Consider the following 55,403-nt stretch of genomic DNA (forward strand, 5'->3'; position numbering starts at 1 on the left):
CCTGCAGATCGCCTCGACTACTAATCGCATTGAAGGCGGCACCAACGCCCAACTCCGGTTGCTGCTGCGGGCCCACCGGGGCATGAGTGAAGAACATCGAAAACGCGCGATCGAGTGGTACCTCTACCTGCACAGCGAACAGCCCCTGCCACCGGCCAAACTCATCAAAGCCGTGCATTACCGTCCGGCCAAGACCGAAGCCATCACCACGACCGAGCAGAAGCCCGGGCCCGAGCTCTACAGCACCGGACTCAGCGCCGACGAAGGACTCTGGCATCGCAAAGGATGGGCAGGCCGCACATGACACACCCGAGATTTACACACGTTTTGTCCTATAACCCGCGTTTGGGCATTAAAATGGTGCCGAACCGGATACGCCTCTCGGCGGTAGGCCGCTCGAAGCGGCTATAAGTTGAAGCCCGGGGGTTTCGCGGTTCGACACCAGTTTTAGTTTTCACCGTCCGGCGGCCTAAGTCAACATTGACAGTCCGGCGCCGGCGTGGGTACGTTTCGCCCTGTTTGCCGGCTAGTCCAGCTCGCCCAGCCGCCATGCGTTGGCCGCGTGCTCAAGGTCCTCGGCCGTTTTGACCAGCTGGTGCGAGTTGCGGGTCAGCTTGCTCGCATGGCCTTCATTGCTGTGCTCCGCCCCGTCAGCCAGGGTCGCCTGGCCGAGTGCTACTACGCGGCAGAAAGCAGCGGAACGTTCCAGCGCTACGTCGAACTCGCCGTCGAACGCACCGGACAAAATGGCGTCAGCCATGGTCTTCATTTCGTCTGCTCCGGGCGGCTCCGCGGCACCTGCCACCACATTGGCAACCTGCGCCGTATCGCGTCCGGCCCGGAAATAGACGGAGATTCTTTCAGGGTTCTGGATGGTGGCGGCGCGGAGGGCATAGAGCCGCCACAGCGCGCCCGGGAGGCTCCGTGCCGGGCTCTCGGCCCACATCTCAGCGATGGCTTCCAAGCCCTGTTCGTCGGCCAGTTTCACCAGGCGGTGGGTGACCTTGGGGTCGTCGCTGTCGCGCCCCCGCCGCACCAATGCCTGTGCAGCAAGGTGGGCTGCCTCGGAAACCCGCGCGGGATCCGCCCCGCCGGCGAACGGTTCGAAATCGATCGGGGCAAAAGGCTTGGGCTTGTGGTGCCTGTTTGCTCCGCCGTACGCGCGTGGTCCTGGCTGTTCGCTCATGAGTTCACCGTACTCCTGTGCTCTGGTGGGGTCGAGTAACGGTTGCCGGGCTGCGCCCTTGCCGGCGCTGTGCCTTCACCACCCACTTTGCCCCCGTCCCGGGCCCTACAGGCCTCGGCCGCCCCACGCCGCCGTCGAACGTTCACCCAAAGAAGGTGACGACGGCGCGCGTCCGGTTGAGTTCCTCGTCTGCCGTGACGTTGGGGTACAGTATTCATGGCTGTTTCTACAGCTGGAGGGGCCCTTAGCTCAGTTGGTAGAGCATCGGACTTTTAATCCGTGGGTCGTGGGTTCGATCCCCACAGGGCCCACCCTCCAAGACAGGCCGGAGACCTTGAGTCTCCGGCCTGTTTTTATTTTCCCGGTCACGTCCCACGCTGCGATTCCATCGGTTATGCTATTCGATGGATTAACTGTTCAAGCGAGGGGGCCAGGCGTGGGGATCTTTGATACGGCGGTGGAGATTGCGTTCGACGATGGTGCCGCCGACGCTCTGATCAACGCTGCTGATTCCGCGGATCAGACCCTGCGCTCCGAGGGTAGCTTCGTTGGTGTCGCCACGGGTTACGCGATGGAGGACTTCAAGGGCGGCTATGCGACCTTGTTCAACAACGCTCTGGCCGTCCGGGCCGATGACCGGGGCCGGCTTGCCGGTGTCCTTGCGGCGTTGGCGGAGGACGTCAGGCAAGCAAAGCTCAAGGCACGGGAAGAGAAGTCCCGGCTGAAGGAACTTGCTGCGTGGGAGCAACGCGCCGATTTCCGTGAACAACACTTTCAAACTTTCCAGGGCGTGGCGAGCGATCCGATGCCCGCGGAATGGCCGGTGGCTGCTCCGACGATTTCAGCGGTGTTCTCCGCGGGGGCCCGGGCCCGGTTCGCCGGCGGAGCGGGGAATGAATCGCATGTCTTATGAACCCAAGGCCCGGATAAAGGCCAGCAGCATACTCGCCGCGTTAGTCGGCGCGGCCATGGTGATGAGCGCCTGCACACCCACCACGGAGAACCCTATGACCGGCTCAAGCAACCCCAGCGACCCTGCAACTGTCAAAGCACAGGTTGAAGAACTCAAGCAAGCCCTGAAGGATCTCCACGCGTTCAAAACCGAAACCCAGAAAGCCATTGGACCCCAGAAATGGGTCGATAAAGGCACCCGAAACAGCGCCTGCAATGCAGGTGATGGCAGGGAGGGAGTGAACTACAGCGTCATGAGCCAAACCCCTGATCCCGTCGACCTGGAAGCATCAGTCATCGTGGTCAAAACGTTCTGGGAATCGAAGGGCTTTACCACCCGCGTGGAAACCAACCCGTTGGACCCTGGTCTCATCCGCCTCTACGCCAATCAGAACGGCGGAAACCTCATATCCTTCACCGCGAATGTCAAAGGCTCCGGCCTGGAAATGGACACTGTCTGCATCGCCGGAGACCAGCACGAAATCTACAAGGAGCTGTATCCCGAAATTTACGGGACCCCTTCTAGCCCCGGTTCCTCTCCGTCTGCTAATTAGGCTGTCTGGTGCGCCAAAGGAGCCGCCTATGTCGCCTCGTGCTGGCTTGTGGGCTGTGGAACAGTTTCCGGAAGAGCGAGCCGCATGTCCTATGAATCCAAGTCCCGGATAAAGGCCAGCCGCATACTCGCCGCGTTAGTCTGCGCGGTCGTTGCACTGAGCGCCTGCACACCCACCACGGAGAACCCTATGATCGGCTCAAGTAGCTCCAGTGACCCTGCAACTGTCAATGCCCAGGTCGAAGAACTCAAGCAAGCTCTCTCGGATCTCCGCGGCTTCAAAACCGAAACTGAAAACGCTGTCGGGCCCCAGACATGGGCGGATGAGAGCCTTCGAAACATGGACTGCAGCACCCCTGAGGGAGAAGAGGGCGTGAACTACAGCGTCGTGAGTCAGACCCTTGAAACCCTCGACATGGAATCGTCGGTCAACGTTGTCAAGACGTTTTGGAAATCCAAGGGCTTCACCACCCGCGTCGAATCAAACCCAAAAGACCCAGGAAACATCCGTCTCTATGCCAATAAGAACGGCGGACATCTCGTATCCTTCACGGCTACCACCAATGGCTTGAGCCTCGAGATGAACAGCGCCTGCGTCGCTGGGAATCAGCATGAAATCTACAAGGAATGGGACAGGCAGGAAGCGAGTGCCAGTCCCACACCGAGTACCAAGGAGAGCTGACGCGGAGTGCTGGCTTCTGGGGGTGTCCTTTCCTGCCTCGTGCTGACTTGTGGCCTGTGGAACGGCTTCAGGAAGAGTGAACCATATGCCCCATGAACCCAAGGCCCGCATAAAGACCAGCCGCATACTCGCCGCGTTAGTCTGCGCGGCCGTTGCTCTGAGCGCCTGCACACCCACCACGGAGAACCCTATGACCGGCTCAGCCAATCCCAGCGACCCTGCGACCGTCAAAGCCCAGGTCGAAGAGCTCAAACAAGCCCTCGCGGATCTCCACGCCTTCAAAACCGAAACCCAACAAGCCATCGGACCCCAGAAATGGGTCGATAAGGGCACTCGTAACATGGATTGCAGAACCTCCGACGGGCAAGACGGCGTGAACTACAGCATCCTGACCCAAACGCCTGACCCCGTGGACCTGGAAGCATCAGTAAGCGTGGTCAGAGCGTTCTGGGAATCCAAGGGCTTCACCACCCGCACCGAAACCAACCCCCGGGACCCGGGCCTCATCCGCCTCTACGCGAACGAGAACGGCGGACACCTTCTGTCCTACTACGCAAACATCAAAGGCTCCACGCTGGAAATGGACACCGTCTGCATCGCCGGGAATCAGCATGAAATCTACAAGGAATTGGACGGGCAGGAAGCGAGTGCCAGTCCCACGCCGAGTACCAAGTAGAGCTGACGAGCCCCGGCCCCTTGTTGACTCTGGGCCGGTCCCTAGCAATTAAAGTGGGGGTGGGTTCAGCCAACGCGACCGGGAGTGAGCAGCCGCTTCGCGACGATAGCCGCGTGGGGGCGCACTCCGGGGTCGACGCGGGAGTGCCTGCTGACAATGCTGAAACCGGCTTCCTGCAACAGTCCCGACATCTCCTCCACAGACCAGAAATAGGCGGACGTCACTGCATGCGGGAACGACTCACCCGCCGGGCCATCGAAGAAGCCGAGCAGGAGGCTCCCGCCGGGAGCGAGGCAGCGGGCAAACTCGTTCAAAACCCGGCTGATCCCAGCCGGGGGAGTGTGAATCAGGGAGTACCAGGCGAGGATTCCCGCCGATGAGTGATCCGGCGCAGGCAGCCGTTGAAGTGACCCGACAGAGAACCGAGCCTCCGGACAGAATCGCTTGGCCGTCTCAATGAACTCCGGTACCAGGTCCACGCCTTGGACGTCCACCCCGGTGGAGTGCAGGAAGGCTGTCCATTGCCCAGGCCCGCAGCCGGCATCGATGACTTCCCCGGACAATCCCTGGGCCCATGACAGCACGAGGTCCCTGTCGGCTGGATGCGTACTGCTGATGGATCCGAACAACGAGGTGTACTCGGCGGAACGCGCAGAATAGGCGGCTCTCACTGCTCTCAAGGACATGCGTCCCAGCCTAGAGGCAACCGGCACCCCACCATGTTCGAATCATCGGCCGCAAAACGGCGTGCCCCGCGAACAGCGGTGCGAAGGAAGGGTCCCGCCAAGAAATCTCTTGACTCCTACACCAAGGCCACGTCAGCATGGTTTCTATAACGTTGTAAATCAGCAATGCAGACCACGCAGCAGACAAGGACCCACCCTTTGGGAAACCAAGACAACCCCACGGCCAAAATCACCATCGACCCCACCTTCGTTGTGGGCCCCGTCAGGAGGAAGACATTCGGCGCCTTCGTGGAGCACCTCGGACGCTGCGTCTATACGGGCATCTTCGAGCCAGAGCACCCGAAAGCCGACGACGACGGCTTCCGCACCGACGTCCTCGACCTCACCAAGGAACTCGGCGTCTCCACGGTCAGGTACCCCGGCGGAAACTTCGTGTCCGGCTACCGCTGGGAAGACGGAGTGGGACCCAAGGAGGACCGCCCAACAAGGCTCGACCTCGCCTGGCACTCCAGTGATCCCAACCTCGTGGGCGTGGACGAGTTCGCCAAGTGGTCGGAGAAGGCCGGGGTTGAACCCATGATGGCCGTGAACCTGGGCACCAGGGGGACCCAGGAAGCGCTGGACCTGCTGGAGTACTCCACCATCAAGGGTGGAACGGCCTTTTCCGAACAGCGCAAGGCGAATGGCGCCGTCGAGCCTCACAACATCACCATGTGGTGCCTCGGGAACGAGATGGACGGCTTCTGGCAGATCGGCCACAAGAAGGCGGACGAGTACGCGCGGGTTGCCGCCGAAACGGCGCGGGCGATGCGCATGGTCAACCCGGACCTGGAACTGGTGGCCTGTGGAAGTTCCGGACCCACCATGCCCACGTTCGGCGAATGGGAGCGCGTGGTCCTCAATGAGACATACGAATTGGTGGACCTGATCTCGGCGCATCAGTACTTTGAGGATTTCGGTGACCTGCAGGAGCACCTGTCAGCCGGGCACCGGATGGAGGCGTTCATCAAGGACTTGGTCTCCCACATCGACCACGTGAAATCAGCCAAAAAGTCTGGGAAGCAGATTAATATTTCCTTCGATGAGTGGAACGTCTGGCACATGTCCCGCGACGAATCCAAGGCGCCCACAGGGGATGATTGGCCCGTGGCGCCGGTGCTGCTGGAGGATCGCTACACCGTTGCCGACGCCGTGGTGGTGGGGGATCTCCTCATCACGTTGCTGCGCAATACGGACCGCGTCCACTCCGCGAGCCTCGCACAATTGGTCAACGTGATTGCCCCCATCATGACCGAGCCGGGCGGCCGCGCCTGGAAGCAGACAACGTTCCACCCGTTCGCGCTCACCTCGCAAAATGCCTCCGGTACGGTGCTGAACCTCGCCGTCGAATCCCCGCTGCTGGAGACCGAAAAGACGGCAGGTTTCACAGCCTTGTCGGCCGTCGCGACCTACGACGCAGAAGCCAAGGAGGCCGTGGTTTTTGCTGTGAACCGCTCGGCAACGGACGCGCTGACGTTGGATGCCGCCGTCGGGAGCCTCAACGCCGGCAAGGTTATCGAGGCCGTCACTTACACCAACAAGGATCCGTACTGGCAGGCCACTGCCGACGATTCGACATCGGTCCTGCCCACTGAGAACGTCAGTGTAAAGCTCGACGGCGGTCGCCTCACCGCCGGTCTTCCGGCCGTGAGCTGGACCATGATCCGGTTGTCACTGGAGTCGTAGTCCTTCCGAAGCGCTACGCGATCTGCTGCGTGCCGTCGTGGAACATGGGGTACGCGGAGATCGGTGTGACTGTTGCGGACAGGTTTGGTTCCGGTGCCTGCGGTGCGGGCGCCGGGGCCGGCTGGTCGACGGTCACGATTTCCATGGACTCCATGTCCAGGAGCCGGCGGCTTCCGGTATCGTCCGTGAGCCAGAAAAGGTCCGTGCCGGCAACGGTTTTCACCACGCTGCCGCGGTGGTAGAGGCGGCCGTTGTGCCAGGCCTCGATGTAATCACCCGGACTTAGTGGATGCGGTTCTTCCTTGCTTCCAGGCATGGTGCCAAATGCCTGCGCCAGGCTGGCTTGGGTCTTCAGTGCCTGGAATAGATCCCTGTTTGCAATGCTCATGTCTGCTCCCCTCGGCTCGCTTCGCTGTCTGGTTGCCGTCAGCTGTGCGCTGGTTGACTACAGCTTTGCCCATGTTTGTTGCAGGCTCGTTGCACGGGGATGAGCGGTGTGTGACGCCTACCGGGGGTCGTCGCCGTCGTCGGGCAATTCGCCTTCCGCGGGACGAGGCGTTTCGTCCAGGGGAAGCTCGTCGGCGTACGGCGCGTGCGGTCCGGGTCCACTGTTGGAAAGCTCGTTTGCGGCCATGGCCAGGAGGTCGCGTTCCAATTCGGGGAGGGAAAGCATGCCCTGCAGGTACGCCTCAACCTCGTACTCACCCACCGATCCACCGATGCTGAAGTACTGCAGCCATAAAGTGCCTGTGGTGACACCCGCGCCCGAGAGTGCCGCATGGAGTCTGCGGCGTTGCTCGGGTTCGTTGTTGTCGAAGCCCATGTCCTGCGGCCTTAGTTCCCGTTTGCCGGTATCCCGGCTACGAGTTCCGCACTGACTTCCTGCAGGCTTTGGTTCTTGTCGCGCGATTGCAGGATGAGTTGTTGGAGGGCCCGCTCGTGGGTAGTTTTGTGGCGTTCCATGAGGATTCCGCAGGCACGGTTGACTACGTCCCGGCTGTAAAGTGCGGCCTGAAGCCCTTCGGAGATGCGTCGGGGTGTCTCGGCGCTCTGGATATGGGAGAGAAGCGTGGCGGCTGGGGAAGCAAAAAGCTCCATGAGGTACGTGGAAGAAGCATCGAAAACATCAGTCTCGGATGCGTAGACTTTGATGGCGCCGATGCTGTGACCATTGGCCATGAGCGGCGCACTGACCACCGATCGGATGGGCAGGGCGCTGACGGCGTCACTCCACTCCGGCCAGCGGGTATCTGTGCGGACATCGGTGAGGAGTACGGATTCCTCGGAGGCCCACGCAGTCAGGCAAGGACCTTGGCCCAGGTCATATTGCAGGTGGTCCACTTGCTCCACAATGCCGTCCGTAAAACCGGTACTGGTCCTGCGGCCCTGGGAATCCAGGATGGAAACGCCCGCCCCGATTGACCCCGGCACGGATTCCTTGATGGCCTGGGACAGGCTCTGGACGGCCTGGTCCACCTTTTCCTCGGTGAGGAGCAGGCCCAATATCCTGCCTATGGCACCTGAGAGTTCGTCAAGAGGAAGCTGTTTCTTCGTCATGGTCTTCTCCCCGGCTCTTCATGTCGGCTGGCCGACACGGACATCCTGTGAATCACTGCACTCCTACGTTGCATTTCAAGCCTAATGCCCTTCCTGCTTCATGCCTCAACCCGTCATCCCCATTGCTACTCCTCAAAGGCGGCCGAGATGTTTCGATCCCCGGCCACATGGGCAATGACGTTTTCCGCTACAACGCGCAGTTTGATGTTGCGGTGGCTTGAAGCGTTGACCAGAATTTGGAAGGCAGCGTCCCTGCTGCAGCGGTTCTGGGCCATGATAATTCCGACGGCGGTATCGATCGCCGTGCGTGAATCCAGGGCAGCCGCGAGATTTTCCCGCGCATCCCTGAGTTGGGCGATCCTTAGTGCCAAATACAGAGCTTTCGCCCCGGTGGCTGTCACCCGCTCAGCCGCAACCACGTCGTCATGGGAGAAGCCATGGCTGCGGGTCGAGTAGAGGTTGACCACAGCCTCTGCGGTGCTGTTCAACTCCATGGGCAAAGCCAGAATGGAGCCCACGTCGGTGCAGGCAGCGGCTTCCATATAGTCCCGCCATCTGTCCTCGTGCCGGACATCGGGGACATGGGTGATGGTTCGCGTCCGAAGCGCCGTAAGGCATGGTCCGTCCCCGAAGCTGTTCTGGATATCGTCCAGTTTGCGGGCCATGGGATCGCTGTCCGCCACGGCAACAGGTTTCTTTTGCCGGATGACTGTCACCCCGCAAGCAATCGTGTTCCCGGGTTTAGTCAGTTCGCGGGCAGTCAGCTCGGCCAGATCCTGAAGGAATTCGCGGATGTCCGCATTATTCGCGAGGAGATCCTGCAAGTGCACCAGGAAGTCCGTCAGATCGACGTGGTCCTCCAAAGGACCAGCGGTGGGGATCTGCTCCGATGGCTGGGTCTCAGTCATGGTTGGTTCCCTACTACTGCCGTGCAGGAGGCCTGCAGGGGTTGATCAAATTCTCCATGCTCTTTCCACATCCAAAAAAGACCTGCATTCATCGACACTACCTGCCCCCCTGATCTCCGTGTCCGGCCCTATCCAGGATGTCGCCGGCTATCTCATGCAGCCGTCTATTACTGTTGCGGGACGCCAGCTGGATGAGTCGCAGCGCCGATTCGCGGTTGCAATGGTTTTGCACCATGATCAGCGAAATAGCGGCGTCCACAATCGCCCGTGACTTCAAGGCTGAACGCAAATGCCCGGGGTACGGTTCCTCCGCGTGCAGCCGCAGTGCCAGCCGCAGAATCCGCGAAAGGGAGTCCGCGTGCTGTTTTACCAATTCCACCGTGTCCGGGGTGAACGTCCGCAGTTCCGTGGAGTAACAGTTCAGGGCCGCCCTTGAGCCGTTGTCAGTGGCGATGGGGACGGCCAGCACGCTCCGGATGCCCTCGTCGGCGATAGCGGCGGCATAGTGCCGCCACTGGTGATCCGTCAGAAGGTCAGGGATGAGGACGGTACGTTGCTGCCGGAGCGCCGTGAGGCATGGGCCGTCGTCGAACTCGTATTGCTTTTCATCCAGGCGCCGGGCAGCGTCACTGCTGCTGGCCACTGTGGAGGGGCCGCCGTCGCGCTCCACCGTGATGGCGCAGAGCATTGGCGCTTCTCCGCCCAACAGCGATGCCGAAATCGTGGTGAGGCCGAGGAGGAATTCCGTGAAGCCGGGGCTCTCCAACAGCAGGTCCTGCAACTGCTCAGCTGTTGGTACTGCATCGTTCAGGGCCATTAAGGCCTCATTCCCGGGTACGCCGGGCGTGCGAGTCCGGCTGGCGGCAGTGCGCTCGTGTTCGCGCACGGCCCGGATATTCAACTCCGGACCTTGTGCCACACCCGAAATCTCCTACTACCGACACTACGCCGTTGCCCTGAAACATGACAGGGCGAGGCCCCGTGATGGGATGTAGTCAACCCGACAAACAAAGGATGCCCATGCCCAGTGCCGTGACGCTCATTCGTTCCAACCTGCTCAGCTTTGCTGCAGAGTATGCCTATGCCGCGACGGCCCCAGCCGGTGCCAGGCTGATCTTCCTGGCAGGGTCTTGTCCGCTGAATGAGGACGGGACCACTGCAGGTATTGGTGACTATCAAGCCCAAGCCAGGAAGGCGGTGGAGAACATGTGCCTTGCTTTGGAAGCCGCCGGAGCAGGAATCACGGACGTCATCTCCACTCGCGTCTTGGTGGCCTCTTCCGAGCAGTCCGATCTGGTGGCCTCCTGGGAGGTGGTGCGCGCGGCGTTTGGTGAGCATGACGTCCCGAGCACGCTGATGGGCGTCACTGTCCTTGGCTACGACCATCAGCTGGTGGAGATCGAGGCAGTCGCGGCTGTCATGGACTAAGCCCGCAACGCCCTGGTCTGCAACGATGTAAGCCAACAGGACAAAAGGAGCACCTTGATGGCCGTCACCATGAACGACGTCGCGCGCGTTGCCGGGGTCTCGTTGAAGACGGTCTCCAACGTGATCAACAACTACGAGTTCATCAGGCCCGCCACCAAACAGCGCGTCCTGGATGCCATTGACGAGCTGGGCTACGAGGCCAACCTGACAGCCCGCAGCCTCCGCTCCGGCAAGACCAGCATGATCGGCTTGGTGTTGGCCGACCTCTCCATTCCGTATTACGCGGAGTTGGCATCGGACATCATGAAAGCCGCCTGGGCCCGAGGCTACCGAGTGCTGGTGGAGCAGTCCGGGAACGGGCCCGGGCACGAGAAAGCGGCGCTCCAAGGCCAGTTCCGAACCCTCACCGATGGCCTCCTTTTCATCCCCCTGACCTTGGATGCGGAACAGATCATGGATGCCGCCGGCAAGAAGCCCCTGGTCCTGCTCGGCGAATACGTGCAGGATCCCCGGCTGGATATGGTCCTCATCCAAAACCACCGGGCGGCGGCAGCGGTCACCGCGCACCTGCTGGCGGGCGGCCGCCGTCGAATAGCCGTTTTGGGCGCGCACGACGGCGACACGACAGGCAGCAACGGCCTCCGCCTTGAGGGGTACAAGGCTGCGCTCGCTGACGCCGGCGTTGCCTACGATCCCGCTTTGGTGATTGATTGCGACTGGCGGCGCGACGGCGGTGCTGAGGGAACCGCGAGGTTGCTGGACAGCGGCGTGGAATTCGACGCCGTTTTCGGGCTCAACGACGCCCTCGCCCTGGGCGCGCTTCACGAGCTTTTGGTCCGTGGCAGGAAGGTCCCGGAGGAGATCGCCGTTGCTGGTTTTGATGACATTGACGAGGCGAAGTTTGCCTCGCCGTCACTGACCACGGTGGCGCCGGGGCGTGCGGAAATTGCGGAGCGCGCCGTTGAACTCCTTATTAACCGGATCGAAAACAAGGAGGCCCCGCTTCACGTGCAGCAGCCGGAGGCGGCCTTCGAGCTGCGGATCAGGCAGTCGGCGCCCTGACCGCCGCTGCCGGTGCCCGGGGCCGTTAGTGTTTGAGGAATGAACGTGATTCCCGCTGAAGTTGTGACCCCTGCAGTCCTGATCGACGTCGATGTCCTGGACCGGAACATCGAACGCATGGCGGCCAGCATGCTCGGCAGGGGACTCAAGCTCCGCCCACATGTGAAAACGCACAAGACCTTGGAGATCGCGCGGAAACAGTTGGCGGCCGGTGCCGTGGGGATCACCGTGGCCACAATCGGCGAGGCCGAGGTCTTCGCCGCGGACGGCGTCAAGGATATTTTCATCGCCTATCCGCTCTGGGTGGAGGCCCCGCATGCTGACCGACTCCGCGCCCTGGCAACGGCGTGCCGCCTGGCAGTCGGTGTGGATTCGGCTGAAAGTGCGACGACGATGGGCCGCCAACTCGGGGCGGACGCCGGCATCATTGAGGTGCTGATCGAAGTGGACAGCGGTCATCACCGCAGCGGCGTTTTGCCCTCTGAGGTGGTGGAGGTGGCCAAGGCTGCGGCCGCTGCGGGGCTGACCGTATCCGGGGTCTTTACGTTCCCTGGACACAGCTACAGGCCAGGGATGCCCACCGGCGCGGCCGGCAACGAGAACGATGCTTTGGGGCTGGCCGCGGCGGCATTGGCTGGGGCGGGCTTCGAGGTCACCACCATCAGCGGAGGATCCACGCCCACGGCCCTGATCTCCGGGGAATCGGCAGCAACCGAACTGCGCCCGGGCGTCTACGTGTTCGGCGACGCCCAGCAGCTGGAACTCGAACGGTGCTCGTGGGACGAGATCGCGCTGACGGTTGCGGCCACCGTGGTCAGCAGGCACGAAGCTGCAGGTGGGAACGTCCGCCGGGTTGTCCTGGACTCCGGCAGCAAGATCCTGGGCAGCGACCGCCCGGATTGGGCCACAGGGTTTGCGCGGCTGCCTGAATACCCCGAAGCCAAGGTCACTGCCTTGTCAGAGCATCATGCCACTGTTGTTTGGCCGGACTCCTCGGAGTTGCCGCCACTGGGTACCAGGCTGCTCGTGATCCCCAACCACGTGTGCCTGACCATGAACCTGGTGGACCAGGTGACTGTGGTGCGCGGTGGGACCGTGGTGGAGCAGTGGGCCGTGGCGGCGCGGGGGAGGAACAACTAGGGGCAGGAACTAGTCACGTTGCATTTGAATGGTGACTTCATAAGAGCCGGATCCCCCCGAGGACTCTTCGATGCAGAGAGACTCCCTGCTTGATCCCCCGGACTCGGCACTGACGCAGCCCGTGTACGGCCCCGAACCCGAACCATTAGAGGTGGAGTCCATGCCGAACCGGCTGGCGGCCTCGTCCAGGCTGACCTCGTGATCCACTGACCACCGGGCGCTCAGGCGAAGGCATGAAGTGTCAATGGAGAGACATCCGGGATCGACCTTGGGGTCGTTCCGGAACACCTCCACCCAGTCATCTTCCGGTACGCTGTCCGCCCGGGCCATCATTTCGTTGGCCTTCTCTGCCTGGTTGCCTCCGCCGCCGTTGATCCCTTGGCTGAGGGCGGACCATCCCATGATTCCAAGAACGCTAAGCAGGGTCACCGCCAGTGCGATTCCGCCCAGGATCCAGCCAAGCTTGCCCTTCTTCCGTGGCGAAGGTCCCTGCCATCCAGGCTGAGGTAGTCCGTAGTGGGGCTGGGGAGGAGGCTGACCCTGGGGAGCGTAGTTCCCTTGAGGCGAGTACGGGGGTTGGTGGCGTTGGTACGGGTCCATTTCCGTAGCCTCTCTGGTTCGGATCCGGCAGGGGCTTCGTGCACCATGATTGCACGCGGCGATCGAACGAAGGGTCGTCCCAGCCGTGTTCCGTACTGTCAGCCAACCGCCTGCGCGCTGCGGAACAGGGTGTGGAACTCCCGGTCGTGGTATACCAGTGGAGCCGAGCCGCCAAGGTTGGGCCTGATGTCGAGGACTGTGGCGGCCAGCAGGACCGAACCACCCAGCGGCGCCCGGTGGACAATTTCGCAGCGCAACGCCCACTGAGCCTCCCTGAGCAACGGCTCGCCCGTGGGAAGCAACTCCCAGTCCATGTCCTGCGTGAACCGCGGGGCAGCAGGATCGGCGAACGCGCGTGCCAGCTCCAACTGATCGGCGCCGATGAGGTGCACCACGATTCTCTCCGCAGCGGCGATGTGCGAGGCCGAACGGCCGCTGGTCACAGAGAAGGCCAGGGTGGGCGGATCCACGGCCACGGACGCCACCGAGGACGCCGTGAGACCTACGGCGCCATCCGGCCCCGAAGCGGTAATAATGGCGACTCCCGCCGGATGGGAGCGGAATGCGGCCCTGAAAAGATCGCCGACTGGTTCGGACTGCAAGGGCTGGGGGTAGGTCATTAACGCACTTTCATGGGACTGGCCAGGGCTGGCGGCCTTGATGGACGCACACCCCACTGATGCTAGGACCTCAACTTAACTTGAGGTCAATTCCGGTAAATCCGACCCCCGACTGAGACGAATTGGAAACGTAGCCGAAACTTCCGCTCCTTACGCTGAACACAATCTGTCCAAGTGCCCGGCGTCCAAGGAGTACCCATGCATCTACTGCCCCGCGAGCAGGAGAAACTCATGATCGTGGTGGCCGCCGATCTCGCGCGGCGCCGCCAGGCACGGGGACTGAAGCTGAACTATCCCGAGTCTGTGGCGATCATCAGCTACGAACTCATCGAAGGCGCCCGGGACGGCAGGACAGTGGCCGAACTCATGAGCTACGGAACCACCATCCTCCGCCGCGAAGATGTGATGGAAGGCGTGCCGGAGATGATCCACGATGTCCAGATCGAAGCCACATTCCCCGACGGCACCAAGCTCGTCACCGTCCACCACCCCATCCGATAGGAGCCACCATGATCCCCGGCGAATACAGGCTCCAGCCCGGTTTGATCACCTGCAATGACGGCCGTGACGCAATCGGCGTCGAGGTTGTCAACCGCGGTGACCGTCCGGTCCAAGTCGGCTCGCACTACCATTTCGCCGAGGCGAACCGTGCCCTCGAGTTCGACCGCGACGCCGCTTACGGCCGTCGCCTGGACATCCCGGCCGGCACGGCCGCGCGCTTCGAACCGGGCGATCGAAAGACCGTTCAACTGATTGCGATTGCCGGGAGGCGTGAAGTTTTCGGGCTCAGTAACGCCGTGAACGGAACGCTCGACGCCGGCACCCGCCAGAGCGGTCCGGCTTCCGAAGGAGACGCCAAATGAGCTTCGACATTCCCCGCAAACAGTACGCCGAGCTGTACGGGCCAACCACCGGCGACGCCATCCGGCTGGCGGACACCGAACTGTTCCTTGAAATCGAGAAGGACTACACAGCTTACGGCGAAGAGGTGGTGTTCGGCGGTGGCAAAGTCATCCGCGACGGCATGGGCCAGAACGGACAACTGACCCGCTCGGAGGACATCCCGGACACGGTGATAACCAACGTGATCGTCCTGGACTACACCGGCATTTACAAGGCGGATGTTGCCCTGAGGGACGGGTACATCTTCAAAATCGGCAAGGCAGGCAACCCGCAGATCACCGACGATGTGGACATCGTGATCGGCGCCGGCACGGAGATCATCGCCGGCGAACGGAAAATCCTCACAGCCGGTGGCATCGACACCCACATCCACTTCATCTCCCCGGAACAGGTCCCGGCCGCGCTCTGCAACGGCATCACCACCATGGTGGGCGGCGGCACCGGTCCGGCCGAAGGAACCAAAGCCACCACGGTCACCCCCGGCGCCTGGCACATCTCCCGGATGCTGCAGGCCGCCGAAGGCCTCCCCGTCAATATCGGCCTGTTCGGAAAAGGCCACGCATCCGCCGTCGAGCCCCTCGCAGAGCAGATTCGCGCCGGCGCTGTAGGGCTCAAGGTGCATGAAGACTGGGGCTCCACCACCTCGTCCATCGACATGTCCCTGCGTGTGGCCGACGAATACGACGTCCAAGTGGCCATCCACACCGACACCCTCAACGAGTGCGGTTTTGTGGAAGACACCATCCGGGCCATCGACGGCCGCGTCATCCACACCTTCCACACCGAAGGCGCAGGCGGTGGGCACGCCCCGGACATCATCAAGATCGCCGGGCTGCCCAACGTGCTCCCGGCCTCCACCAACCCCACCCTGCCGTACACCCGCAACACCATCGAAGAGCACCTGGACATGCTCATGGTCTGCCACCACCTCAACCCGGACATTCCCGAGGACGTAGCCTTCGCAGACTCCCGCATCCGGGCCGAAACCATCGCCGCCGAAGACGTCCTGCACGACCTCGGCATCTTCGCCATCACCTCCTCCGACTCCCAAGCCATGGGCCGTGTCGGCGAAGTAGTCACCCGCACCTGGCAGGTAGCCGACGCCATGAAACGGCAACGAGGCGTGTTGAAGGATCCCTCCGGCACCACCCACGGATCCACCGAATCCGACAACTTCCGGCTCAAACGCTACGTGGCCAAATACACCATCAACGCCGCCATCGCCCAAGGCATGGCAGATGTCATCGGTTCCGTGGAAGAAGGCAAATTCGCGGACCTGGTGCTCTGGGACCCCGCGTTCTTCGGCGTGAAACCCGAACTCGTCATCAAAGGCGGTCAGATCGCCTACGCCCTCATGGGCGACGCCAACGCCTCCATCCCCACACCCCAGCCCCGCACCATGCGCCCCATGTTCGCCACGTACGGCAAGGCCTTGCAGCAGACGTCCATCACGTTCCTGTCCAAAGCAGCCATCGACGCCGGAGTGCCCGCCGAACTCGGCCTCGAACGCATCATCAAACCCGTCACCGGCATCCGCAACCTCACCAAAGCGGACCTCAAATACAACGGCGAAACGCCGGAGATCGCCGTCGACCCCGAAACCTACAAAGTGAGCGTCGACGGCGTCGAAGTCACCTCCCAGCCCTCCGACGTGCTGCCCATGGCGCAGCGCTACTTCCTCTTCTAAGCCGTTTAGGAATCACATGATCATCGAAAAAATCCTCGGCAACCTCCACGAACAGCCCAACGACTTTGAGGGCCGGCACAAAGAAAAAGTCGTACTCCCGAGCTCCCTGCTGGTCAAACGCATCCAACGCGTCACCACCGACCACGGCAAAGAACTCGGCATCCGCCTCCCCGCCGGCACCGGCGACCTCCGCGACGGCGACATCCTCGCCGTCGAACCCGGCAACGTCATCGTCATCTCCGTGCTGCCCACCGACGTCCTGGTTATCGGGGCGCGGACAATCCACGAGATGGGGATCGTGGCGCATTCGCTCGGCAACCGGCATTTGCAGGCGCAATTCTTCGATGCCGCTTCCGAGTACGGAGCCGAAGTCATGGTTTGCCAGTATGACCACACGGTCGAAGATTATCTGAAGAGCGTTGGCGTCCCCTACGACAGGCAAGAGCGGGTCATGCCGGTGCCCTTCCGCCATGCTGAGCATTCGCACTAATACCGCGGTCATGGTGCCGGTCGTAGGTGCCCGTGGCTGGGACGCCGGGCCGGGATTTGGGCCGTGCCCGCTTCGCGATGCCCTCCACACCGCGGCCCAAAATCCCGGCCCGGCTTTCGTCTGGGTGCTCACCTTTAGGAGCGGCTCATGACCTCCTATCAGCTGGCTCTTCAACAGTTGACTGACTCTGCGTTGCCTACGGGGGCGTTTGCTCATTCTTTGGGGTTTGAGAGCTATGTGCATCGTGGGTTGGTTTGGGATGAGGGGTCTTTTGGGGAGTGGTTGGGGGCTTTTGTGGGGCAGCAGCTTACTTATTCGGATGGGTTGGCTTTGCGGTTCTTGTATGACGGGGTGGATGTTGGTTTGTTGGATTCTGTTCTTTCTGCGCAGTTGTTGGCTCGGGAGGTGCGGGAGGCTTCGCTCAAGATGGGTGGGCGGTTGTTGGAGATTGGCGGGGAGGTGTTTCCTTCGGCGGAGTTGGCAGCGTACCGGGAGTTGGTTCGTGGGGGTGGGGCCGCGGGACATCAGCCTTTGGCTTTTGGGGTGATTGCACGGTCACTGGGTGTTCCGTTTGAGGCCGCGCTCTCTGCCTATTTGTTTGCCGCAGTGACTTCCCTGACCCAGAACGCAGTGCGCGCCATTCCGCTCGGGCAGAACGCCGGGCAGCGGGTACTGCGCCACGCGCACGACGCCGTAGCTGCCGCCGTCGAGGATGTAGCACAGCTGTGCTGGGACGACTTCGGGGCCGTCAGCCCCGGACTGGAAATTTCACAAATGCGGCACGAACGGCAACGCGCCCGCATGTTCATGAGCTAGTTGGAGCAAAGGACAGAAAACATGACTGAACCCATCAAAATCGGCGTCGGCGGACCCGTCGGAGCCGGCAAAACCCAGTTGGTGGAACGCATCACCCGGCACATGAGCCGGGACATCTCCATGGCCGCCATCACCAACGACATCTACACGATCGAAGACGCCAAAATCCTCGCGGCAAACGGCATCCTCCCCGAAGACCGCATCATCGGCGTCGAAACCGGCGGCTGCCCGCATACAGCTATCCGCGAAGACACCTCCATGAACACCGCGGCCATCGAAGAACTCAAGGCCAGGCACCCCGAGCTCCAGGTCATCTTCGTCGAATCCGGTGGCGACAACCTCTCCGCCACCTTCAGCCCCGAACTCGTCGACTTCTCCATCTACATCATCGACGTAGCCCAAGGCGAAAAAATCCCCCGCAAAGCCGGCCAAGGGATGATCAAATCCGACCTGTTCATCATCAACAAGACCGATTTGGCGCCACATGTTGGGGCGGACCTGGCCGTCATGGAGAGGGATTCCAAGGAGTTCCGCGGCAGTAAGCCGTTTTGCTTCACGAACCTGAAGACGGACGAAGGGTTGGACGAGGTCCTCAACTGGATCCGGCGCGACGTCCTGATGCTCGACTTGGCGCAATGACCGTGCTCATACCCGGGCGGGGACCGGCGGCTTCGCCGGGTGATAGGGGCCGTGCCCGCTTCGCGGTGCCCACCACGCCGCGGCCCCTATCACCCGGCTCCGCGGATCGCCCCGCCCCGGTTGCCGCCACGGCCCCGCGGCCCCTTAGCTCCGGCTGCGCCGCCTCCGCCGTCGGGGCACCTTGCGGGGGTGGCCTGTGAGCACGCGTGTAGTGGGCTCGGGCGTCGATGCTGGTCCTTGGGGGGTCGTGGAGCCGGGCGCTCGGTTGGCCTTTGGGAATGTTGAGCCGGGCGCTGGGTTGGCCTTGGGGGAGCGGGGTGTGCGGGGGCGGTTGGAGTTGGGGGTTGGGGTGCGCGGGGGGCGGTCTGTTGCTTTGCGGCAGTTCCATGAGGGCGCTTTGCGGGTGCTTAGGCCGCATTATCTGGATGGGTCCGGGCAGGTTTGCTATGTCATGGTCAATCCGGGTGGGGCGTATCTGGGGGCCGATCTGTTCGTTGTTGACGTGGAGGTTGGGGCTGGGGCTGAGCTGTTGTTGACCACGCAGTCGGCCACCAAGGTTTATCGGACACCGGGGTCGTTTGCTGAGCAGCGGATGAGTATCCGGCTTGGGGAGGGCTCGCGGTTGGAGCTGATGCCCGATCAGTTGATTGCTTACCGGGAGGCGAGCTATCGGCAGAATTCGCACATCAGCCTCCACCCGACGTCGAGCCTTGCCATGGCCGAAGTCATCACGCCGGGGTGGTCCCCTGACGGCGCGTCCTTTAAATATGAAGAGGTGCGGCTGCGCAATGAGATCTGGATCGAGGGCGGGAACGGGCCGAAATTGCTGGCGCTCGACAACCTCCTTATCCGGCCGCCCCTCAACGACGTGACCGGGATGGGTTTCATGGAGGGCTTCAGCCATCTGGGGTCGTTGGTGGTGGTGGACCCGCGGGTGGACCAGGAGCTTGCTGATGAACTGGACCGGGCCGTCAAGGATTTTGCCGCTTTCACGGGTATCTCCTTGACCACGACTATTGCCGGGAGTACCGGGATTGTGCTGCGATCGTTGTCCAACAGCACCGAGGAACTGAATACGTTGCTGGGTGCCTGCACCGGCCTTCTGCGGGAACGCTGGTACGGGCAGGAACCCTTGAATTTGAGGAAGTACTAATGACTGCCCTGACCGGGTTCGCCACCATGTACCGGGAGCGGGAGGCCTTGCCCCTGCGGACCCGGTTGCTTTTCACGTTCGGTGCCGTCGCCGCATTGCACCTTGCCGCCGTCGTGCTCCTGTTGGTCGGTGCGGCCGGCGCCGCGCAACCCCTGGCGCTCGGACTGGTGGTCACGGCCTACGTTGCCGGCATCAAACACAGCTACGACTGGGACCACATTGCGGCGATCGACAACTCCACCAGAAAGTTCGTGGCACAGCGCAAAGATCCTGTGAGCGTGGGGTTCGCGTTCAGCCTGGGGCACAGTTCCGTGGTGATCGCGGCGGGCCTGTTGGTGGTGGCGGGTGCATCCATGATCGGGCAGTTCATGGAGGACGGCACCACGGGCAACAAGGTGCTGGGGCTGATTGGCGCCGGTGTTTCCGGGCTGTTCCTGCTGGCGATGGGCCTGTTCAACGGATCGGCGTTCGTCCGTGCCACACAGGCGTACCGGAAGGTGCGGGCCGGCGGCGAGGTGCGGCACGAGGACCTGGAGGCCAAGGGCTTCGTGGCCCGGCTCCTGGCCAAACCCCTGTCCAAAGTGCAGCGGCCACGGAACATCTACGTCATCGGATTCCTTTTCGGCCTGGGATTCGACACCGCCACCACCATTGGGCTGCTGGTCATCACCACGACGGCGTCACTCGCCGGAGTTTCTCCTCTCGCCCTGCTTGCCCTCCCGCTTGCGTTCACGGCGGCTATGACACTGTGCGATTCAATCAATGGCGTAGCCATGATGAAGATGTACACCTCAGCCATTCACAACCCCCAGCGCAAGCTTCGCTTCAACGCCGTCATCACCGGAATCTCCGCTGTTTCGGCGCTCTTCATTGCGGTCATCACGTTGGGTGGGTTCGTGAATTCGGCGTTCGAACTCGAGGACCCGCTGACCACCTGGCTGGGCAGCATTGACCTGGGCGATGCCGGCCTGATCCTGGTGGGCTTGTTTGTGCTCTTGTGGGCAGTATCGGCGGTGCGCAGCAGGAAGATCAGCGTCTAGGAAGCTGCCACAGCGTTGAAGAGCTCGTTGGTGTCTACGCCCGTGTCCGGCGCGTCCAGCACATTCGTCAGGAACACCACGCACCTGTCCTGCTCCGGGAACATCCACCATTCTGTCCCGGACCAGCCAGGGTGGCCGTAGATCCCTTTGGCCAGGAGCTCGGTCTCATTGGCGGGCAGTTGGAAGCCCAATCCCGTATGCCTCAGCGGGGTGGGGCGGGTGGTGATGTGAGAAATCTCCGTGGTCCGTGGCCGGCGCATGGCCGCAAGGGTTGCGGGCTTGACTGCCTTCCCGGAATCCCGCAGAAGTTCCGAGCCCAGGTTGAGCAGGTCCGTGGCTGTGCCAAACAAGCCCGCTCCGGGATGGCGGTTCTTATACATGGCCTGCACATTCAGGCCCGCGGCCTCGGTGCCATGGACGGTGTGCGGGTTGCAGTCCGAGCTAAAGGTAAGCGATGCCGCGCCCGTGTCACGCGCGAGCGAAATCAGCTGTTCCTCGAACGGGCGCCCATCGGCCCACTCGGCCATGGCGGCGGCCCCCTCAAAAGCTATGTTGCAGTACTGGACCAGGCTTCCCGCGTAGAAGGCTTGGTCCGCTTCGGTGAGAGCCTCACGGAGGGGAGTGCCGGCGTCGAGCGCTGGATCGGCAATCCCGGAACGGTGGCTAAGCAGCTGTTCCAAAGTCACGCTGTCCGTGCGGCGGGCACCGAAGCCTGGGACGGCGGCGCTAAGAGGTGCCCCCAAGGACAGCTTCCCCCGCTCCATTTGCCGCATGACGGTCAAAGCGCTGATGGGTTTGGAAACGGAGAAGAGCGCAAAGTGGTCTTCGGGAGTTGCCTGCCTGCCGGCGTCGGTCCCGAACGCCACGACGTCCTCGATGCCATGGCTGGATGCGATTCCCAACACCGCGACGGGAACGCGCCCCAGGTCTACCTGCTTGCGGGCCCAGTCTGCGGAGGGTCCTGTTTCCACCATGGTTGTTCCACGCTCTCGTTAGGTTTCGGTGCAGTCGAATCTACCGTGGAAACAGGATCCCGGCCCGAAAAACGCACCTGTGCAGGTCAAGCACAGTAATGACAAGTCATATGACAAACTTCAGCAATTGCATGACTAACTTGTAGATAGGTTCCCTATATTCGCGTAGCCTGAACGTGTCGTAGCGCAGAAATGGGGTGCCTGGTTTCGATACTTCCCTGCGTGCGGTCATTCAGTGGTCTCAAGCAAAGGATGTCAGCCATGAAAACCCCCTCTTCCCGAACCAGGGCCATAGCCGGGTTCACAGCCGGGCCCATAGCGGTCATCATTGCCGGTGCAATGGTTTGGCAAGGATCCCAGGCCGCATTCACGGCCACCACGCGCAACTCCGGCAGCTCCTGGAGCGCAGGCAACGTCACGTTGACTGATGACGACCTCGGCGCGGCAGCATTCACGGTGGAAAACATCGTTCCCGGCCAAACGGGCCAAAAGTGCATCGTAGTGACGTCCAATTCCAATGTTCCCGGCGAAGTGCGGGCCTATACGCAAAACCTGATCACGGACCGCGGACTGGAAGACCGCATCTACTTTGATTTGGAACAGGGAACCGGCGGGTCATTCAATGACTGCACCGGTTTCACGCCCACGGCCAACACCGTCCCGGAGCTGCCTTTGTCCACACTGGCCACATCCAACAGGGACTACGCAACAGGCGGATCATCCTGGGACACTGCCGGTACCCCGGGAGAGACCCAAAGTTACCGGGGTACGTGGCGTTTCAACACCACGGGACTCACCCAGGAGCAAGTGAACGCGCTCCAGGGCGCCAGGGTCAGCATCGACCTCGTCTGGGAACTGCAGTCGGACACCGCGCCTACTCCGTAGGCTGAAGGGATCCAACGCAGCGTCGTGAGCCTGGAATACAAGGACAGCGCCAGAACAGCCCTGTTCTCCGCTGAGGGATGGGTGCCGTTTGTGGTGGCGCTCCTGGCCCGCGTTTATCTGGGCATCTCATTGACGCTGGCGGTTATCGCGCTGTTTCCAGCTGTGCTGGGCTGGAGCGGGAGCGTGGTGCAAAGCGGCTCCATGGAACCCCACATCAGCCCCGGCGACGTCGTCCTTTCCTCGGGGCTTCCGGATGACCACCCGGTCCCGGTGGGAGGCGTGGTGGAGTTCCTCAGTCCCGCAGAAGCCGAGCCCGACGGGAAAGAGAAGACCCGGCTTCACCGCATTGTCGGAGCCAACGACGACGGAACCTACATCACCGCCGGCGACGCCAATGTGGAGACCGACAGCACCCCCATGAAGCGGGAGCAGATCACGGGCCAGGCCCGCCTCTTGGTGCCCATGGTGGGTTTGCCTGGATTATGGATCTCCCACGGCACCCTTCCCCAGTTGGCCATATGGTCCGTGGGCACGTTGCTTGCGGTGGTGTGCGCCATTTATCTGGGCAGCTCCACGCCCGGCGGCGGGACGCGGAAGATCCCCGCCGCCGTCGCTACCGCCGCTGCCGCTACCGCCGCTGCCGCTACCGCCGCCGTCGCTACCGCTACCACCACCGTCGCTACCACCACAGCTGTTCCCGGCAGCATTCCCCCACTATGGGCGAGGCCGCGTACCAAGGCGGTAGCCGCCTTCCTCCTCGCGGCACTCATCGCCGTTCTGGTAATCCTTGGTGCGACGGCCGGGACAACAGCGGCAGCCTTCACCTCTGTCACCTCCAATACGGGCAATACGTTCGGCGCGGCCCCGGACTGGAACCCGCCCACGGTCACCCTCGCGGACCCGGGCGTCTCCATCAGGGACACCGCCACCATCTCAGCCACCGCCCAGGACGCCGAGTCCGGGATCAGGAGCATCGACGTCGAATACCTCCGGGACGGCTCGTCCACGTGGACCAATCTCTGTACGGCTGCCACCGCCACTGCCACGTGCCAGTGGAACACCAAAGCAGTGCCCGACGGCGGTTACAGCCTCCGTGCGCGGGCCACGGACAACGCCGGACTCACCTCAGTGACCCCGCTCCGCAGCACTACGATTGCCAACAGTTTCACTGTGGTCCTGGCGAGCCCCGCCGAAGCGGTGCGCGGGAACGTGCCCTTGTCCACCACGCTCCTGGGTGCAGGTAACACCATTTACAGCGTGCGCGTGGAGTACTCGTTGGCGGGGGCGAACAAGTGGAACACGTTGTGCCTGAACCTGGTCAGTCCCTATAACTGCACGTGGAACACGGCGCTCTTCACCAATGAAACGTACGATCTCCGCGCCGTGGCCGTGGCTGGACTGACCACGACCTACTCCGCTGTGGTGACCGACATCATCGTGGACAACCTGGCCCCCACCGTGGCATTGACGGACCCGGGCACTCCCTTGAGCGGGACCCGCACGTTGGCTGCCACCTCAACGGACACCCACTCCGGCGTCTCACAACTGAGCCTTCAATATGCCAAGACCGGCACCAGCACCTGGTCCACAGCGTGCACGGTCACTGAGACTCCCTATTCCTGCCGCTTTGACACCACCACCGTGTCCGATGGCGCCTATTCCTTCCGGGCCGTCAGCGTCGACGCTGCGGGAAATACCGCCACCACTGCGGCCACCAGCAGGACAGTGGATAACACCATTGCCTCAATTTCCCTTGAAGACCCGGGAGCCTACCTCACCGGCACCGTACCCCTATCCGCCGCCGCCAATTCAACCGCCGGGGTGGCTTCAGTCAGGATCCAGTCGGCACCTTCGGGAGCAGCCACGTGGACCACGCTCTGCACGTCAGCCGCAGTTCCCTATGGCTGCAACTGGAACACCAGCACCTATTCCGACGGCGCTTACGACCTCAGGGCCGTCCTCACTGACCGCACTGGCAAAGAGACCATCTCAGCCACGGTGGCTTCAAGGAGGGTGGACAACAGCCCGCTCCGGGCAGCCGACATCAGGGCCGTCAACGGGGGAGGAATCCAGAGCAGGCTTGATAGTGGTGACGCCATCAGCTTCGTCTACAGCCAACAGGTCAACCCGGCCAGTGTCACCCCCGGTTGGGCCGGCGCCGCGCTTCCGGTGACGGTGCGTCTGCGTGACGGCAACCTCGTGGGACTGGGCAACTCCGCAGATGTCCTTGACATCCAGCGAACCGGCAGCAGCGTCAACCTCGGCTCGGTCAACCTCAAGCAGAACTACGCCAAGAGCCGCAAGACAGTCCTTTTCAACGCCACCATGACCGCCACCACCGAAACCGTGGGCGGAGTTCCGCGGACAGTGGTTACCGTAACCCTCGGCGGTGCAGCCAGCGGCGGCTCCGGCGTGAGGACGGCAGGTGCGGCCGCAAGCATGGTCTGGACACCGACGTCGGCCGTCACCAGCCAGACAGGCGTCGCTTGCTCGCTGGCGCCCCTCACCGAAGCGGGTGTCCTGGACCGGGACTTCTAACCGGGCAACTGCAGCTTCCAGAAGATTTTCCGGGACTCTGTAACCGTGGCGCCCCGGCCGGAAACTATACAAGTATCCTGCAGTTCAGGGCTCTATATCAGGGGGAACAATCGTGCTTTCCGAGCGCGAATTGGCGTTCATCGCCATTCACAAAGACAGCTACCCATCCGTCTTCAAATTCGTCTGCCGGCGCGTTGAATCCGCTGACGCGGCGGAGGAGATCGCAGCCGACGTCTTTCGCATCGTCTGGCAAAAGTGGAGCGACGACTCGCGCCCGGAGCTCCCGTACCTATTGACGGTGGCCCGGAACCTGGTGGGGAACGCCTACAGGAGCCGCGACCGGCGGCTGGCATTGCAGGAAAAGCTGCGGACGACGGCGGTGGAGCGGTTTGGCGATGAGTCCGAAAACGTCGTGGTCCAGGACGCCATGATGCGGTTGCGTGAACAGGACCGGGACATCCTCCAACTGGCCTACTGGGACGACTTGAGCACCGCAGAAATAGCAGGCGTGCTGCAGTGCAGTGAATCGGCGGCCAAAGTCCGCCTCCACCGGGCCCGGACGGCGTTCCGGAAACAGATGCCTGCAGGGGCCGAAACCACCACACACAAGATGGGGGTCTGAAGACAATGGATCCGATCAAGAACCAGATTTCAGCGATTGACCCGCTCACAGTCGATCCAATTGCCGAGCCCAATGGGGAAGAAGCGCTGCACAGGATCCTCTCCGGCTCCACGGTGTTCAGCGACAGCCACCCGGCGGCGGCAGTGACGTCCCTTGACCAGCGCAGGCGCCGTAAGGCCCGGATCGCCGGAGGGCTGTTGCTCGCAGCTGCGGCCGTCACTGCGGGAGTGCTGGTCGCCGCCAACCTTGGCTCAGTGAGCTCCGCGCCGGCACCTGCTGTCACGGTCACCTCCACTGAAGCGACACCCACGCCCAGCGTTTCGGTCACGCCAACTCCCACGGCCACGCCCTCGGTGACGCCCACAGCGGCCGCACCGGCAACCACCCCGCCGGTGGCTCCCGCGGTCCCGATCCCAGAGCCCACACCAATTTCGACAACGACCCTGCCGCACGCTGTAGTGCCGACTTACACTTTCCCGGACGGGCATTTGTCCTTCACCTATCCGGTGGGCTGGAGTATCCGGGTGGAACAAGGACCATTCGATCCTCCCGGGACTGCGGAAGCCTCGCGCATTGTGACTGTCTTCGATGCCGCTGGGGCAGAGGTAGCCCGCGTGTTCAATGGCAACTACGCCGATGGTACGGGCGGCTGGGTGAAGAGAACCGTCTATGACCGAGCCGTAGTACCTGGTGTTGTGTCCTCGACGTCGCCCAACGACCCGGTGCAGTTCGGGTTCTTTGCCCACCAGTCGGCCCTCATGACGCACCCGGGAGAGGAAGCTCCGGCCACGCCGCTGGACCAGACTCCCACGTACATCATGGACGTTCGCCTGGCCTCGGAGATGCAAGCCGGTGAGACAGGTTCAGGCATCAATCAGATCCGCGTACCTAATGGCATTATGAGTGCTTACGCGATTTTCGATCCCGCCAAGCAGCCCGCCTTCGCCACCCCGGAAGCGGCCAAGGCTTGGATGAATACTACGCAGTACGCCCAGCTGAAGGCGATGTTCCTGAGCCTGAGCTACAAGTAGACCCATCTGAGTCGCAGTTGAGGCCGCTCAGAACGGCCTCAACTGCGACCTACTTGGGTTAGCGGACGGGGTGGTTAGCGGACCGTGACCAAATGGCTGGCGGGGTCGTACCGGAAGGTGACCGGGCCGCCGTCGTGCTTCAACGCGATGTTGCTGCCGTTCGGGGCGCCGGCCAAGCCGTAGTTCTCGGCCCAGGAACCGTTGATCGCGGCCTTGAACTCGTAGCTGCCCGCAGCAAGGTCGGGGACCGGGAGCTTCCAAATACCGTCCGTCGGGTCCAAGGACAGCTGGGCTTGGGCGCAATCCGGCATCCAGTCACCCGCGCAGCCGAGCTCGGAATTCAGGCTTCCCGGCACCGAGACGGCGGCCGGTTGCTGACCCGGGACAGCTGCGCTGATCACATTGGTGGCGTGGTCGTACAGGAACGTGACGGCGCCGCCGGAGTGCGTGAACACAACGTTGGGGCCGTCCAGCTCGCCGCCTGCACCGTAGTTTTCGTCCCAAGTGCCGTTGAGCGCGGCCTTGAACTCATAGGTACCGGCGGGCAGGTTGGGGATGTTCAGCTGCCACAGCCGATGCGTCGGCTCATACGTCATCAACGCCTGTTCGCAGGATGGCTGCCAGTCCTCGGCGCAGCCCAGCTCGGTGTTGAGGCTGCCGGCCACCGTGACGGACTCAGGCTGGGTGGGCTCACCCACCACGCTGCTCATCGGCGCGCTCGCCGACGTCTGCCCGCGGTTGTCCAGCACCACGGCGCGGTACTCCACGGACGCGCCGGGCTCCAGCGGGGACACGTCGTGGAAGACCTGGTACGGCGCGTTGTCGTCCGTGCCGATCGCCTGCCACTCGCCACCGCCCGTACGCGACTGGAAGGTGACTTCATAGAATGAGTTGCCGTCGACGTCGGCAGTCACCTTCATGCGGGAGGCGTCACCAGCCGCAGTGACCGGCTTCTTGAGCACGACGCCGGGCGCGGCCTTCGACTTCGCAAGTCGCCCTGCTGCTTCATAGATCACAGTGGAAAGTGGTGGGACGGTGACGGTCAGCTTTGCCTGTGTGTCGGTTTTCGCGCCGGCCACGGCGTCACCGTAGACCAGCTTGAATGGCTGCTTGGCCTCATACGTGGGGATCGCCGCGGTCTGGGCCGACTCGCTGTTGTTGACGGCCACGATGTACTCGCGCTGGTCCTTGGCGTCTATGCGGGAGAAGGCGTAGATGCCCGCACCATCGGCGGCGTAGCGGTTCTGTTGGGCGCCGCTGCGCAGTGTCGGGTGCTCGGCGGTGAGGGCGGCGAGTTCACTGATCTTTTTGTACAGCGGATGCTCGGTGTTGAAGTTGTCGGTGGCGTGTGTGGCACTGGTGCCAAGGAGATCGTCATCCAGGTATTCCTGGACTTTGCTGGCGAACATTGTCTGCCGGGAGTCCTGGTCTCCGCCCGCACCGGTGAAGCCCTGCTCGTCCCCGTAGTAGATCACCGGGTTGCCGCGCGAGAAGTACATCAGCTCGTGGGCTAGCTCGTCACGTTCCACCAGTTCGGCGTCACTTGCGCCCACGTTGTCCTGTGCGATGAAGGTGCCGATGCGGCCCATGTCGTGGTTGCCCAGGAAGGTGGGCAATTGGTAGACGTTGGAGTCAGCGTCGGTGTACCAGTCATCTCCATCGAAGAAGTCCGCCAGACCCGTGGCCTTGCTGCCCTGGGATGCGAAGCTGCGGGCTGCACCTTGGAAGCCGAAGTCCAGGACGGCCTGCATTTGGTTCCTGGTGGTGAACTTGGACGTGATGCTCTTGGAGGTGTCGAAAACTTCGCCGAACATGAAGAACTCGTCCTTGCCTTGTTCCTTCGCGTAGTTGAGAACCTCCGGTCCGAACTTCTGCCAGAACTCGTCATTGACGTGCTTCATGGTGTCGATGCGGAAGCCGTCGATCCCGAAGTCGCGGATCCAGGTTTTGTAGACGTCCATCATCCCGTTCACCACCTTCGGGTTCTCGGTGAACAAGTCATCCAGTCCAAAGAAATCGCCGTAGAGGGAGTCCTCGCCGGCAAAGTTGGTGTTGCCTCGGTTGTGATAGAGCGTGGGGTCGTTCAGCCAGGATGGGACCTTGACGGCTTTTTCGGCCGCAGGGACCACGGGTGTGTACGGGAAGGACGTTGCGGCATCAAGCGCCGGGAAGTCCTGCGTCCCGGCGTAATCCCGGTCATCGAAGACCTCGCCCGACGCCGTCCGGTAGGGCTCGGTGTCCTTGGAAATGTAGGGGGCCGAGGCGTTCTCCTGGTACTGGATCACATCCGCGGTGTGGTTGGTGATGATGTCGAAGTACACCTTCATGCCACGGGCGTGCGCGGTATCAATAAGGGTTTTCAGCTCGGCGTTAGTGCCCAGATGGGGGTCAATCTGGGTGAAGTCCGTGACCCAGTACCCGTGGTAGCCGGCTGAACTGTTGGCCAGGGTGCCGTCACCCTGAACCGCCTTGTTCTTGAAGCTGGGTGTCAGCCAGAGGGAATTGGTGCCCAGGCCTTGGATGTAATCCAGTTGGTCCTGCAGGCCTTTCAGGTCTCCGCCGTTGAAGAAGCCTTTGCGGGTGGGGTCGAAACCGGACACCATCGGATCGGTGCCCAATCCGCCGTCGTCGTTTGCTGTGGTGCCGTTGTTGAAGCGGTCGGCCATGACGAAGTAGAAATTTTGATCGCTCACCCCTCCCCGGATGGAGTGCAGGGCTGCGGGATCAGCGTCTTTGGAGCCCGGGGCGGCACCCGCGGGGAGGACCGCTGTGGCGGTGAGGGCCGCCGTCGTCAGGACGACTGCAGTAAGGCGACCGAGGCGGCGATGTGGGGAGAGTGCTGGTCTATAGCTGCGAGATAACAAGTGATGGAACCTTCCGCTAAGCGACGGTGCTGTGGGACAAGTCACAACTGTAAGCGCTTGCTGCACGTTAATCCATAGATTCTCAGCGTTACGGGATGTGAAGTTCTGTACTTCGGGTCCTATTGTGGAAGCGCTTGCAGGCGCGCTAGCGGGAGACGTGCCATGGCGGCACTGTCCTCATGCACGAGCTACCTCCAAAACGCTATGCAGTTGTCTATAACGAAGCCCTTGTGACTTGCATAGGGTTGAAGAGATCTGCTTCACACCACGCAGTGCCCCGATCTACCCCCAAGGATGAGTTTCAACGATGAAGAGCATCGCCCTCCTGCGCGAACGAGCCGCCCGCACCATGCCAACCGGGTCCCACTGCCCGGCATCGGGCCTGTGGAGCCCGGACTCCGATCCGGACGCCGTCCAGGTTTTCCCCGAGGGTCACGTGCTTCCCGCCCACAATGGCGAGGCAACTATGTGGCGGCGCCGCACTGCTGCCGAAGTATCAGCGTGACCAGCTCCATCCTGAACCGGCCGGCAGACTACCGGCACGTTCCCGCGGCAGAATGGTCCGAGCTCAGTTCCGGCGATCCTGTGTGGATCTACGACGTCGCCTGGGGTGCCGGCACGGGCCGTGTGGACGACGTCTCAAAGCATCAGGAACTGCTGTGGGTCATCCTTGAACCCACTGGCCGCAAACTGATCTGCGGCACCGACGACGTCCAGGTCTGGTCCGCCTGAAAAGCCCGCCGAGGTGGCGCTTACTACCAATGTCTGAGCGGATCATGGGTATTGAGTGCCACCTCGGTGTCAGTTAACCGGCGGGGACCAGCACGCTGGGGGAACCCGTTTCCACCCGGCCCGCGGGGCCGTCCGGCAATCCTGTGGCCGGGTCCAGCCTGAAACTCACGACGTCGTCCGAGCCTTCGTTGGCGACGTACAGCCAGCCTTCGCGGACCAGGTGGTGGCGGGGCCAGGCGCCGCCGCAGGGAACGTCGGCGATGGGCTCAAGTCCAGTGCCGTCGTGGCTCACTTTCAGCACGCAGATGCGGTCCGATCCACGCACCCCCACATAAGCGAATCGGCCATCCGGCGACAACGCAATCTCTGCTCCGGCGTCGCCGTCTTTGACCCCCGAAGCAGTCGCCGGAACCACGGCCATCAGCTCGTAGGTACCGTCCGGTTCCATTCGGATCGCGGCGACTTCCACGGAGTATTCGGTATCCACAAAAACGGTCCCGCTGTGATGCCGCGCCATGTGCCGCGGGCCGGAGCCCTGGGGCAAAACCACCTGATGGTCCAGTTGCAGCCCCTCGCCGGGAACGTATTTCCACACCCGGACCAGGTCATGCCCAAGATCGGTGGTCATCACGCGTCCGTCCGGGAGCATCAGGCTTGAATGCCCGCGGCTTGGCCGCTGCCCGTCCGGGGACGTTGCAGTGTGGGGATCGACGGCGGCTGCCGCGCTGGTGCGCGAGGTGATGGCGCCGTCGTGGTCCAATTCGTAAAGGATGACCTGACCGTCGCCCCAACAGGTGGCCACAATAAAGCGTCCTTGCGGGTCCGCGGCAACATGGCACGTGGCCTCACCGGCCGGCCAGGGGTCACCCAGCGGCTCGAGTTCCGACTCGCCCGTACGGCGGTAAGCGCGGACGGTCTTTGCTTCCTCGGCCACCGCATAGACCACCGGCAGCGTTGGATGCACTGCAAGGAACGACGGTGAATCTGCAACCACAGCCAAGCCGAGTGAGCTCAGTTGGCCGTCATCGCCGGCCGATAGGGCGGTGATGCCCTTGCCGTTGGCGTTCCTGTCGGCGGTGTAGGAACCCACCCAGATCAGTGTGTTTTCGTTGGCCATGGTCAGTGCCCCTGTACGTCCGAGTCGACGCCTGCGTCAGGTCCGGCGTCGAGGGTTTGCAGTTTGGAAAGGTCCTCCTGGTCCAGTTCGAAATCGAACACCTCCAGGTTCTCCTTCATCCGTTCCGGATTAGCGGTCTTGGGAATGGCAACCAGCCCCTGCTGGACGTGCCACCGCAGCACCACCTGGCCCGGCGTCTTCCCATACTTCCCGCCGATGCCGGCCAACACCGGGGCGTTGAGCAGATCGCTGCTGGCACCCAGCGGACTGTAAGACTCGGTGACGATCCCATGCCGTTCGTTGTAGGCCCGGGCTGCCGGACGGGGAATGGAAGGGCTGACCTGGATTTGGTTCACCGCAGGCACCACGTCAGTTTCCCGGAACAACTGGTCCAGGTGTCCCGGCTTGAAGTTGGAGACGCCAATGGAGCGGGCCTTGCCTGAGGCCTGGAGTTCCTCGAAGGTCTTCCAGGTGGAAACGAACTCGCCCCGCCGGGGGAGCGGCCAGTGGATCAGGAGCAGGTCAACGTATTCCAGCCCCAGCCGTTCCAGCGATCCCTCCAGTCCCGCAATAGCCTTGCCGGAGCCCTGGAACTCCCCATCCAGCTTGGTGGTGATGAAGAGTTCTTCGCGGCCCACTCCACACGCACGGATGCCGTTGCCGACGCCCTTCTCATTGCCGTACTTTTTGGCCGTATCCACATGCCGGTAGCCGTGCGACACCGCTTCCACCACGGCGTCGGCCACCTCGGCGTCATTCAGGGGCCAGGTGCCCAGTCCCAACTGCGGGATCCTCTGGCCGTCGTTGAGTTCAATGAGTGGGGCAAGTGTCATGGGCTTGGTCTCCTCCGGGTTTCTCTGTTTCTACGCTGGACGGCAGCTGCTTGGCAACAGCTACCGCCGCGACCACTCATGGAGCCGGTCGCTCAGCTCCATGAAATCCTCCTTCACCACCTGAAGCTCAGGATGGGTGTCATACCAGTCGACGATCTCCCGGGCACCGTCCGCAAAAGGAATCGTGGCCCTGTAGTCCGGAACCAGCGCCTTGATCTTGGAGTTGTCGAACACCACGGAATGGGAGCGGTCGCCCAGCAGGTTGGGGCCAAGCTCCGGGCTGTGGGCGGCGATGGTCTCGGAGGCAACGTGGAACAGGCGTGGTTCCGCCACGCCTGCCGCCCTCGCGAAGAGGCCATAGACCTGGTTCCACGGCAGGAACTCGTCAGAAGTAATCGTGTAGCTCTCACCGATGGCCTGGGGCCTTCCCAGCAGGCCGACGAAGGCCTTGGCGAAATCCCTGCTGTGCGTCAAAGTCCACAACGATGTTCCATCCCCATGAACCAGGATGGGCAGCCCCGCGCGCATGCGGTGAATATCGGTCCACCCGCCCACCATCGCAATCTTGGTGCGGTCATAAGTATGGGATGGACGGACCACCGTCACCGGAAAGTCCTGCTCGCGGTAGGCCTGGAACAGCAACTCCTCGCAGGCGATCTTGTCCCTGGAGTACTGCCAGAACGGATTCTTCAGCGGGGTCGATTCCCGGATAGGCAATGTTGTTGGCGGTTTTTGGTAAGCAGAGGCTGAACTGATGAACACGTACTGGCCGGTCCGCCCACGGAACAATTCCAAGCCGGCCCGCGCCTGGTCCGGGGTGAAGGAGATAAAGTCCGCAACGGCGTCGAACTCCCTTCCTTGCAGTACTTCCCGCACGGCGCCGGCATCACGGACGTCCGCGTGGAGGACCTCCGCCCCGTCCGGTACCGGCCGCCCGGCTGACCGTCCCCTGTTGAGGATGGTCAGCCGGTGGCCCAGTGCGACGGCGCGTTCAGCCGCCGCCGCACTGATGACCCCGGTCCCGCCAATGAACAGGATGTTCCTCGGCGACACGGTGTCCGCTGCCAACCCGAGGCTGTGGGACGACAGGTTGCTCACCAGGCGTAATCCTCCGGCGCGGTGCGGTGGCCCGGGAATATATCGTCCAAGCGCTTGAGGGCGTCCTCGTTCAAGGTGACGTCCAGCGCCCGGATGGCCGCATCCAGTTGTTCCTGCGTGCGTGGCCCAACAATCGGCGCCGTGACGGCCGGCTGGTGCAGCAGCCAGGCCAGGGCGACGTCGCCGGGTGCGTGGCCCAGCTCGTCCGCGAAATCCTCGTACCGGCGGATCTGGTCCTCGTGCTTCTTGAGGGTCTCCAGTGCGCGGCCCTCGGCGCGGCGAACCCCCTGTTCTTCCTTCTTCAGAACGCCACCCAACAGTCCGCCCTGCAGCGGCGACCACGGGATCAGGCCCAAGCCATACTGCTGCGCAGCAGGAATGACCTCAAGCTCAAGTTCGCGCCGGAACAGGTTGTAAATGGACTGCTCGCTGACCAGGCCCGTGTAATTCCGCCTCCGGGCAGCTTCCTGCGCCTGGGCGATATGCCAACCCGCAAAGTTGCTGCTGCCCGAGTACAGGATCTTGCCCTGCTGGACGGCAACCTCGATCGCCTGCCAGATTTCATCCCACGGGGTCTCACGATCAATGTGGTGGAACTGGTAGATGTCGATGTAATCCGTCTGCAAACGCTTCAGGCTCGCGTCCAGTGCACGGCGGATGTTCAATGCGGACAGCTTGGACTCGTTGGGCCGGTCCGTCATGGTGCCGTACAACTTGGTGGCCAGGACCGTGCGCTCACGGCGCTCGCCGCCCTTCGCGAACCAGCGGCCGATGATCTCCTCGGTCCAGCCCCGGTGCTCCACGCCGCCATAAACGTTGGCGGTGTCGAAGAAGTTGATGCCGGAATCCAGCGCAGAATCCATGATCGAGTGGGCTGTCGCTTCGTCCGTCTGGGGGCCGAAATTCATGGTGCCCAGGCAGAGGCGGGATACTTTCAGGCCGGAACGGCCCAGGTGGGTGTACTGCATGTTTGTCCTTAGTTGTTAGGGCTGGGTGAAAGCGCTTCCTAGAGCTGGGTGAAAGCGGCGACGGCGGGATCGGAACCGATGCGGGCGCCCGCCTCAAGTGCCGTAACGGCTGCCAGTTCTGATTCGGTGAGGGAAAGGTCTGTTGCGCCGAAGTTCTCGCGCATGCGTGCGGAGTCCGCAGACTTGGGGATCACGATGGTCCCCTGCGCCAGGTGCCAAGCTAGGATCACCTGTGCAGGAGTGGTGCCGTGTGCGGCGGCCACCAATGCCACCTGCTCGGCGTTAAGGTCCTTGCCTTGGCCCAGCGGGCTGTACGCCTCCACCGCGATGCTCAGGTCGCGGCACTTGTTGGCCAGCTCGCCCTGCTGGTAGGTGGGGTGGACCTCGATCTGGTTCACTGCCGGGACCACGTCTGCCTCACGAAGAAGCGTGTCCAGGTGCTCGGACAGGAAATTGGAGACGCCGATCGCCCGGATCTGCTTGTCCTGGTAGAGCTTCTCCATCTTTTTCCAAGCCTGCGTGTAAAGGCCCTGCGACGGGACCGGCCAGTGGATCAGGTAGAGGTCAATGACTTCCAGGCCCAAGGCATCACGGCTTCGCTGGAAGGCATCGTAGGCCTCGCCCTGTTCGCCGTTGCGAAGCTTGGTGGTGATGAAGAGTTCCTCGCGCGGAATCCCTGAAGCTGCAATGGCAGCACCGACTCCTGCCTCATTGCGGTACGCGGCAGCGGTGTCGATGTGGCGGTAGCCGGCTTCAAAGGCGTCTTCCACTACCTTCTGCGTTTCCTCAGCAGGTACCTGGAAGACACCGAATCCGAGCTGGGGAATGGTGACGCCGTTGTTCAATGTCAGCTCTGGCATGACGGTCTCCTTCGACGGGATGATGATGGTGGTGACACTCCAGAAAGCGTTTTCGGAGGCTCTGTACCGAGCCTATGCACTTTTGGCTGCAGAGTCAGCAATCCAACCTGATCCTGTTTTTCCTAGGTCTGGTAGTCCTACCCACAAAGGTGGTCTTTCACACGTTCCAAACGGCAGAATGGACGAATGGGTCAAAGCGCCGAGTTCGGAAAATTCCTCAAAGTCATGCGTGCCCGCCTCACACCCGAAGACGCCGGAACCCTGGAATCCAGTGGTTCGCGCCGGGTGCCCGGCCTCCGCCGCGAGGAAGTGGCACGCCTGTCCGGAGTGAGCACGGACTACTACACGCGCCTTGAGCAAGGCCGCAACATCCACCCCTCCAAGGCTGTGCTGGAATCCGTGGCCCGCGCACTTCGGCTGGACGCAGGGGAGCAGGCGCACATGATGGACCTGCTGGAGCACTGCGCCGGCTCGGCTGGAAATCCCGGCCCCGTCCAGAAGGTGCGGCCCGCGGTGCGGCAGCTGCTGGACGCCGTCGGGGATGTTCCTGCCTTGGTGTTGGGGCGCCGTGCCGACGTCCTGGCCGGAAACCGCCTGGCCCATTTGTTGTTCACCGACTTCACGGCGTTGCCCGCAGGGGAGCGGAACCTCACGCGTTGGATCATCCTTGATCCCGCAGCAGGGTTGCTGTTCAGGGACTGGAAGACCGTGGCGGCTGAGGCCGTGGGGGCGCTGCGCATGGACGTAGGCCGGCATCCCAATGATCCCCAGACCAACCAACTCGTGGGGGAGCTTGCCGTCCACAGTGAACATTTCCGTCAGTGGTGGGCCGGGCACCGGGTCACGTCGAGGTCCGCCGGAACCATTCGGCTGCACCACCCCGTGGTGGGGGACCTGGAACTGAACTTTGAAACCCTCAGTCTCCCGGACGACCCCGACCAGATGCTGAGGGTGTATTCCGCGAAGGCCGGTTCGCCGTCGTCGGACGCTTTGACGCTGCTCAACATCGGCGACGTCGGCACCGGCGCCAACCCATCGGCCGTGCCCGAACCCTCTCACCGAGATGCCAGTTGATGACAATCCCGAGCCCCGGAACTGCCATCAACTGCCATCTGGCGGAGGGGTGGGTCAGCGCTCCAAGCGGAAACCGAGCTTGATGGTGACCTGCCAGTCGGCAACTGCGCCGTCCTCGAGGTGGCCGCGGATTTCCTTGACCTCAAACCAGTCGAGGTTCCGCAAGGTTTCGGACGCTGTGGCGATCCCGTTCTTGATGGCGTCGTCAACGCCCTCCGTGGAAGTTCCTACAATTTCGGAAACGCTATAGGTGTGGCCAGCCATGGTGCTCCTCATCAACGTCTTACGAATCTCTGGAAAGGTAAATCCGGCCCGCCGGGCAGGCCGTTTATGCAGACTAGCCCACGGATCACCGCGCGGCCAGAGCCTGCAGCGGCCTAGCTTTCGCGCCAATCATTGCTGGTGATGTGCGAGCCCGCCTGCGGCCCCATCTGCAGCATTCCGCCGTCCACCGGCCATGATGCGCCGTTGACGTAGCTCGAATCCGGGGACGCCAGGAAGGCGATCACCGCTGCGATCTCGCGGGCGTCACCGGGACGGCCAACAGGCACGCCGGGACGTTCCTTGCCCTTGGGGTCCTCGTCTTCCTGGCCTGTCATGGGGGTGGCGATCTCACCGGGTGCCACGTTGTTGGCAGTGATCCCGTGTTCGGCGAGTTCCAGGGCCATGGTCTTGATGAGGCCACCCAGGCCGTGCTTGGAAGCGTCGTAGGCCGAGGCCCCAACGCGTGGCTGGAACTCATGGACACTGGTGACGGCGATGATCCGCCCGCCCCGGCCGGCCTTCACCATCCGCTTGGCTGCTGTTTGCATGGCCACGAAGGCGCCGTTGAGGTTGGTGTCCAAGGTGGACATCCAGGTGTCGTAGTCCAACTCAAGGAACTTGGTGCCATCGCCGGTGCCGGAGTTGTTGACGAAGACATCCACCCCGCCAAGTTCCTCCGCCAGGTTCTCGATGGCGGCAGCTGTTCCGCGGACATCCGTGGTGTCCAGTTGATGGACCACCGCTTTCCGGCCGAGACCGCGGACTTCCTCGGCTGTTTCCTCCGCGCCCTGCTGGTCCGAGTGCCACGTGATGCCAACGTCCATGCCGGCTTTGGCCAACGCCACCGCAGTGGCCTTTCCGATGCCTGAATCCGATCCTGTGACGATGGCGGTCTGAGGAGAAAATGGTGCGCTGCTCATGGTCCTGCCTTTCGGTCGTGTGATCGTTCCGATAGTTGTATCCCTACCCAGTGACACCGGCCGTAAACACTCCCGGTTCAAAGGGTTATCCCGGCTGATGGTGATCGAGTGTAGATTTTCTTGCAGCAGCACCCAGTGAATCCCCACAACCAGGAGTACTCATGTCAGAAGTTATTGTGGTCGGCGTTGACAGCAGCGAGACGGCCAAACGGGCAGCCGTGGCAGCAGCGAAGCTCGCCACCGCACTCGGCGCCGAACTGCACGTGATCAGCGGCTTCTCCGATGACCGGATCGAAGAATTCGGCAGCGGCAGCGACCGCATCACAGTGTCCTCGGCCGACTCAGCGGAATACGTTGCCCGCAAGGTTTCCGAGGAGCTGGACGTCCCCGCAGGCAACATCAAGTACTTCGCGGCCCGCGGAACACCGGCCAACGCCCTCATCAACTACGCCGAGACCAACAACGCCTCGCTGATCGTGGTGGGCAACAAGCGCATGAGGGGCCTGGGCCGCGTCCTGGGCAGCATCGCCAACAGCGTGGCCCACGGTGCTCCGTGCGACGTCTACATCGTGAACACGGACGTAGACGCGTAGCCAACCAAAGTACCTGGCAGAGGCCGTTGTGGAAGTTCACAACGGCCTCTGCTGTTACTCAGTTGGGTTCCGGGCGGCGTAGCTGGGCTTAGCGGCGGGTCTTACGGGTGGCCTTCGTGATGCCCTTGAGGGCCAGGACCACACCGGTACCCACCAGCAGCCATGGCCCGGCGACGATGATCGGGTCCATCCACTGGTGCTTGGTATCCGCCCGCTTCCTTCCCCACCGTGAAGCGATGCCGCGGTTCTTGAACTCGCTCAGCACCCCGGTTTCGGTGATCGGGTTGTCCGGGTGCAGTGTGCCAAAGGACCGCAGGTGGCTTTCCCAGGCATCAACCCGGTCACCCGCGATCAGGAGCAGCCAGTGCGCGGCCCGTCCTTCGCTGTACTTGTAGGCGTACTTCCGGATGGCACCTGAAACGCCCTTTGGAGGGGTGGATGTTCCAAAAACAGGCGTCAGGAATTTGTGCTCAACAGAGCGTTCCCGGGGCCACTTCTCTTCCTGGCGCTCCGGAAAGTCCCAGTGCGCACCGGTGGGAATCCCGCGCTGCTCGCGTGGGAAAGACGGCCGGTCCTTGGGGTCCAGATCGACGCCCCACCCCGGAATTTTGGCCCGCAGTTCTTCAGGCGTTGGCCGCGGGATCGGCCTTTCTGCTGTGTACGGCATGATGTTCCTCCTTGCTATGCCTGATCCGGACGCCTAGACAGTGGTCACGATCGGCTTGATGCAGTCATCCAGCTTGGCCGAGAAGATGTGATACCCCTCGGCGATGTGTTCCAGCGGTATCCGATGCGTAATGATGTCGCTGGGCTTCAGGTAGCCGTTCTGAATGTGCTCGAACAGCCTTGGCCACTGCCGCTTCACGGGACATTGGTTCATTCGCAGCGTCAGCCCCTTGTTCATGGCATCGCCGAACTTCACGGCGCTGAACATCGGCCCATAAGCGCCCACCACCGACACCGTTCCGCCTTTGCGGACCGAATCGATGGCCCAGTTCAAGGCAACGGGCGAACCGCCTTGCAGCTTGAACTTGGACGATGTGATGTGTTGGGTGAGGTTGCCGTCAGCTTCGGCTCCGACGGCGTCAATCACCACGTCTGCGCCAAGATGGTCCGTGGCCTTCTTCATTTCCACCACAATGTCGTCGTATTCATTGAAGTTGTACGTTTCGGCGTGGGCAAACTCCCGGGCCTTCTCCAAGCGGTACTCCAGATGGTCAATGACGATTACGCGCCCCGCGCCCATCAACCACGACGACTTCGCGGCGTACAGCCCCACCGGTCCGGCGCCAAAAACCACCACCGTGTCGCCCTGTTCAATGTCTCCCAACTGGGCCCCGAAGTAGCCGGTGGGGAGGGCGTCGGTGAGCATTACCGCGTCCTCCTGGTCCATCCATTCGGGGATCTTGCCGGGCCCGACGTCGGCGAACGGCACCCGCACAAACTCCGCCTGGCCGCCGTCGTAACCGCCGGTGGTGTGGGAGTAGCCGTAAATGCCGCCCACCGCCGTCGCGTTCGGGTTGACGTTGTGGCAGTTGGAATACAGTCCGCGGGCGCAGAAGTAGCACGACCCGCAGAACACATTGAAGGGAACCATGACGCGGTCGCCCACCTTCAGGTTCTCCACGGACGGGCCGACTTGGTGGACCTCGCCCACGAATTCATGCCCGAACGTCATCCCCACCCGCGTATCGGGCATCATGCCGTGATACAGGTGAAGATCCGAGCCGCAGATCGCGGCTCCCGTCACCCGGACTATGGCGTCATTGGGATGCTCGATCCGGGGGATATCTTTTTCTTCGACCCTGACTTTATAAGGGCCGCGGTACACCATTGCTCGCATTTTTGCCGCCTCCAACAGCTGGCCTTCGATATACGGTAAAAATGCTAAGGCTACTTATTAATGATGTCCACCCTTGACATATCTACCCGGCATCTACCCGGCCGTGCCATTGAGCACCGTGACGTTGGAGCGGGTGACGTCCCTTCCCGTGGACAGCAGCACTGGGCCCGACTGCGGGGTATCGGAAGTGACGGTGAGGTCCCGCAGCGTGGAATCGTCCGCCGCCACCAGGAGCGTGACACCTTCGCTGTTGGTCAGGATCACATCCGGGGCGTTCCCCGTTGCTCCGGCCAGGGTAATGTTGCGGCGGTCGCCCCAAATCACCGCAGGCTCGTGATAAGTACCGGGCTGCAGAAGCACCGTGACAGGGCGGGAGTTGTTGGCGGGAATGGCGCCGATCGCCGCGCGGATACTGGCATAATCGCCCGTGCCATCCAGCGCCACGGTCAACACTTCCCGGAGCGCAGGCGTGGTCCCGCCCAAAGGCCCGCCGAAAGCACGCACCAGCGCGGGGAGAGCCTTCGGAGGCGTCAGCTCGTAGGAATATGGCGGCGCGAACGCAGTACCCCGTTCCTCTCCGGTGTTCCCCGTGCACTCGTCAAAGACGTTGTTGCGGGCCACCAGTTCGCCGCCGGGACCTTGGTGGTGCAGGGGGTTCCGGACGTCCCGGAAATAGTTTCCCTCCACCACCAACAGGGCAGCGTTCCGCCCCAACATCCCATAACTGGAGATGTCCTCCAGATAGTTGTTGAAGACGTGGGAGGCCGCAGTGTTGTCCAGGCTGGCGTTGCGCTGGTGGGTGTTCCGGATCCAGTTGTGATGCAGTGTCAGCCGGGTGACAACGTTCTGGGTCCACCCCTCGCCCAGGGCCTTGTTGTGGTCCGAGAAGACGTTCCAGGACAGCGTGACGTTGTCGCAGTCCTTGCGGATGTCCACCAGGCCGTCGCCCAAGCGGGTGAAGTGCATATGGTCCACCCAGACGTGCGTGCTGGTGTCCATCTGGATCCCGTCCCGGTCATTGTCGGGACGCTTTCCCACAAAATCTCCGGGAATGTAGGAATCCCGGACAGTGAAGTTGCGGAACACCACGTTGGCCACGTTCACCAGCTTGAACCCGGCATTGACCACCGCCGCTCCTTCGCCTGCACCGAGGAAGGATTTGTTGGATGTCACCGTCAGTTTTTCGTACTGCGGGAAGACCAGCTCTCCGTGCAGGATCACCACCAGTGCTTCGGTGCTCTTGGCGAACCCGCGGAGCTGATCCGGCGTGCCTGCGTGGACCACCCTGCCTCCGGCCCCGCCAGTGGTGCCGTCCCTGCCATGCGCAGCGATGCCGGCGAACCCGGTGGGTGCCACGGTCCAGGCGCCGCCTTGCCCGTGGTTGATGGGCCCGTGGTTGATGGGCCCGCGCTCGACAGGCAGTCCCGCTTCCCTGAACCCGTTGGAACCGAAGCCCGGCATCACGTCTTCAGCCGCCGCAGCCCGCGTAGCCGCTCCCAGCGGGCCCGTGGAGGCCAAGGTACCGGCGGCAAGCCCGGCGGAAAGAAGCGTTCGACGTCGGATGGCCGGGTTGTGTGCGTTCGTCATCTCAAGCACCTGCCGCCGGAGTCCAGTCACCCAGGAACGTCTCCTTGGTGAACTTGGGGGCGTCTGTGGGCGTGAGCTGCGGATGGAACCCGTTGACGTAAGCCCCTGGCCCCGTGTTGTTGTACTCGGCAAACCGGCCCTCGGTCCACGCATGCCCGCTCATGTCGGACCAGCCCTGCTCGGCGACGTGGCTGCCCAGTTGTGAGTCCCGGATGACGGCCATGGGGTGGGCTTCGGGATCGCTGCTGGCAAACCAGGGCCGGCCCAGGCTGACGGTCCCGGGAGCGGCATCGGAGGTGAGGGTGCTGTTGACGATCAAGAAGCCGTACGGGTTGGAGTTCTTGGTGCTCGGAGCCACGATGTAGCCGTTGTTGGTGTCGCTTCCGCGGTCCAGGGAGTGGATGGTGCAAGCGTCAAAGACAGCGGTGCCCCGGCCGTAGAGGAAGTCCACGTCGCCTTCGATGTAGCAGTCCTTCAGGTAGGTCCGCGCGGTCGCGTCTCTACCGGCAGTGTCGGCGAGGTAGGTGTCCTGGTTTCCCAGGAACCTGGTGTTTTCGAAGAGTACGCGGTCCGCCACGGTCCTGACGGCGAGGGCCTGGCTCCCGCCGTTGACGGCTTCGTCGTAGGCGTTCTCCACGGTGAGGTTGCGGACGGTAGTGTCCTGCGCCAGGACGTTGAGCGTAGCGCTGCCCGCTGCGCCCCACGTGCCGCCGAAGAACTTGGCACCGTTGGCGGGGGTGTCGTAGGAGATCACGACGTCGGACGGGTTACCTGTTGATCCTTGCAGCGTCACGTTGGGCCGGTCAGCCCAAATGTTGACCGCTTCCCTGTAGAAACCCGGCTTGATGGTGATGGTTCGGGGTTCGGTATTGCCCACGGGAATCGAGCCGATGGCGGCTTGGACGCTGCCGAAGTCGCCGGTGCCGTCCAGCGCGACGGTGACTTCCGTCGTCGTGCTTGGCGCCTTGTTCTCGCGTGGTCCGGCGCTGGAGGTGACCAGGCGTGGCACGTTGGTGGCCTCGTCCTTGGCGTAGGCGTAGGACTGCATGGGGTCGAAGGCGGTGCCGATGTTGTCCTTGCGGCCGCGGGTGGCATCGAAGACGTTGTCCCGGTTGACGATCTCCGTTGCCGGGTCCTTGGCCACGACGGGATCACCAACAGCGGTGAAGTAGTTGCCTTCCAGGACCACCTTGGCGGCGTTGCGGCCCATCATTCCGTACTGCCCGATGTCCTGCAGGTAGTTGTTGTAAACGTGGGCTGCCGCGGTGTTGTCCAGGCTGAAGTTCCGTTGGACGGTGTTGCGGATCCAGTTGTGGTGGATGGTCATTTTGGTGACGGCATTGCTGGTCCAGCCCACCCCGAGTGCCTTGTTGTTGTCCGCGAAAATGTTCCACGAGTACGTGAGGTAGTCGGAGTCCTTGCGGGTGTCGATCATGCCGTCACCCATGCGCTCAAACTTCATGTGGTCCACCCAGACGTGGTGCGAGGTATCGAGCTGGATCCCGTCGCGGTCGTTGTCCGGGCGCTTTCCATCCCAGTCACCTGGAATGTAGGAGTCACGGACTGTGAAGTTCCGGAAGATCACATTGGAGACATTGATGAGTTTGAATCCGGCATTTACCAGTTCCACGCCGGCGCCGGTGCCAATGAAACTCTTGTTGGAGGAGACCGGAATCTTGACGTAGTCCGCAGCGGTGATGCTGCCCTTGACGAAGATGACCAGGGGCTCCTCAGCCGCGGCATAGGTTTTCAGCTCTTCCAGTGAAGAAGCGCTGACGTGCCGCCCGGCCTGGCCACCGGTGGTCCCCTCCAGTCCATTGCCGGGCAAGGACGCGAATCCGTCCGGCCGCTGCTTCCATAATGCGGCGGCGTCGGCCGACGCGTCGGTTCCGCCGGGTTGGGACTCTGCCCTGGCGGGCGCAGCGGTAAGGCTTCCAAGAATGACGACGGCGGTCACCGCGCCGAGCAGGCGTCGCAGGCGCATGCAAAACTCCTTTGTCTTGTCAGTGATGGTCTGTCCGTAGTGGTCTTGCCGGTAATGGTCTTGTCAGTGGTGGACTTATGGGTGGTGGTCCTGTGAGTGGTGCTCTTTGCCAGTGGGGCTGGCTCCGTGATGGAGGGCCTACTTAAGCCCCGTGGTGGCAATGCCGTTGATCAAGTACTTCTGCCCGGCGATGAAGAAACCGATAATCGGTGCAATGGACACCACGGACATCGCAAACATGGGACCCCACATGCTCTGGCCTTCGGAATCCATAAAGGCGCGCAGGGCCAGGGGGACCGTGTACAGGTCCTGGTTCTGGATGTAGAGCAGCGGCCCGAAGAACTCGTTCCAGGTGGAGATGAACGTAAAGATCGCCGTGGTGGCCATGGCCGGAACACACAGCGGAAGGATCACCCGGATGAAGGTCCGGAAGGGGCCACAGCCGTCAATCTGCGCGGCGTCGTCCAGTTCCTTGGGCAGCGACTTCATGAACTGCACCATCAGGAAGATGAAGAAGGCATTGGTGGCCATGAAGTTGGGGACGATCAGCGGGAGGTAGGTGTCCAGCCATCCCAGTTGGGAGAAAATGATGTACTGCGGAACCAACAGAACGTGGCCCGGCAACATCAGGGTTCCCAGCATGAGGGCAAAGAACAGTTTCCTGCCGGTGAACTCCATCCGGGCGAAGGCGTAGGCTGCCAGCGCGCAGGAGAAGATATTGCCGATGATGGAGAAGACCACGATCACCATCGAGTTGATCAGGTACACGTGGAAGGGCTGGTCCAGGGCGGTCCAACCTTGGGCGTAGTTGGAGAAGTCCCAGTTTTCCGGCCACAGTCCCAGCTGCCGGAAGATATCGTTGCTGGGCTTCAGCGAACTGGAGATCAGCCACAGCAGGGGATAGAGCATTACCAGCCCCACCAGGCAGAGGATCAAGTGCCGCGAAAAGCGGGAAGCCGGCGTGCCTGTCAGGGCATCTTCGGGCTGTTCCTGCTTGGCCAGCTTGCGCTTGAGGGGTAGATCAAGGAGTGCCATGAGGTTGCCTTAATTGTCGTAGAAGACCCAGAACTTGGATGCGATGAAATTGATGGCGGTGAAAATCGCGATGATCATCAACAGCAGCCAGGCCATGGCCGAGGCATACCCCATCTCGAACTCGGTGAAGCCCTTCTGGTACAGGTACAGGTTGTAGAACAGCGTTGAATCAGCCGGACCACCCGTACCGCCACTCATCACGTAGCCCTGGGTGAACGTCTGGAACGAGCCGATGAGCTGCATGATGAGGTTGAAGAAGATGATGGGGCTGATCAGCGGCAGGGTAATGCTCCGGAACTGCCGCCACTTGGAGGCACCGTCAATGGATGCCGCCTCGTAGTACATGCCCGGCACCTGCCGCAGGCCCGCGAGGAAAATCACCATGGGAGAGCCGAAGGTCCACACGTTCAGCACAATCAGGGTGCTCAGTGAGAACTGGGGGTCAGTGACCCATGCCGGACCCTGGATCCCGAACAATCCGAGGAACCCGTTGACGATCCCGTCATTGCCGAAGATGTAGCGCCACAGCATCACGATCGCCACGCTCCCGCCCAGCAGGGAAGGAAGGTAGTACACCGAGCGGTAGATGGACAGGCCTTGGAGTCCCCGGTTCAGCACCAAAGCCACCAGCAACGCAACGGCCAGGGAGATCGGCACGGACACGAACGTGTAAATGAAGGTGACCTTCAGCGACTGAAGGAGCCGGGGGTCCTCGAACATCGCCTGGAAGTTGGCGAGCCCCACAAAGTTCGGCTCCGTGAAGAGGTTGTAGTCCGTGAAGGCCAGATACAGCGAGGCGAAGAACGGAATGACAGTGAACAGCATCCCCATGAACCAGGGGAGCAGGAACAGATACCCGGACCGCTGCTTTTTCCGCCGGGAAGGCCGGATGCGGGGCTTGCCGTTTCCTGTCAAAGCCGGGGCGGAAGAGCCGGCCGGCTGTTTGGTCAGAACCGACATGGTGCCACCGTCCCCTCGGGAGTGGATCGGGAGCTACTTGTTGATGGCTGCATTGCTCTTCTCCATGAAGGTCTTCGCGGCATCGGCGGGACTTACGCGGCCGAACTCCACTTCAGTGGTCAACTGCTTGAGGGTGTCGGCCACAACGCTGGCGCCCTTCGGATACACGTAGGCAGCAGGAAGTTCGTCTTCCTGGATGGCGGCCATCATGTCCACGAACGTCTTGTCATCGGCACTCAACTTGGGGGTGATGGCCTCGGCCACCTCCGGGTTGATGGGGACGCCGCGCTGGGTAAGGACCTCGGCAGCGCCCTCGGCATCATTGGTCAGGAAGTCCACCAACTTGGCTGCTTCCTTGGGGTGCTTGGACTTGGCAGCGATGGACCACAACATGGTGGGGTCCGCGGAGTAGCCCCGGCGCTCGCCGGTGGTTTCGCCCGGAATACGCAGCAGGACCACTTCACCTTCAACAGCCTCGTTGTAGCCCCGGAAGTTGTTGATGGGGATGATCTGGGAAGCCACAGTTCCCTTGGCCAGGTAGGACTGGGCGGGGGAACCGCCTATTTGTTCGAAGAACCCGGCCGGTGGGTAGCCGCCGGCTTTGCGGAGGTCCACGCTGTACTGGAACCAGTCCTCAATGGTTTTCGCGCTGACACCCAGCTTGTTGTCCTTGGTGTAGAAGTCTTCGCCGCGTTGGCGGGCCAGGATGATGGGTCCCGTTTCGGTGGCGACGTCGTAACCGGCTCCATAGACTTTTCCGCCGGTCTTTTCGGTGACTTCGGTGGCGAACTTGGCGTAGTCCTCCCAGCTCCAGGTCTTGTCATCCGGGATGGTCACCCCTGCCTGGTCCGTGATGGTTTTGTTGACCACCATGCCGATGGTGGTGACGCCGGTGGCCAGGCCGTAGAGCTTGCCGTCCACCTCGCCGCGGCTCAGCGTGGTTTCGGGAACCTTGTCCAGGTTCAGCTCGGGGAACGACTTGAGATCGGCCAAGGTGCCGCGTTGGGCGTATTCCAGGAGGCTTCGGTTGGCCATGGCCAGGACATCGGGCGGGTTGCCGCCGGCGAACCGGGTGGCGAGCTTGTCGGCGTAGGGGCCGCTGTCCTGGTATTCGGTCTTGACGGTGATGCCGGGGTTCTTCTTCTCAAAGATCCGCAGGGCCGCTTCCGTCATCTTGGCACGGTTCGCATCGCCCCAGAACACGAAGTTCAACTCGACGTTTCCACCGCTGCCGGCCTGTGCGCCACCACCTCCTCCGCAACCGGCGAGGGCCAAGCCGGCCGCGACCACTGCAGCCCCCAGGACCATCCTGCGGGGGATGGGAGTGCTTGCTGTCTTCTTCATTGAATGACGCCTTTCTGATGTTCATGAGCCGAGGTGAATGATGGCTTTCCAGCCGCTCGAGTGCAGAAACTTTCTGCACTGAAAATTGATAGTGAGCCAAGCAACTGGCGCGAGCAGTGAGTTTCGGGAGGTGAAAAGTAGTGAGTAAACGATTTCTAGCAAGGAATTGCTGTGACTGTCAACACATTGAGAGAGCCTGGGAGAAATTTATTGAAGAAACTTTCTTGACATGTTGCCGAATTCTTTCTGTCGTGTTTATGCTGATGTCCACAACTGGCCAAGCTGCACAATCCAACACATCCCGAAGGGGGCCGAATGGAGAGCTTCCACCTCAACGGAGCGTGCGTGATGCAGGAGAACGCCGGGCAGGACCGGCCGGGGATCGTTGCTCCGAGGCCCTACCTTCACCCCATCCGGACGATGACCGGAGTGGGCCTTACCGAGGCCGCACCGGAAGACCACCCACACCACTTGGGCTTGTCCCTGGCGTTCTCCGACCTGAACGGAAGCAATTTCTGGGGAGGGTCAACGTACACGCAGAACGGCCCGGAGATCCTCCCCAACCACGGGCGTCAGATCCCGTCTGGCTGGGAGCACAGAGCAGGCCACACGGAAGCCGGCAGCGCAGAAGGAACCATCACCTGGATCAGCCACAGCAATGAGGCGGTGGCCAACGAACAGCGGAGCTACCTTTACCAGGAGCACCCGGTCCCTAACACGTGGAGTCTTTCCTTTACCTCGGTGATCCGCCCCGCCGGTTCCGTGGAGCAACTGTCCGTGTCGTCGTCGGCCGTTAAGGGACGTGCGGGAGCCGGTTACGGCGGCATCTTTTGGCGGTTTCCCGCCGGCGACGCACCGGCGCATGTGCTCTGTTCCTCAGGGGCAGGCGCCGGGGCAGCGCACGGTTCCCTGTCACCATGGCTCGTTGTGGGACTCCGGCACCAAGGCCAGGATGCCAGCGTGATCCTCGCCCAGGACTCCAGCCAGCTGCGTCCATGGTTCGTGAGGACCGGGGGATACATCGGCGCGGGCCCTGCCGTCGCGTGGGACAGGGCAGCGTCGGCGGACCGGGACAATCCACTGATCCTCAGCCTCCACGCAGTGATCCATGACGGCGCAGTGTCCACCAGCAGTCACGCCCAGGAACTCCTTCAGCAGCACTTTCACTTCAGCAACTCACCCGACAGGACACCATGACCACCATGGGAAATCGACACCGCACGCCCGAATACGGCAACCCCATCCTCAATGCCGACTGGCCGGACCCGGACGCCGTCCAGGTGGGGGGCACCTATTACCTGATTGCCTCCAGCTTCAACCGGGTCCCTGGCCTGCCCGTACTGCGCTCCACCAACCTGGTGGATTGGGAACACATCGGGCATGCCCTCGCGGAACTTCCACAAACAAGCCACTACTCCCTGGTGCGCCACGGAAGCGGCGTATGGGCTCCCGCACTCCGCTATCACGACGGGAAGTTCTGGATCTTCTACCCGGACCCGGACCACGGAATCTTCGTCCTGAGTGCGGACAAAGCTGAAGGGCCGTGGAGCGCGCCGCACCTTCTGTACGCAGGCCGTGGCCTGATAGATCCCTGCCCGCTGTGGGACGACGACGGGCAGGCATACCTCGTTCACGGCTGGGCGAAAAGCCGCATCGGGGTGAAGAACCGGCTGACAGTCCACCGGATGAGCCCCGACGCCACACGATTGCTGGACCACGGGACGCACGTCATCAACGGCGAAGACCTGCCCGGATTCACCACGCTGGAGGGCCCCAAGTTCTACAAGCGCGATGACTGGTACTGGATCTTCGCGCCCGCCGGCGGAGTCTCCACCGGGTGGCAGTCGGTGTTCCGTTCCCGTTCGCCGTTCGGGCCTTATCAGGAACGCCGGGTGCTGGAGCAGGGCGACTCGCCGGTGAACGGCCCCCACCAGGGCGCCTGGGTCACCACTCCCGAGGGCCAGGATTGGTTCCTGCACTTCCAGGACCGCGGAGCTTACGGCCGGGTTGTCCATCTCCAACCCATGGGTTGGGACGCGGACGGCTGGCCATGGATGGGCAAAACAGCGGACGACGGCGGACCGGGAACCCCGGTTTTGACCCACCCCTATCCGGCGGGTACTTCGCCCGAAGCCGTGGCACCTCCAGCCAGCGACAATTTCACCTCTCCCGGACTGGGGCCGCAGTGGCACTGGCAGGCCAACCCCCGCAAGGAGTGGCTTTCCACCTGTGGAGGAGGGCACCTGGTTCTGCGTCCGCAGGCCAACGATCCCATCAACCTCAGGGAGCTCCCCAACGTCCTGGGCCAGATCCTCCCCGGCGTTCCGTCCACCTTCACTACCACCCTGGAACTTGACGATGTCCCGGCAGGCACCAGGGCCGGCGTCGTGGTTCTGGGCCAGCGGTACGCCTGGTTGGGGATCGTGCGGACGGGCGACGGGTACGTCCTGGGCAGCGGCACCGGCAGCGAAGGTCCCCACGAGCTTCCCGTCGGGCGGGCCGTGGACCTTCCCGGGCCACGGATCGAACTGCAGATCCGCACGGACCAGACCCCCCGGGCATCGTTTGCCTGGCGGGTGGGTCCCACGGATCCCTGGCAGATTCCGCTCTGGGATTTTGATGTGGTGGAGGGACGCTGGATCGGGGCTGAGCTGGGGATTTTCACGGCTTCACCGCTGGGTTCGCGCGAAAGTGGCAGTGTTATCGTTGGACCCGTGCGGGTCGAAACTTCGCCGGTCCGCCGGTCGACCGCTCCGCGCATTGCCGCCGCAGTTTCCCCATGAGTTCAAGGACCGCCCCGTTGACCGCCACCCCACGCCCCAGGATTGCTGATGTGGCTGCGGCCGCGGGTGTCTCCGTACCCACTGTTTCCAAAGTGCTGAACGGCCGCTCCCACGTCTCCGAAGCCACGCGTGCACGGGTCCGGAAGGCGTTGGAGGAGCTCGACTACACCAAGCGGAACACCGTCACGGAGCCCGGCTTGCTGCAACTGGTGGTGAACAACTTTGATTCCCCCTGGGTCCTGGAAACCATGGAAGGGGTGGAAGCTGCCGCAGCGCGCCTCGGGTATACCGTGGCGTACACGCGGGCCGTGAATGCCACGGTGGAGAACTGGCAGAAACTCCGGGAGCCCTCCAGCAACCGCCTTGACGGGGTGATGCTGCTGGCGCCCCGCCAAGGGTCGGCGCTGGTGGACCAAGCCCGGGCGCTGAACATTCCGGCCGTCGCCATAGATCCCGAGGGGTCGGAGGGGCTGCAGATTCCCAGCGTCAGCCCGGCGTCGTTCTCCGGAGCACTGGCAGCGGTGTCCCATCTGTTGAGCCTGGGCCATCAGCGCATCGGCATCATTACGGGCCGGGTACACAGCCCCGGCCATGGCCGCGCCCGCTACGCTGCCTACGCCGCGGCCTTGCACGAAGCCGGGCTGCCGGTACTGCCGGAGTTCGTGCGCGACGGCGACTTCAGCATCGAGTCCGGCCTTCGCCTGGGCGGCGAGCTCCTTGACCTTCCCGAGCGGCCCACCGCGATCTTCACGGGAAGCGACCTGCAGGCGCTGGGCGTCATGAACGCTGCAGCACAGCGGTCCTTGCGCATTCCGGCCGACCTCAGTGTTGTGGGCTTTGACGACATCGCCCAAGCTGCGCTGACCTCACCACCCCTGACCACGGTCCGGCAGCCCCTGGCCCAATTGGCGTCGATGGCCGTGGGCATTCTGGCGGACCAGATCGAGCAGCCGGACCTTGGTTCCTCAGCAGCCCTTGAAGTGGCCACGGAGCTGGTAGTTCGCGCCAGCACCGCCCCGCCTAACTAGTGGCCCTGGAACGCCTCCGCCAGCCACCACGATCCGCCGTCGGAGGCAATCTTCGCATCGATCACCAGCGGCCGGTCCTGTGTCCCGGCTTCGTAGGCCGCGATCCAGGGTCGGATGGCGTCCAGGTCTGCTACAGTCCGGACGGTCACGCCTTCGGCCCCGAATCCGCGCGCGATTGCAGCAATGTCCGTCTCCGGGAACACCACGCTGGCGAGCTCTGCCTCGGAGTGTTCCGAAGCGAAGTGATGCACCTCGGCGCCGTAAGCTGCGTCGTTGTACACGATGCAGACCAGGGGCAGTTTCAGGCGGGCCGCGGTTTCGAGTTCGCTGATGCCCATGAGGAAGCCGCCGTCGCCGGCGCCCAGCACGGGCAGTCGGTGTGGTTGGGCCAGGGCCGCGCCGATGGCCGTGTACAGGCCCAAGCCAATTGCCTGGAACGCTTGCGTGAAGCAGAACCCGAACTCGTCGGGCACGGCGAGGTATTGGCTGGGGTAGCCCATGAAGTTGCCCGAATCCACGGCCACGATCCGCTCTGTGGGGAGCAGGGTGTCGAGTTCGCGGGTGAGGACGCGGGGATCGATGGCTGTTTCCGTGGACAGGTCTTCGGTGTCCACGTCCCGCCACCTGGAGCCCCGTTTGATGGCCAGGGCGTTGGCTTCAGTGCGGTACTTTTCAACCGGCTCGGACTGCACGGAACGCAGGGCCTCCAACGCATCCACAGCGGTCAGGGCCGAGTCACCCAGCAGCCCGAGGGTGATGGGCCGGTTGGCGCCGAGCGCGGAATCTTCGACGTCGATCTGCACCACTTTGGTGGCGGCGGAGATCAGTCTCCCGTGCCGCATGGTCCACATGTTCAGCGCGCATCCCCAGCCCACAATCAGGTCCGCGCTGCTGATGAGCTCCGCGGTGGTGGGTGAGGAGAATCCGCCGGAGATGCCGAGGTTGTGGGAGTCGCCATTGAACAGCCCACTGGCCACTGCCGAGGTTGCCACCAGCGCACCGGCGTGCCGGGCCAGCTCGAGGATCTCTTCCCTTGCGCCCCTGCCGCCACGTCCGGCGACGAACACGGGCCGTTCCGCGGCGGCGATCAACTCCACCAGTTGCTGCACTCCTGCAGTATCCGGGCGGACCTTCAAGGGTTCAGGCACGACGACGGCACCCACCTCGTCCGCCGAACTGGCACCTTGGATATCCAGTGGCAGGCTCAGGACTACCGTGCGGCGCTCGTTCACCGCCGTCCGGAAAGCCCTGACAGTGTCCGCAACGGCGCTTTCGGGGGAGTGGATGCGCTCGGCCACGGCGCCGACGCTCCGGGCCAGCGCGTCCTGGTCGATCTTGAAGTTGGACCTGGTGGCTGCGGCCTGGGTATCGGCGGTCAGGACGATCATGGGGGTGCGGCTTTTCGCGGCTTCCCCGATCCCGGTGATCGCGTTGCTCAGCCCGCAGCCCTGATGGGTGGTCACCACACCCACTTTGCCGGACATCCGGGAGTAAGCATCCGCCATGGTCGCCGCGCCGCCCTCGTGCCGGGCCGCGGTGAAAGGGATGCCTTCGGCCATGAGGGTGCTGGTGACATCGAAGTTGCCGCTGCCAACCACCCCGAAAACATGCCCGACGCCGAGCTTCGCCAGCGTCCTGCCCACCAGCGTGGAAACCCGTATTTGCCCGCTCATGCTTTTTCAACCAGCGCGTACACGCGGCTGGGGCTTCCCGTGCCGCCCACGATCGGCAGCGGCGCTACCACCAGGGTGGCGCCGGTGACGGGGAGCCGGTCCACGTTCCGCAGCGAGGTCACGCCGTACTTGTCCGCTCCCAGGAGGAACGAATGCACGGGGAACATCGGATCCAACGAACCGGCCTGGCCGGCGTCGATCCCCACCGTTTCCACACCGAAACCGCTGATCGAGGCGTTCCCGGCGAGCCACTTGGCGCCCGCGGCAGAGACCCCGGGAGTGTGGGGTCCGGCGTCGTCCGCGTTGACGAAAGCCGCCGGGTCCGTGCCGCGGGCCGCCCAACCGGTCCGGAAAATGATCCAGCAGTTCTCCGGGAAAGCGCCGTGTTCTTCCTGCCACTGCTCAAAATGTTCCGGTTCCAGCAGGAAATCCGGGTCCGTGGCAACCTCGACGGTCTTATCGATCACCGCAACCGGACCCATCAGGCGGTGCGGTTCGATCTGATCCACTGACTTGCCATCCTTGCCGGTGATCCAGTGCACCGGCGCGTCCAGGTGCGTCCCGGCGTGTTCGCCCACGGTGACGTCGTTCCACGCCCAGGCCGGGCCGGCGTCGTCGAAATTACTGACCGGCGAGACCGACAAACCCACCGTGTTCGCGAACGGCTGCGGCAGGTTCAGGATGGGGGTTTCAGAACTCAGGGGCGTGGTGAGATCGATGATTTCCACCGAACCACTCGAAAGGGCTGCAGTGAGCCCGGCCAGAACAGACATTGTTCTCCTATCGCTTGCTTGGTTTAAGTGCTGCTTGAAGGCGGGAAAGCCGTGAAGGCGGGGCGGTGAGTTTTTGCGCCACCAGGTGTCCGGAACCGCCGGAAAGTCCAGGCCCGGGATGCGTCGATGCGCCGATGTGCCAAAGACCGTCGACGGCGGTGCGGTGGCCGGCTGCCGCGGGGAACGGCCGCCACAGAAGGTTCTGGAAGAGCTCAGCGGAACCTCCGTAGGGGTCGCCGTTCACGGCGTTGGGATTCGCGTCCGCCAGGTCCGTGGGAGCGATGATGTCCGAGGCCAGGACCGTCGCCCTGGTTCCCGGTGCGAACTTCTCCAGGCGTGCCAGGACCCGTTCCAAGTAGCTCTGTTTCAACTCCTCAGTCCAGCCCTCCGCAACGGACAGCTGGCCCGCCGCATCGCCTACCGGCGTGAACGGGACTTCCTGGAGCTGCAGCCACAACGTGGCCTTGCCTTCGGGAGCCCGCGATGGATCCAGCACGTATTGCTGCCCCACCACCACAGTGGGTTCGCTGGGAAGCAGGCCTGCTTCAGCCTGGGCGCATGCGATTCCCGTGCTGTCAGAGCCGTTGCTGATGTGCACCAGCGGGACGTTGTTGAGCCGGGGATCAAGCCACTCCACAGGCTTGTCCAGAGCCAGGTGGATCTGCATGGCGCCACGGCCATTCTGGTAGCGGGCAGCTGCGTCGGCGGTGCCGGCCGGTGGCTGGCGAAGGAGCCGGGTGTAGAGGGCCTGGGGGGAAACGTTGGCGAGCACTATGCCGGCGGAAACAACTCCTTGCGACGTCCGGACGCCGGTGACGGAGCCATCTTTCGTGGAGCCGCTGCCGGTCCCCACCAGGATCTCCTCCGCCTCAGCGCCCAGTATGATCCGGACGCCGTTGTCCCGCAGCAACGACTCAAACGCCGCGACTAACCTGGAGGCCCCGCCCTGCACGATCGGCATCCCGAAGCTGTGCATGCTCATGGCCATCACCGGCAACATGACACCGCCGGTTGCCTGGTCCGGGCCCAGCCCTGCGTGCAGGAGCCAGGGTGACCACAGTTGGTCCGCTTCCCACCCGTCAAAGCGGCTGCGGGTGTAGTTCCTGCCGCTCATCACCGAGTCCCGGACGAAAGCCTCCGTGCCGGTGAAACGCCCCCGGCGTACAGCACCAAAGGCAATCTTCGCGACTTCCCCGAAGGATCTCAGTTCCGCCCCGAACGCCCCGAACACCGTGCCGGCATTCCGTCCAAGATCGTCCAGCATTGCCCCATAGGCAGCCTGGTCTCCAGGGGAGGTGAACGCGGCAGCCGTCTCACCCGGATCCCGCTGCGCAATCACCACACGATGCTCCCCGGTCACCGGATCCGCGGCAACGCTGGCTGTCACAGCTTCGGTGGTGTTGCAGTACTCCAAGCCCCTGGCATGCAGTTCCTTTCCCAGTGCCGCGTAGGCGCCGCCGGACACGAACAGAGGGTGCCAGGAAGAGAAGGAATCATGGATGAAGCCGGGCAGCGTCCGCTCCGCCGAATGAATGAAACCACCCAGCCGGTCCGAGCGTTCGATGATGCACACACGCTTACCGGCAAGCGCCAGCTCCGCTGCCGCAACCAGGGAATTGATGCCCGAACCTATGATCGCGACGTCAACTGAATCGTCCATGTCCGCACCTTTCAAGGGGGTTGCTAGAAGTCCGGGTGGCTGGCTGTTGCGTGGTACTTACCGGCATGGAACACCAGGGGAGCGCCGCCGTCGTAGTCGTATTTCTCCACTTCACCCACGTAGATGACGTGGTCGCCGGCGTCGTACCTGGACACGGTGCGGCACTGGAAGGTGGCCACCGCGCCGTCCAGCAGCGGAACGCCTGCGATGCCCTCGGTGGTCCCGGCGCCGGCGAATTTGTCGGTGGCCGGCGTGGCGAACTGGCGGGAAAGGACGTGCTGGTCGCTGGCCAGGATGTTGATGGCAAAGTGGGTGGCGTTTTCGAAGTCGCCCAGGCTGGGTGAGCGTTTGCCTGGGCACCACAGCACCAACGGGGGTTCCATGGAGACTGACGTGAACGAGTTCGCGGTCATGCCCACCTTCCGGCCGTCTGCAGCAACAGTGGTCACCACGGTAACGCCTGTGGCGAACTGGCCCAACGCACCCCTGAAGTCCCGGACGTCGAAAACCGCGGTGTCTTCCTCCTTGCGGGCCTGCATGAAGTCGGCAGCGGCGGTGGGATCGAACCACCAGGGGTAGGACGTGCGGGGATCATCAAATCCTGCCGCGATGCCTGCTGCCAAAGCCGGGTGTTCCGCAGCTTCGCTGAGCAGCGTCTTCTGGTGGTCCCGGCGCGGCTTGAGGAGATCATTGGTCCACTCCACGGCCCACTGGCCCCAGCCTCGCCAGAACTCATCGAACGTCCGCTCCATCCAGCTGCGGTCGAACGGCTGCTGGCCCCGGCGAATGATCGCGTCGAGGTAATACTTTGCGGCCAGCGTCGCATTGTTTGAGCCTTGGCCGGTGAGGGGATCGTTG

General features: G+C 62.9%; 56 protein-coding genes, 1 tRNA gene and 1 pseudogene (1 of these 58 running past the window's edge). 29 read left to right on the forward strand and 29 right to left on the reverse strand.

Annotation, left to right across the window (positions count from 1 at the left end; all coding sequences use genetic code 11):
• Window positions 1-304 (forward strand): annotated as a pseudogene (locus tag BLQ01_RS22405) (IS256 family transposase); the annotation flags it as partial.
• A gap of 222 nt (window positions 305-526) precedes the next feature.
• Here the strand turns inward: BLQ01_RS22405 and BLQ01_RS14380 are convergent.
• Window positions 527-1,186, reverse strand: coding sequence for a hypothetical protein (locus BLQ01_RS14380; protein WP_026541680.1), 660 nt, complete (start codon window positions 1,184-1,186; stop codon window positions 527-529).
• 238 nt (window positions 1,187-1,424) lie between these two features.
• Here BLQ01_RS14380 and BLQ01_RS14385 point away from each other — a divergent pair.
• The 5 genes from BLQ01_RS14385 to BLQ01_RS14405 all read left to right on the forward strand — a co-directional run bounded on the left by BLQ01_RS14385 (window position 1,425) and on the right by BLQ01_RS14405 (window position 4,048).
• A tRNA-Lys gene (locus BLQ01_RS14385) sits at window positions 1,425-1,497 on the forward strand.
• A 125-nt stretch (window positions 1,498-1,622) separates the two neighbouring features.
• On the forward strand, window positions 1,623-2,099 hold the full coding sequence (locus tag BLQ01_RS14390) for a hypothetical protein (RefSeq protein ID WP_091552492.1): 477 nt from the start codon (window positions 1,623-1,625) through the stop codon (window positions 2,097-2,099).
• Window positions 2,089-2,691 (forward strand): hypothetical protein, encoded by a 603-nt coding sequence (locus tag BLQ01_RS14395; RefSeq protein ID WP_139183498.1) that lies wholly within the window; start codon window positions 2,089-2,091, stop codon window positions 2,689-2,691. The genes BLQ01_RS14390 and BLQ01_RS14395 overlap by 11 nt, the downstream gene beginning before the upstream one ends.
• 84 nt (window positions 2,692-2,775) lie before the next feature.
• Window positions 2,776-3,372 carry a hypothetical protein gene (locus BLQ01_RS14400; RefSeq protein WP_139183499.1) on the forward strand — a complete coding sequence of 199 codons (597 nt, stop codon included), beginning with the start codon at window positions 2,776-2,778 and terminating at the stop codon, window positions 3,370-3,372.
• 190 nt (window positions 3,373-3,562) lie between these two features.
• The gene (locus BLQ01_RS14405) at window positions 3,563-4,048 is read left to right on the forward strand and encodes a hypothetical protein (RefSeq protein ID WP_091552497.1); all 486 of its coding nucleotides are present in this window, start codon (window positions 3,563-3,565) and stop codon (window positions 4,046-4,048) included.
• A 65-nt stretch (window positions 4,049-4,113) separates the two neighbouring features.
• Here BLQ01_RS14405 and BLQ01_RS14410 read toward each other — a convergent pair whose 3' ends face one another.
• A complete protein-coding gene (locus BLQ01_RS14410; RefSeq protein WP_091552499.1) occupies window positions 4,114-4,734 on the reverse strand; it encodes a class I SAM-dependent methyltransferase in 621 nt (206 codons plus the stop codon).
• 198 nt (window positions 4,735-4,932) lie between these two features.
• Between BLQ01_RS14410 and BLQ01_RS14415 the strand changes: the two genes are divergently transcribed.
• Window positions 4,933-6,459: an arabinosylfuranosidase ArfA gene (locus BLQ01_RS14415; RefSeq protein ID WP_091552500.1), complete on the forward strand. Its 1,527-nt coding sequence runs from the start codon at window positions 4,933-4,935 to the stop codon at window positions 6,457-6,459.
• A 13-nt stretch (window positions 6,460-6,472) separates the two neighbouring features.
• On the opposite strand, the gene BLQ01_RS14420 is transcribed toward BLQ01_RS14415, so the two are convergent.
• From BLQ01_RS14420 to BLQ01_RS14440, 5 genes are all read right to left on the reverse strand, one after another.
• A complete protein-coding gene (locus BLQ01_RS14420) occupies window positions 6,473-6,847 on the reverse strand; it encodes a hypothetical protein (RefSeq protein WP_091552502.1) in 375 nt (124 codons plus the stop codon).
• Between the two features lie 117 nt (window positions 6,848-6,964).
• Window positions 6,965-7,282: a hypothetical protein gene (locus tag BLQ01_RS14425; RefSeq protein ID WP_035761003.1), complete on the reverse strand. Its 318-nt coding sequence runs from the start codon at window positions 7,280-7,282 to the stop codon at window positions 6,965-6,967.
• 11 nt (window positions 7,283-7,293) lie between these two features.
• Window positions 7,294-8,016, reverse strand: a complete 723-nt coding sequence (locus BLQ01_RS14430; protein WP_091552503.1) for a GAF and ANTAR domain-containing protein — start codon at window positions 8,014-8,016, stop codon at window positions 7,294-7,296.
• Between the two features lie 125 nt (window positions 8,017-8,141).
• On the reverse strand, window positions 8,142-8,924 hold the full coding sequence (locus BLQ01_RS14435) for a GAF and ANTAR domain-containing protein (protein ID WP_026541690.1): 783 nt from the start codon (window positions 8,922-8,924) through the stop codon (window positions 8,142-8,144).
• A 97-nt stretch (window positions 8,925-9,021) separates the two neighbouring features.
• Window positions 9,022-9,741, reverse strand: coding sequence for a GAF and ANTAR domain-containing protein (locus tag BLQ01_RS14440; protein WP_091552505.1), 720 nt, complete (start codon window positions 9,739-9,741; stop codon window positions 9,022-9,024).
• 203 nt (window positions 9,742-9,944) lie between these two features.
• Here BLQ01_RS14440 and BLQ01_RS14445 point away from each other — a divergent pair, with 203 nt between their 5' ends.
• The 3 genes from BLQ01_RS14445 to BLQ01_RS14455 are packed head-to-tail and all read left to right on the forward strand — an operon-like array spanning window position 9,945 to window position 12,554.
• Entirely contained in the window at window positions 9,945-10,352 is a 408-nt protein-coding gene (locus BLQ01_RS14445) for a RidA family protein (protein WP_091552507.1), read from the forward strand.
• Window positions 10,353-10,409: 57 nt separating this feature from the next.
• Complete coding sequence (locus tag BLQ01_RS14450; RefSeq protein ID WP_091552509.1) at window positions 10,410-11,414, forward strand: LacI family DNA-binding transcriptional regulator; 1,005 nt, start codon at window positions 10,410-10,412, stop codon at window positions 11,412-11,414.
• 39 nt (window positions 11,415-11,453) lie between these two features.
• Window positions 11,454-12,554 carry a D-TA family PLP-dependent enzyme gene (locus BLQ01_RS14455; protein WP_091552510.1) on the forward strand — a complete coding sequence of 367 codons (1,101 nt, stop codon included), beginning with the start codon at window positions 11,454-11,456 and terminating at the stop codon, window positions 12,552-12,554.
• Between the two features lie 9 nt (window positions 12,555-12,563).
• Here the strand turns inward: BLQ01_RS14455 and BLQ01_RS14460 are convergent, their stop codons facing one another.
• A complete protein-coding gene (locus BLQ01_RS14460; protein WP_139183500.1) occupies window positions 12,564-13,154 on the reverse strand; it encodes a hypothetical protein in 591 nt (196 codons plus the stop codon).
• Window positions 13,155-13,252: 98 nt separating this feature from the next.
• Complete coding sequence (locus tag BLQ01_RS14465) at window positions 13,253-13,774, reverse strand: flavin reductase family protein (protein ID WP_091552513.1); 522 nt, start codon at window positions 13,772-13,774, stop codon at window positions 13,253-13,255.
• Window positions 13,775-13,972: 198 nt separating this feature from the next.
• Between BLQ01_RS14465 and BLQ01_RS14470 the strand changes: the two genes are divergently transcribed.
• From BLQ01_RS14470 to BLQ01_RS14505, 8 genes are all read left to right on the forward strand, one after another.
• Entirely contained in the window at window positions 13,973-14,275 is a 303-nt protein-coding gene (locus BLQ01_RS14470; protein WP_026541696.1) for an urease subunit gamma, read from the forward strand.
• Between the two features lie 8 nt (window positions 14,276-14,283).
• Window positions 14,284-14,637 carry an urease subunit beta gene (locus BLQ01_RS14475; RefSeq protein WP_091552515.1) on the forward strand — a complete coding sequence of 118 codons (354 nt, stop codon included), beginning with the start codon at window positions 14,284-14,286 and terminating at the stop codon, window positions 14,635-14,637.
• A complete protein-coding gene (gene ureC, locus BLQ01_RS14480) occupies window positions 14,634-16,364 on the forward strand; it encodes an urease subunit alpha (RefSeq protein ID WP_091552517.1) in 1,731 nt (576 codons plus the stop codon). Before BLQ01_RS14475 ends, ureC begins: the two co-directional genes overlap by 4 nt.
• 16 nt (window positions 16,365-16,380) lie before the next feature.
• On the forward strand, window positions 16,381-16,854 hold the full coding sequence (gene ureE, locus BLQ01_RS14485) for an urease accessory protein UreE (protein WP_026541699.1): 474 nt from the start codon (window positions 16,381-16,383) through the stop codon (window positions 16,852-16,854).
• A gap of 147 nt (window positions 16,855-17,001) precedes the next feature.
• Window positions 17,002-17,670 carry an urease accessory protein UreF gene (locus tag BLQ01_RS14490; protein WP_091552519.1) on the forward strand — a complete coding sequence of 223 codons (669 nt, stop codon included), beginning with the start codon at window positions 17,002-17,004 and terminating at the stop codon, window positions 17,668-17,670.
• 21 nt (window positions 17,671-17,691) lie between these two features.
• Window positions 17,692-18,309, forward strand: coding sequence for an urease accessory protein UreG (gene ureG / locus BLQ01_RS14495; RefSeq protein WP_091552521.1), 618 nt, complete (start codon window positions 17,692-17,694; stop codon window positions 18,307-18,309).
• 319 nt (window positions 18,310-18,628) lie between these two features.
• The gene (locus tag BLQ01_RS14500; RefSeq protein WP_309803831.1) at window positions 18,629-19,462 is read left to right on the forward strand and encodes an urease accessory protein UreD; all 834 of its coding nucleotides are present in this window, start codon (window positions 18,629-18,631) and stop codon (window positions 19,460-19,462) included.
• Window positions 19,462-20,502, forward strand: a complete 1,041-nt coding sequence (locus BLQ01_RS14505; protein ID WP_091552524.1) for a HoxN/HupN/NixA family nickel/cobalt transporter — start codon at window positions 19,462-19,464, stop codon at window positions 20,500-20,502. The genes BLQ01_RS14500 and BLQ01_RS14505 overlap by 1 nt, the downstream gene beginning before the upstream one ends.
• On the opposite strand, the gene BLQ01_RS14510 is transcribed toward BLQ01_RS14505, so the two are convergent.
• Complete coding sequence (locus BLQ01_RS14510) at window positions 20,499-21,476, reverse strand: serine hydrolase domain-containing protein (RefSeq protein WP_091552526.1); 978 nt, start codon at window positions 21,474-21,476, stop codon at window positions 20,499-20,501. The two genes, BLQ01_RS14505 and BLQ01_RS14510, sit on opposite strands and share 4 nt — an antisense overlap.
• 261 nt (window positions 21,477-21,737) lie before the next feature.
• Here BLQ01_RS14510 and BLQ01_RS14515 point away from each other — a divergent pair, with 261 nt between their 5' ends.
• The 4 genes from BLQ01_RS14515 (at window position 21,738) to BLQ01_RS14530 (ending at window position 26,552) form a co-directional block, all read left to right on the forward strand.
• Window positions 21,738-22,361, forward strand: a complete 624-nt coding sequence (locus tag BLQ01_RS14515) for a hypothetical protein (RefSeq protein WP_026541705.1) — start codon at window positions 21,738-21,740, stop codon at window positions 22,359-22,361.
• Window positions 22,362-22,385: 24 nt separating this feature from the next.
• A complete protein-coding gene (locus BLQ01_RS14520) occupies window positions 22,386-24,899 on the forward strand; it encodes a S26 family signal peptidase (RefSeq protein WP_254779465.1) in 2,514 nt (837 codons plus the stop codon).
• A gap of 112 nt (window positions 24,900-25,011) precedes the next feature.
• Entirely contained in the window at window positions 25,012-25,521 is a 510-nt protein-coding gene (locus BLQ01_RS14525; protein WP_091552527.1) for an RNA polymerase sigma factor, read from the forward strand.
• A gap of 5 nt (window positions 25,522-25,526) precedes the next feature.
• Window positions 25,527-26,552, forward strand: coding sequence for a hypothetical protein (locus BLQ01_RS14530; RefSeq protein ID WP_091552529.1), 1,026 nt, complete (start codon window positions 25,527-25,529; stop codon window positions 26,550-26,552).
• Between the two features lie 74 nt (window positions 26,553-26,626).
• Here BLQ01_RS14530 and BLQ01_RS14535 read toward each other — a convergent pair whose 3' ends face one another.
• Window positions 26,627-29,416 carry an alpha-amylase family glycosyl hydrolase gene (locus BLQ01_RS14535; protein WP_091552531.1) on the reverse strand — a complete coding sequence of 930 codons (2,790 nt, stop codon included), beginning with the start codon at window positions 29,414-29,416 and terminating at the stop codon, window positions 26,627-26,629.
• A 307-nt stretch (window positions 29,417-29,723) separates the two neighbouring features.
• On the opposite strand from BLQ01_RS14535, the gene BLQ01_RS14540 reads away from it, so the two are divergent.
• The gene (locus BLQ01_RS14540; protein WP_091552532.1) at window positions 29,724-29,921 is read left to right on the forward strand and encodes a hypothetical protein; all 198 of its coding nucleotides are present in this window, start codon (window positions 29,724-29,726) and stop codon (window positions 29,919-29,921) included.
• Window positions 29,918-30,148: a hypothetical protein gene (locus tag BLQ01_RS14545; RefSeq protein ID WP_026541710.1), complete on the forward strand. Its 231-nt coding sequence runs from the start codon at window positions 29,918-29,920 to the stop codon at window positions 30,146-30,148. Before BLQ01_RS14540 ends, BLQ01_RS14545 begins: the two co-directional genes overlap by 4 nt.
• Window positions 30,149-30,221: 73 nt before the next feature.
• On the opposite strand, the gene BLQ01_RS14550 is transcribed toward BLQ01_RS14545, so the two are convergent.
• The 5 genes from BLQ01_RS14550 to BLQ01_RS14570 are packed head-to-tail and all read right to left on the reverse strand — an operon-like array spanning window position 30,222 to window position 35,024.
• Entirely contained in the window at window positions 30,222-31,265 is a 1,044-nt protein-coding gene (locus BLQ01_RS14550) for a lactonase family protein (protein ID WP_175493452.1), read from the reverse strand.
• A gap of 2 nt (window positions 31,266-31,267) precedes the next feature.
• Window positions 31,268-32,098 (reverse strand): aldo/keto reductase, encoded by an 831-nt coding sequence (locus BLQ01_RS14555; RefSeq protein ID WP_091552534.1) that lies wholly within the window; start codon window positions 32,096-32,098, stop codon window positions 31,268-31,270.
• 60 nt (window positions 32,099-32,158) lie between these two features.
• Complete coding sequence (locus tag BLQ01_RS14560) at window positions 32,159-33,196, reverse strand: NAD-dependent epimerase/dehydratase family protein (protein WP_091552536.1); 1,038 nt, start codon at window positions 33,194-33,196, stop codon at window positions 32,159-32,161.
• Window positions 33,193-34,164 (reverse strand): aldo/keto reductase, encoded by a 972-nt coding sequence (locus BLQ01_RS14565; RefSeq protein ID WP_026548015.1) that lies wholly within the window; start codon window positions 34,162-34,164, stop codon window positions 33,193-33,195. The genes BLQ01_RS14560 and BLQ01_RS14565 overlap by 4 nt, the downstream gene beginning before the upstream one ends.
• Before the next feature lie 38 nt (window positions 34,165-34,202).
• Window positions 34,203-35,024 carry an aldo/keto reductase gene (locus BLQ01_RS14570; RefSeq protein ID WP_091552537.1) on the reverse strand — a complete coding sequence of 274 codons (822 nt, stop codon included), beginning with the start codon at window positions 35,022-35,024 and terminating at the stop codon, window positions 34,203-34,205.
• Between the two features lie 186 nt (window positions 35,025-35,210).
• Here BLQ01_RS14570 and BLQ01_RS14575 point away from each other — a divergent pair, with 186 nt between their 5' ends.
• Entirely contained in the window at window positions 35,211-36,098 is an 888-nt protein-coding gene (locus tag BLQ01_RS14575) for a helix-turn-helix transcriptional regulator (RefSeq protein ID WP_091552539.1), read from the forward strand.
• Between the two features lie 54 nt (window positions 36,099-36,152).
• Here BLQ01_RS14575 and BLQ01_RS14580 read toward each other — a convergent pair whose 3' ends face one another.
• A complete protein-coding gene (locus BLQ01_RS14580; protein WP_026541717.1) occupies window positions 36,153-36,362 on the reverse strand; it encodes a dodecin in 210 nt (69 codons plus the stop codon).
• 113 nt (window positions 36,363-36,475) lie between these two features.
• On the reverse strand, window positions 36,476-37,282 hold the full coding sequence (locus tag BLQ01_RS14585) for an SDR family oxidoreductase (protein WP_051420962.1): 807 nt from the start codon (window positions 37,280-37,282) through the stop codon (window positions 36,476-36,478).
• A 161-nt stretch (window positions 37,283-37,443) separates the two neighbouring features.
• Between BLQ01_RS14585 and BLQ01_RS14590 the strand changes: the two genes are divergently transcribed.
• Complete coding sequence (locus tag BLQ01_RS14590) at window positions 37,444-37,875, forward strand: universal stress protein (protein WP_026541718.1); 432 nt, start codon at window positions 37,444-37,446, stop codon at window positions 37,873-37,875.
• 88 nt (window positions 37,876-37,963) lie between these two features.
• Here BLQ01_RS14590 and BLQ01_RS14595 read toward each other — a convergent pair whose 3' ends face one another.
• The 7 genes from BLQ01_RS14595 to BLQ01_RS14625 form a co-directional block, all read right to left on the reverse strand.
• Window positions 37,964-38,542 carry a hypothetical protein gene (locus tag BLQ01_RS14595; RefSeq protein ID WP_091552541.1) on the reverse strand — a complete coding sequence of 193 codons (579 nt, stop codon included), beginning with the start codon at window positions 38,540-38,542 and terminating at the stop codon, window positions 37,964-37,966.
• 33 nt (window positions 38,543-38,575) lie between these two features.
• The gene (locus BLQ01_RS14600) at window positions 38,576-39,718 is read right to left on the reverse strand and encodes a zinc-dependent alcohol dehydrogenase (RefSeq protein ID WP_091552542.1); all 1,143 of its coding nucleotides are present in this window, start codon (window positions 39,716-39,718) and stop codon (window positions 38,576-38,578) included.
• Window positions 39,719-39,811: 93 nt separating this feature from the next.
• Window positions 39,812-41,305, reverse strand: a complete 1,494-nt coding sequence (locus BLQ01_RS14605) for a pectate lyase family protein (protein ID WP_091552757.1) — start codon at window positions 41,303-41,305, stop codon at window positions 39,812-39,814.
• 1 nt (window position 41,306) lies between these two features.
• Entirely contained in the window at window positions 41,307-43,289 is a 1,983-nt protein-coding gene (locus BLQ01_RS14610; protein WP_091552544.1) for a pectinesterase family protein, read from the reverse strand.
• Window positions 43,290-43,427: 138 nt separating this feature from the next.
• Complete coding sequence (locus tag BLQ01_RS14615; RefSeq protein WP_026541722.1) at window positions 43,428-44,324, reverse strand: carbohydrate ABC transporter permease; 897 nt, start codon at window positions 44,322-44,324, stop codon at window positions 43,428-43,430.
• A gap of 9 nt (window positions 44,325-44,333) precedes the next feature.
• Window positions 44,334-45,284: a carbohydrate ABC transporter permease gene (locus tag BLQ01_RS14620; RefSeq protein WP_091552545.1), complete on the reverse strand. Its 951-nt coding sequence runs from the start codon at window positions 45,282-45,284 to the stop codon at window positions 44,334-44,336.
• 33 nt (window positions 45,285-45,317) lie between these two features.
• Window positions 45,318-46,628: an ABC transporter substrate-binding protein gene (locus BLQ01_RS14625; RefSeq protein ID WP_026541724.1), complete on the reverse strand. Its 1,311-nt coding sequence runs from the start codon at window positions 46,626-46,628 to the stop codon at window positions 45,318-45,320.
• A gap of 315 nt (window positions 46,629-46,943) precedes the next feature.
• Between BLQ01_RS14625 and BLQ01_RS14630 the strand changes: the two genes are divergently transcribed.
• The 3 genes from BLQ01_RS14630 to BLQ01_RS14640 are packed head-to-tail and all read left to right on the forward strand — an operon-like array spanning window position 46,944 to window position 50,439.
• Window positions 46,944-47,825, forward strand: coding sequence for a DUF6807 family protein (locus tag BLQ01_RS14630; protein WP_091552547.1), 882 nt, complete (start codon window positions 46,944-46,946; stop codon window positions 47,823-47,825).
• Between the two features lie 5 nt (window positions 47,826-47,830).
• Window positions 47,831-49,411 carry a glycoside hydrolase family 43 protein gene (locus BLQ01_RS14635; RefSeq protein ID WP_091552759.1) on the forward strand — a complete coding sequence of 527 codons (1,581 nt, stop codon included), beginning with the start codon at window positions 47,831-47,833 and terminating at the stop codon, window positions 49,409-49,411.
• Between the two features lie 17 nt (window positions 49,412-49,428).
• Complete coding sequence (locus tag BLQ01_RS14640) at window positions 49,429-50,439, forward strand: LacI family DNA-binding transcriptional regulator (RefSeq protein ID WP_254779466.1); 1,011 nt, start codon at window positions 49,429-49,431, stop codon at window positions 50,437-50,439.
• On the opposite strand, the gene BLQ01_RS14645 is transcribed toward BLQ01_RS14640, so the two are convergent.
• The 4 genes in view from BLQ01_RS14645 to BLQ01_RS14660 are tightly spaced (at most 23 nt apart) and all read right to left on the reverse strand, a layout consistent with a single transcriptional unit that may run on beyond the window.
• Window positions 50,436-52,112 (reverse strand): thiamine pyrophosphate-binding protein, encoded by a 1,677-nt coding sequence (locus BLQ01_RS14645; protein ID WP_091552550.1) that lies wholly within the window; start codon window positions 52,110-52,112, stop codon window positions 50,436-50,438. The two genes, BLQ01_RS14640 and BLQ01_RS14645, sit on opposite strands and share 4 nt — an antisense overlap.
• Entirely contained in the window at window positions 52,109-52,885 is a 777-nt protein-coding gene (locus BLQ01_RS14650; RefSeq protein WP_091552552.1) for a cyclase family protein, read from the reverse strand. The genes BLQ01_RS14645 and BLQ01_RS14650 overlap by 4 nt, the downstream gene beginning before the upstream one ends.
• 7 nt (window positions 52,886-52,892) lie before the next feature.
• Window positions 52,893-54,545, reverse strand: coding sequence for a phytoene desaturase family protein (locus tag BLQ01_RS14655; RefSeq protein WP_091552553.1), 1,653 nt, complete (start codon window positions 54,543-54,545; stop codon window positions 52,893-52,895).
• 23 nt (window positions 54,546-54,568) lie between these two features.
• A protein-coding gene (locus BLQ01_RS14660; protein ID WP_091552555.1) for a flavin reductase crosses the window boundary here: on the reverse strand, window positions 54,569-55,403 show its 3' end. It continues 953 nt past the right edge of the window; only the last 835 of its 1,788 coding nucleotides appear in the window; its start codon lies beyond the right edge, outside the window; the stop codon is at window positions 54,569-54,571.

Origin of the sequence: Arthrobacter sp. UNCCL28 (assembly GCF_900102805.1) — a bacterium.
Lineage (GTDB): Bacteria > Actinomycetota > Actinomycetes > Actinomycetales > Micrococcaceae > Arthrobacter > Arthrobacter nicotinovorans_A.

Excerpts from the sequence above, each read along its gene's own strand:
- BLQ01_RS14555 (WP_091552534.1), bottom strand. The coding sequence starts at position 32,098 with ATGACACTTGCCCCACTCATTGAACTCAACGACGGCCAGAGGATCCCG.
- BLQ01_RS14600 (WP_091552542.1), bottom strand. The coding sequence starts at position 39,718 with ATGCGAGCAATGGTGTACCGCGGCCCTTATAAAGTCAGGGTCGAAGAA.
- BLQ01_RS14420 (WP_091552502.1), bottom strand. The coding sequence starts at position 6,847 with ATGAGCATTGCAAACAGGGATCTATTCCAGGCACTGAAGACCCAAGCC.
- ureC (WP_091552517.1), top strand. The coding sequence starts at position 14,634 with ATGAGCTTCGACATTCCCCGCAAACAGTACGCCGAGCTGTACGGGCCA.
- BLQ01_RS14490 (WP_091552519.1), top strand. The coding sequence starts at position 17,002 with ATGACCTCCTATCAGCTGGCTCTTCAACAGTTGACTGACTCTGCGTTG.
- ureG (WP_091552521.1), top strand. The coding sequence starts at position 17,692 with ATGACTGAACCCATCAAAATCGGCGTCGGCGGACCCGTCGGAGCCGGC.
- BLQ01_RS14460 (WP_139183500.1), bottom strand. The coding sequence starts at position 13,154 with ATGGACCCGTACCAACGCCACCAACCCCCGTACTCGCCTCAAGGGAAC.
- BLQ01_RS14400 (WP_139183499.1), top strand. The coding sequence starts at position 2,776 with ATGTCCTATGAATCCAAGTCCCGGATAAAGGCCAGCCGCATACTCGCC.
- BLQ01_RS14570 (WP_091552537.1), bottom strand. The coding sequence starts at position 35,024 with ATGCCAGAGCTGACATTGAACAACGGCGTCACCATTCCCCAGCTCGGA.
- BLQ01_RS14470 (WP_026541696.1), top strand. The coding sequence starts at position 13,973 with ATGCATCTACTGCCCCGCGAGCAGGAGAAACTCATGATCGTGGTGGCC.
- BLQ01_RS14395 (WP_139183498.1), top strand. The coding sequence starts at position 2,089 with ATGTCTTATGAACCCAAGGCCCGGATAAAGGCCAGCAGCATACTCGCC.
- ureE (WP_026541699.1), top strand. The coding sequence starts at position 16,381 with ATGATCATCGAAAAAATCCTCGGCAACCTCCACGAACAGCCCAACGAC.
- BLQ01_RS14440 (WP_091552505.1), bottom strand. The coding sequence starts at position 9,741 with ATGGCCCTGAACGATGCAGTACCAACAGCTGAGCAGTTGCAGGACCTG.
- BLQ01_RS14620 (WP_091552545.1), bottom strand. The coding sequence starts at position 45,284 with ATGTCGGTTCTGACCAAACAGCCGGCCGGCTCTTCCGCCCCGGCTTTG.
- BLQ01_RS14565 (WP_026548015.1), bottom strand. The coding sequence starts at position 34,164 with ATGCAGTACACCCACCTGGGCCGTTCCGGCCTGAAAGTATCCCGCCTC.
- BLQ01_RS14475 (WP_091552515.1), top strand. The coding sequence starts at position 14,284 with ATGATCCCCGGCGAATACAGGCTCCAGCCCGGTTTGATCACCTGCAAT.
- BLQ01_RS14580 (WP_026541717.1), bottom strand. The coding sequence starts at position 36,362 with ATGGCTGGCCACACCTATAGCGTTTCCGAAATTGTAGGAACTTCCACG.
- BLQ01_RS14605 (WP_091552757.1), bottom strand. The coding sequence starts at position 41,305 with ATGACGAACGCACACAACCCGGCCATCCGACGTCGAACGCTTCTTTCC.
- BLQ01_RS14410 (WP_091552499.1), bottom strand. The coding sequence starts at position 4,734 with ATGTCCTTGAGAGCAGTGAGAGCCGCCTATTCTGCGCGTTCCGCCGAG.
- BLQ01_RS14635 (WP_091552759.1), top strand. The coding sequence starts at position 47,831 with ATGGGAAATCGACACCGCACGCCCGAATACGGCAACCCCATCCTCAAT.
- BLQ01_RS14455 (WP_091552510.1), top strand. The coding sequence starts at position 11,454 with ATGAACGTGATTCCCGCTGAAGTTGTGACCCCTGCAGTCCTGATCGAC.
- BLQ01_RS14530 (WP_091552529.1), top strand. The coding sequence starts at position 25,527 with ATGGATCCGATCAAGAACCAGATTTCAGCGATTGACCCGCTCACAGTC.
- BLQ01_RS14450 (WP_091552509.1), top strand. The coding sequence starts at position 10,410 with ATGGCCGTCACCATGAACGACGTCGCGCGCGTTGCCGGGGTCTCGTTG.
- BLQ01_RS14515 (WP_026541705.1), top strand. The coding sequence starts at position 21,738 with ATGAAAACCCCCTCTTCCCGAACCAGGGCCATAGCCGGGTTCACAGCC.
- BLQ01_RS14615 (WP_026541722.1), bottom strand. The coding sequence starts at position 44,324 with ATGGCACTCCTTGATCTACCCCTCAAGCGCAAGCTGGCCAAGCAGGAA.
- BLQ01_RS14435 (WP_026541690.1), bottom strand. The coding sequence starts at position 8,924 with ATGACTGAGACCCAGCCATCGGAGCAGATCCCCACCGCTGGTCCTTTG.
- BLQ01_RS14655 (WP_091552553.1), bottom strand. The coding sequence starts at position 54,545 with ATGGACGATTCAGTTGACGTCGCGATCATAGGTTCGGGCATCAATTCC.
- BLQ01_RS14445 (WP_091552507.1), top strand. The coding sequence starts at position 9,945 with ATGCCCAGTGCCGTGACGCTCATTCGTTCCAACCTGCTCAGCTTTGCT.
- BLQ01_RS14650 (WP_091552552.1), bottom strand. The coding sequence starts at position 52,885 with ATGTCTGTTCTGGCCGGGCTCACTGCAGCCCTTTCGAGTGGTTCGGTG.
- BLQ01_RS14575 (WP_091552539.1), top strand. The coding sequence starts at position 35,211 with ATGGGTCAAAGCGCCGAGTTCGGAAAATTCCTCAAAGTCATGCGTGCC.
- BLQ01_RS14630 (WP_091552547.1), top strand. The coding sequence starts at position 46,944 with ATGGAGAGCTTCCACCTCAACGGAGCGTGCGTGATGCAGGAGAACGCC.
- BLQ01_RS14590 (WP_026541718.1), top strand. The coding sequence starts at position 37,444 with ATGTCAGAAGTTATTGTGGTCGGCGTTGACAGCAGCGAGACGGCCAAA.
- BLQ01_RS14425 (WP_035761003.1), bottom strand. The coding sequence starts at position 7,282 with ATGGGCTTCGACAACAACGAACCCGAGCAACGCCGCAGACTCCATGCG.
- BLQ01_RS14465 (WP_091552513.1), bottom strand. The coding sequence starts at position 13,774 with ATGACCTACCCCCAGCCCTTGCAGTCCGAACCAGTCGGCGATCTTTTC.
- BLQ01_RS14550 (WP_175493452.1), bottom strand. The coding sequence starts at position 31,265 with ATGGCCAACGAAAACACACTGATCTGGGTGGGTTCCTACACCGCCGAC.
- BLQ01_RS14430 (WP_091552503.1), bottom strand. The coding sequence starts at position 8,016 with ATGACGAAGAAACAGCTTCCTCTTGACGAACTCTCAGGTGCCATAGGC.
- BLQ01_RS14645 (WP_091552550.1), bottom strand. The coding sequence starts at position 52,112 with ATGAGCGGGCAAATACGGGTTTCCACGCTGGTGGGCAGGACGCTGGCG.
- BLQ01_RS14585 (WP_051420962.1), bottom strand. The coding sequence starts at position 37,282 with ATGAGCAGCGCACCATTTTCTCCTCAGACCGCCATCGTCACAGGATCG.
- BLQ01_RS14595 (WP_091552541.1), bottom strand. The coding sequence starts at position 38,542 with ATGCCGTACACAGCAGAAAGGCCGATCCCGCGGCCAACGCCTGAAGAA.
- BLQ01_RS14380 (WP_026541680.1), bottom strand. The coding sequence starts at position 1,186 with ATGAGCGAACAGCCAGGACCACGCGCGTACGGCGGAGCAAACAGGCAC.
- BLQ01_RS14540 (WP_091552532.1), top strand. The coding sequence starts at position 29,724 with ATGAAGAGCATCGCCCTCCTGCGCGAACGAGCCGCCCGCACCATGCCA.
- BLQ01_RS14510 (WP_091552526.1), bottom strand. The coding sequence starts at position 21,476 with ATGGTGGAAACAGGACCCTCCGCAGACTGGGCCCGCAAGCAGGTAGAC.
- BLQ01_RS14625 (WP_026541724.1), bottom strand. The coding sequence starts at position 46,628 with ATGAAGAAGACAGCAAGCACTCCCATCCCCCGCAGGATGGTCCTGGGG.
- BLQ01_RS14505 (WP_091552524.1), top strand. The coding sequence starts at position 19,462 with ATGACTGCCCTGACCGGGTTCGCCACCATGTACCGGGAGCGGGAGGCC.
- BLQ01_RS14610 (WP_091552544.1), bottom strand. The coding sequence starts at position 43,289 with ATGCGCCTGCGACGCCTGCTCGGCGCGGTGACCGCCGTCGTCATTCTT.
- BLQ01_RS14405 (WP_091552497.1), top strand. The coding sequence starts at position 3,563 with ATGACCGGCTCAGCCAATCCCAGCGACCCTGCGACCGTCAAAGCCCAG.